This window comes from Embleya sp. NPDC055664 (genome assembly GCF_053618075.1).
In genome coordinates, this window is the sequence record NZ_JBSHGZ010000032.1 from 1 (window position 1) to 57,052 (window position 57,052).

Genomic DNA, 57,052 nt, shown 5'->3' on the forward strand with positions numbered 1-57,052 from the left:
GGTCTCGGAGGCCGACGTCGTCACGTGGACCGATGACGAACGCCGCGCACCGTCACCCACCAACCGATTCGCCCCGCCGGATCCGGGTGGGATCCGACGGGGCGAGGCAACGGGAACCGAATTCAACCAACGGCGTCCGTTTCGATGGTCGGGGCCGATCGCGCGAGCGCCGGCTCCCGGGTCGGCGGGTCGTCAGACCCCGACACGTTCCAGGAGCGAGCGGTGGCCGTCGTCGTGCTGGTAGCCACCGCCGCCGTGGGGGCGGTGGCCATGGGGACGGTGGTGGTCACCCTCGTGGTCGTAGTCCTCGTAATCCTCGTCGTCGTAGTCGTTGTTCTCGATCTCGGCAATGACGCATTCGCTCCCGAACGCCGGGTTGAGCGCGGCGACCGCGTTGGCGGTATTGGCGCACCCCTCGGCCGGCGTATGGAACGGAGACTGGCCGATGTTGCCGGAAAAGACACCCGAGGACTTCACCGCGGCGGCGTCGGCCTCGGAGCTCGCACTCGCGGCACCCGTGCCCGCCATCACGAGAGCGGCGGTACCGACGGCCAGGGCTCCGGCCTTTTTGAACGAGTTCACGACAATCTCCCGTATAGCGCAACATCCGCGCCGCCGGACCGCGACGCGCACTCGGTTCAACGAGAGCACCCGCCTCCGGCAACCACTATCGCCCCGGTTCACCCGAATGACTCACAACCGCGCCTTCCGGACGCCTCGACCTCACCAGAGGGCGGGATACCCGAATCATCCCCGGCGTGAGTGCCGTGAAGCGACCGGTTCGGGATGGACGCGGCCCGACGGTCGGACGGGGGTCAACCGATGTCGGGCCGCGCGGGTGCCGGCCACGGGGGGAGCCGGCACACCCGTACAACTACCCCAGTCACACAGGGCAATACACCAACAACCTTATGTATTCGCGATGTTCGTGATCGCACAACCGGCGGGCGGCGCATCGCGGCGTCAGTCCGTCGGGACCCAGCTCCCGTGGAAGCCGAGCGGGACCCGGACGGGGAGGTGGACGCGCGCCACCGGCTTGCCGGTGAAGTCCTGCGCGGACAGGACGACCAGGTCGGTGGCGTCGCGCTCGGGATTGTTCACGTAGGCGAGGATGTAGCCGTCGTCCTCGGCACGTCCCGCGGACGCGCCCCGCTCGGCCGGAACGAACACCGGCTCGCTCGCGTCCGCGCCGCGCGGAAGGCGGTGCACCGCGGTCGTACCGCGCAGCAGGTCGTGCTTGACCAGCCCATTGCCCGCCCGGATGCCACTCTCGCTCACCGCCGGCCCGTAGGCGCGGTACAGCTCGACGGACGCCGCGGTGTAACCGTATCGGTGGCGCCTACCCAGGTACGCCTCGTTGATCCGGGGGAACTCCTGCGGGCGATCGTCGACACGTTCGGTGCGCACGACCCCGCGCACGGGGTCGATCGTCCAGCGGTGCAGCGAGGGCGGTCCGGCCGCGGCCGGACCGCCGAGTCCGCGTCCGGCGGGCTCGAAGGGCGCGGGCATGCGCGTGAAGTCGACGACGACACGGCCGGCGCCGTCGTCGTAGGCGTTGAGCGTGTGCGAGAAGTAGAACGGCGGGATGTCGAACCATGCCGTCGGGCCGCCCGCTCGTGGCAACAGGCCGACGCGCGCCGGGTGTCGTGCGTTCCAGACGTAGGGCACCAGGGCCCCCGCAACGGCGGCGTCGGCGTCGAAGGTGATGGGGTTGTCGAAGAGGACGACGTACTTCTCGGTGAGGCCGAAGTCGTGCATCATCGGCGAGTCCGCCACCGGGACGCGCGTGGTTCGGGCGACGTGGCCGGCCCGGTCCAGCACGATGTGGCGCACGTGGTCCCAGTCGATGGCGTACGTCACCGCGTGCAGTTCGCCGGTGTACGGGTCGAACTTGGTGTGTGCCGCGAAGGATCCGTCGAGGGTGCGGTCGAAGTCGCACAACCCGACGGTGTTCAGATCGCCGTCGAGCGCGTAGGGCAGCGGCCCGCCCTCTTGGCACGCCAGAATACGTCCGCGATACCCGATCACGTGCGTGTTGGCCGGGAAGTCGTCGACGGGGGGCGGCTGGGGGCCCCGGTACGGTTCCCCGAGCCGGGCGGCGACGTCGGCCGAACGCACCCAGCGACTGCGGTACCACTCGGCCCGACCATCACGCAGCCGCACGCCGTGGACCATTCCCGCGCCGATCATCCAGTGGTGCGCCCGGGGGTCTTCCAGGCCCAGGACGTTGGGTCCGTTGCGCAGGTAACGACCGTCGAGCGCGCGCGGCAGACGACCGGTGACGGGCAGGTCGAAGGCGGTGACCTCCTCCCACTGCGGGGCCAACGCCCCTTCCAGAAACGGGAATCGACGACGGTCGACGGCGTCGGGATCGGCCTGCGGCGCGGCGGCGAACGCCGGGCCGGTCGCGCCGAGGGCGCCCGCGGCGATCCCGCCCGCCGCGAGTGCGCCACCGCGCAGGACGGTCCGGCGTGTGGGGCTGCTCATGACGACACTCCGTTTCGTGGGCTGTGCGTCCAGCGTGCCGCCGCCCCGGCACCACGACGATGACGCTGCCCCCCGGACCCCGGTGGGCCTGTACCCACCCCCGGCGGGGCCCGGGCGCCGACGCCCGCCACTTTTCGATCGCATCACTCCCCCGCCTGTTGTCCAGGCCCACGCCCCGCGTGGTTCAGGCGCCCGCCCGCAGAGCGGCGTCGAGGGCGCTCATGAGCTGTCCGACGCGGTTTCTCGAGGTCGGCGCGAGGGGGTATCGCCGCAGTACGGAGACCAGTTCGGGCGTGGCGCGTCGCCGAGCCTGTTCGATCAGCGCGTCCCCGACCGCCGGGTTGCCGCCCGCGCCCAGTTCGCCGATGCGGGCGGCGCTCGCTGCGGCGCGCAGAATGTGTCCGACCTGGGTGGCCCGCGATATCGGGTGCAGGTAGGCGGCGGCGGCCGCGTCGCCGGCGGACCGCGCGGCAAGGCGGGCCGCTTCGATGCCCGCGTCCTTGGCGGCCCGGTGCGCGTCCAGGGACGTGACGCGCTGCAGCCTGGTCCGCCGCGCACCGTCGACGAACTCCCAGGCGGCGTCGAGCGCCGCGCGCGGGCGAGGGTCGCCGGGAACACCCTGCTCGAACACGTGCAGGACGTCCCGCGCGCTCTCCGCCGCATAGCGCGTCACGACGCGCAACTCGTCCATGGTCAGCTCGAAGTCACCGAAAACGCTCGCCATGGCTTCGATCCTGCCACCGCCGGCCGGCGGGCGAGACCCCCGGATACGGGCCCTGCCCGTCGGTATGGTGACGTCCGCAGGTCCGTTCGACACGCCTCTCGGATCGAGTCGACGACCGACCGGGGAAACGACGAGGAGCCAACCATGGCCGCGGACGGTCGGATCGAACGGGCCAAGGGCTCCTACGAACTCAGCGTATTCGGCGGCGACCACGCCGAACTCGATGCCGCCGATCGCGAACTCGACGCGGTGGAAGCCGAGTTGGAGCTGTCTCGCGGACGCGTACGGCACGCCCGGTTCCTGGCCCGGCGGGACGTGGACGCGAGCGAGGACCCGGCCGAACTGCCCGCGTTCGAACGCGCGTTGGCGTTGTTCCGGGCCCTGGGCCAGGTCCGGGGCGAGGCCGAGGTGCTGTTCTGGATCGGCGCCGTCCATCAGGTCGTCCGACGCGACAACGCCACGGCCGTACCGTTCCTCGAACGCTCCCGCGACCTCGCGGCACAGGTCGGCGACCGGGAGACCCTGGCCGAGGCGCTGCGCCACCTCGGCATCGCCGACCACGCCGCCGGTCGCCTGGAGGCGGCCCGGGAGCACCTGACCAGGTCATCCGAGATTCGCCGGACGGCCGGACACCAGGCGGCAGTCGCGGCGAACATGGTGGGCCTCGGCTACATCGCCGCCGCAGCGGGGCGCCGCGACGACGCGCTGCGCATTCTCACCGAGGCGGATGCGCTCGCACGGACCCACGAGGCACACGCCATCGTGCGCCAGGTCGCGCAGGCCCGAGCACACCTTGGCCAGCCACCACCCCAAACCCCGTACGGGGCCGCGATGTGACGGCGTTTCAGGCGTAGCGGGTGGCATTCCGGTCGAGACTCTTCCGGCGCCGTGCGACATGTGCCATGTTACATGTCGCACATCGGAAGGCTGCGTCTCGGTACGCGGCCACAACAGCTCCGGAGGCCCCCGCACATGCGTCTCTCCCGGATATCTACGGCCCACGCGCGAAGACTCCCCGCGCTCGGCGTAGCCCTGTTCCTGACCCTCGGCCTGTTCGCTCCACAGGCCCAGGCCCAGACCCAAGCCCAGGCCCAGGCCCAAGCCGCCACCGCCCCGGCCGCGGCCCGCGCAAGCGCCGGCAAAACCCCGCCCACCGCGCCCCGGTCGATCCCGGTCCCCAAGTCACCCGACGCCCGGGCCGACGCCTCCGGCTTCAACATCTCCTCGCAGGAAGGCACCGAGGAGCACGCCCGGTCGGCCCCGCCGACCACCGAACCCGGCGCGGACGCCAGGCAGTTCTCGGCCGCCGCCAACGGATGCGGCAACCTGTCCGCAGTGATCGACGCGAGCGGCCCCGAGCTGATCCGACAACTGACGGCCCTCCCCGACGTCACGTGCACGTACCCGCTGTTCAACCTCACCGGCCCGACCGCGGGAACGGCCTTCCGCGAAGCCAAGATGGTCACCGTCGCCGACGCGCTCCGCGACGCCTCCGCGGCGTACCCCGGCACCAACGACACCTCCATCGGGCAGCTCGTGCTGTTCCTGCGCGCCGGCTACTACGTGCAGGACAACAACACGAACGCCGTCGGCGCCTACGGCCCGGCACTGGACACCGCCGCCCGCGCCGCACTGGACGCCTTCTTCGCCTCCCCGCACAGCAAGGACGTCACCGACGCCAACGGCGCGACCCTCAACGAGGTCGTCACGCTGATCGACAGCACCGGCACCGCCGGCCGGTACGCCGGCGTCGTCAAGTGGCTCCTCGCAAGCTACGACGCCACATGGCCCGACGCGATGACCCTCGCCGTGGCGCACGTCGAGTGGGTCGCCGAGAACGGCTTCAAGGCCAAGAACGACGCCCGCGGTTGGCGGGCCGCCCTCAAGGCCGACCCCACCATCACGAACACCTGGGCCGACTTCATCACCCGCAACAACGCCCAACTCAACCGCCTGGACGTGGTCAGCAACGTCGGCCGCTTCCTCGGCTACGCCCTCGACATCCCCGAGTTGAAGGATCGGGTCCGACCGCTGCTGAAGGACCTGATCAACCGCTACCCGAACATCGGCCCCACCGGACCGATCACCATGAACCTGGCCTGGTACACCCGCGCGTTCGACCGGAACAACTGTGCGGCGTACGCCATTTGCGACCTGGGTGCCCGGGTGCTCCCGGTCGTGTTGCCGACCCAACACACGTGTAGCCCGAACCTGAAGATCCGCGCCCAGGACATGTCCCCCGCGCAACTGACCGGCACCTGTACCAGTCTGATCAACCAGGACGCCTACTTCCACCGGGTGATCGGCGACAAGGGCGCGATCCCGGGCGATGTGAACACCAACCTCGAGGTCGTCGTCTTCGACGACTACACCCAGTACTCGCTGTACGGCTGGGCCATCTACGACATCGACGTCGACAACGGCGGCACCTACGAGGAGGGCAACCCGAACCTGGCCGGCAACCAGGCCCGCTTCATCGCCCACGAGGCCGACTGGCTGCGTCCGTCCTTCCAGATCTGGAACCTCAATCACGAGTACACCCACTACCTCGACGGCCGCTACAACATGTACGGCGACTTCGAGGCCGGCATGACCACACCGACCATCTGGTGGGTCGAGGGCATCGCCGAGAACATCTCGTACGGCTACCGCAACCAGCGCAACGCCGACGCGATCGCCGCGGCCGGACAGAAGACCTACACGCTCAGCCAACTCTTCGACACCGTCTACGACCAGGACGACAACCCCGACGTCAACTCGGCCCGGGTCTACCGGTGGGGCTGGCTGGCCGTGCGCTACATGCTCCAGGCGCACCCCGCCGACGTCGAGACCGTGCTCGCCAAGTACCGCACCGGCGACTGGGCCGGCGCCCGCACCTTCCTGAAGCAGACCATCGGCACCGGCTACGACGCCGACTTCGCCGGCTGGCTGACGACCACCTGCGCCACCGCCGACTGCGGCCCGCTGCCGGAGGCCGCGGCCGTTGCGCTGTGCACCAACGCCGATCCCCGGCAGTTCGACAAGAACTGCCGCCGGGACAATCTCGCGGCCACCACCGGCAACGCCGCCTACCACTTCCTGTACCTGCCGGCCGGCGTCAAGGAGTTGACCATCACCACCACCGGCGGCACCGGCAACGCCGACCTGTACTACGGCGGCGGCACCTGGGCCACCACCACCGACTACCGGGCGAAGTCCACCAACGCCGGCAACGCCGAGACCCTGACGATCGCCGATCCGCCGTCCGGCTGGGTCTACTTCACCCTCGCCGCCGCACAGAGCTTCACCGGCGTCACCGCGAGCACGCAGTACCGGTGAGCCGGTCCGCCGGCCATCGTTGATCCGGGGTGAGCCGGCACAACCCCGAGCACGACGGCGGTCCCCGCCATCCGATGTCGGATGGCGGGGACCGCCGCGTGGCTCTCCACCGTTACTGCGGCGGAGTGTCCTGATCCCCGCCGAGTCGGTCCTTCAGCTTGTCCTGGGCAGTGTCGACCTGACCGCTGTACCTGCCCTGGGTCTTGTCGTCGACGAAGTCGCCCGCCTTGTCGACGCCCTGCCCGGCCTTGTCCTCGTGGCCCTTCAGCATCTGCTTGAGCTTGTCCATGACGGACATCGTGGCCCTCCTCGAACGTGGTGATCCCGCACTCCAGCGTCACACTCGTTCGAGCGGGGTGCATCCGGAGTCGCCGCCTTCGCGCTGGTGGCCGCGCCGGGCGTCGCGGTCGAAGATGCCCAGGATCTCGCAGGGCCCGCCGGCCGTACCGATCGCGTGCGGCAACATCGTGGGGAACTCGGCGGCCTGATTCGTCTCGATGCGGAGGCGGCGGTGGCCGAGCATCAGGATCGCCGTGCCGGACAGCACGACGAGCCATTCCCGGCCCGGGTGGGCGCGCATCCGCGCGGGATTGTCCGGCGGCGGCTCCGTCATGCGCTGACGCACCACGCTCATGCCCGGATCGCCCTTGATGGGCCAGCGCATCAGGCCGTGCGCGCCGTCGATCATCGGACTGACGACGACGTCGTCGGTGGCGGTCTCCACGAGCTGGTCCAGCGTGGTGTCCAGTGCGCGGGCGAGGGTGACCAGCTGATCCAGCGCGAGCCGGCGCCGCCCGTTCTCGATCCGGCTCAGTGAGGACTGACTGAGGTTGGCGCGCCCGGCCAGCTCCTCCAGGGACCAGCCCTGCGCCACCCGCAGGGCACGGATGCGTTTGCGCACGAGGCTGTCCAGCTCCCCATCTTCTTGCGTCATGGGCAACATCGTATGCCTGTGATGCAAATCGGGCCTAGCGTCGAGAGTGCTTGATCCCCAGCCTTCGGCCCCACCCGCCGGCAACCCGCCACCGGTCCTACCGGCGTCTGTTCGGCATGCCGTTTTCGAGAGGACCCCATGAGTACGAACCAGCCCGAACCGACCGCACCGGCCGGCGGGGGCGGTGTACCCGACGCGCGTCGGCTGCGCGCCATCCTGATCGCCGTATCCGTCGCCCTCATGGCCGTCATCGCCTCGGTGTCCGGGTTGAACGTCGCCCAGACCCACATGGCGGTCGAGTTCGACGCCTCGCAGGGCACGATCCTGTGGATCATCAACATCTACACCCTCGCCCTGGCCGCGCTCCTGCTGCCGCTCGGCGCGATCGGCGACCGCCTGGGCCGCAAACCGATGCTGATCGCCGGGTTGGGCGTCTTCGCCGCCGCGAGCGTCGCGGCGGGCCTGGCCCCGACGGCGGAGGTCATGCTGGCCGCGCGCGTGGCCGCCGGTGTCGGAGCCGCGATGATCATGCCGATCACCCTGGCCGTCATCACCGCCACCTTCCCCGAGGCGCAGCGCGGCAAGGCGATCGGCGTGTGGACCGGTGTCGCCGGGGGCGGCGGCATCCTGGGCATGTTCCTGTCCGCGCTCCTCGTCGATGTCGCGGACTGGCGTTGGTTGTTCGTACTGCCCGTCGTGCTGAGCGTCGTGGCGCTGGCGATGACGCTGAAGTCGGTCCCCGACTCCCGGGAGAAGTCGGCCCATCGTTTCGACACGGTCGGCGCGCTGGTCTCCGTCGTCGCCGTGGTCGGCCTCATCTTCGTCCTGCAGGAGGGTCCCGAGCACGGTTGGACGGCTCCGGCGACGGTGATCGGCCTCGCCGTCGGCGGGATCGCCGCCCTCGGTTTCGTGGCCTGGGAATTGCGCCGGCGGGACGCCTCGCTGCTGGATGTACGGCTGTTCCGCGAGCGTGGCCTCGCGGGCGGGTCGCTGACGCTGCTGGTGGTCTTCGGGGTCCAGGCGGGTATCGCCGTGGTCCTGTTCCCGTTCTTCCAGGCCGTGCTCGGGTGGTCGGGCCTGCTGTCCACGCTCGCGCTGATGCCGATGGCCGTGATGATGATGACGGCCTCGGGCCTGGCCCCCGGGCTCGCGGCACGGATCGGCTCCCGCGCGACGATGGCCGTGGGCATCGCGGTGGCCGGGATCGGCCTGGCCCTGATGGCCCTGTTCGTCTCCGCCACCGGCGGCTATCCGACCGTCCTGCCCGGCATGCTCGCCATGGGGATCGGCATGGGCCTGTCGATGACGCCCTCCACCGAGGCGATCACCGGATCCCTGCCGCGCGAGAAGCAGGGTGTCGCCTCCGCGCTCAACGACGTCACCCGCGAGTTCGGCACCGCCCTCGGCGTGGCCCTGCTCGGCGCGCTGCTGTCCGCGGGCTACCGCAGCGCCATCGCGGACCGGCTGACCGGCATCCCCCAAGGGCCCGCGGACACCGCCCGGGAAGGCATCGCCAACGCCGTCGAGGTGGCGGACGACACCGGCCCGCACGCGCCGGACCTGCTCCACGCCGCCCGGCAGTCCTTCGTCGACGCCTGGCAGCAGGCCATGTGGGCGGGCGCGGCCGTGCTGGGCGCGCTCTTCCTCTACATCGCCCTCCGCGGCCCGCAAACCCAAGCCCCCACCGCCGTACACGAGCCGGAGACCCCCGACACGGTCACCACCCGATGAGCCCCGAAGCGCCGGGGCCGCCCGACCCGCTCCTCGCCGATCAGCCGCCATCGGCCCCCGCCCGGAACACCTGCTCACCACGTTCGCCGAGCACGCCCACCCCACGACCCACCCCCGCCGCTGCTTCACCCCGAGCCGGCAACCGAAGCGACCGCCTCGAAGGCGAACCCGGCCGATATGTACCAGGATGGACCGGGGGGCTCGTCCCGTGAGCGGCCGTCCGCACCCGAGCGGTCGGCCGTCGGCGCGGGACGGACATTCCAGGCCACGCAGTGCTCGTGATCGGAGCCGACATGACCCCGCTTCCCCCGCCGATCAAGCCTTACCTCGAACCCGCCGCGCAGGAGTTGTGCAACGCCACCGCCCCGCATCCGCGAATCTACGAAGTGCCTCCGGAGAAGGGCCGCGAGATCCTGCTGGGGCTGCAGAGCGACCCGACGGTGCCCCGGCCGGACGTCGACGAGGAGTGGGTCGAGGTGGACGCCGGCGAGTGGGGCACCGTCCGCACCCGCATCATCCGGCCCAAGGAAGCCGTCGGCCCGCTGCCCGTGGTCTTCTACATCCACGGCGCCGGCTGGGTCTTCGGCGACGACAAGACGCACGACCGCCTCTTCCGCGAACTCGCCGTCGGCGCCGGCGCCGCGGGCGTCTTCCCCGTGTACGACCGGGCGCCCGAGGCGAAGTACCCCACCCAGGTCGAGCAGAACTACGCCGTGGGGCGGTGGGTCCTGGAGCACGGCGCGGAACACGGCCTGGACACCTCACGGATCGCCGTCACCGGCGAATCGGTCGGCGGCTGCATGTCGACGGTGTTCGCGCTGATGAACAAGGAGCGCGGCGGCATCGACCTCAAGGCCCAGGTCCTGCTCTACCCGGTGACCGACGCCGACTTCGACACCCCCTCGTACCTGCAGTTCGCGGAGGGCTACTACCTCACCCGCGACGGCATGAAGTGGTTCTGGGACGCCTACACCACCGACCCCGCCCAACGCGCCGAACGCCACGCCTCTCCCCTGCGGGCGAGCCTCGACCAGCTCAAGGGCCTCCCGACCACCCTGGTCATCACCGACGAGGCCGACGTGCTGCGCGACGAGGGCGAGCAATACGCCAACAGGCTGCGCGAGGCCGGCGTCGACGTCACCTCCGTCCGCGTGGCGGGCATGGTCCACGACTTCCTCCTCCTGGACAGCCTGCGCGACACCCGCGCCGCGAACGTCGCCCGCACACTCGCCGTCAACGCCCTGCACACAGCCCTGCACGGCAACTGACCCGCCGCGGCGCACCCCACCACACGCCGAGACCGGACCCGGCGCCTTCCCGGGCAAGTCCCGGGCCCGGTCTCGCGGCCCCGTACCGCCACTACGTCGACCGGGTCGACCGCAGGGCGATCGGGGCCGCGGCCCCTACATCTTGATCCACTCGACCGACGTGGTCACCGCGTCGAGGACGTCGGGCAGGGGTTCTACGCCGAGTCCGGGGCCGGTGGGGACGTCGAGGTGGCCGTCGGAGAGCACGAATGGCTTCGTGATGTCGGTGGCGAAGTATCGGCCGGACGCGGATGTGTCGCCCGGGAGGGTGAAGCCGGGCAGCGCGGCCAGGGCCACGTTGGCGGCGCGGCCGAGGCCGGTCTCCAGCATCCCGCCGCACCAGACGGCGACGCCGTGGGCCCGGGCGAGGTCGTGGATGCGGCGGGCTTCGAGATAGCCGCCGACGCGCCCCGGCTTGATGTTGACGACGGAGCAGGCGCCGAGGGAGATGGCCGCCGCCGCGTCGGCCGCGGACGTGATGGATTCGTCCAGGCAGATCGGGGTGCGCAGCCGCTTGGCCAGTGCGGCGTGCCGGACCAGGTCGTCGTTGGCCAGGGGCTGTTCGATCAGCTGGAGGCCGAAGTCGTCCAGTGCGGCGAGGTGTTGCGCGTCCGAGAGGGTGTAGGCCGCGTTGGCGTCGACCTGCAGCGGCAGTTCGTCGCCGAAGCGCTCGCGCACCGCGCGGACCGGAGCGAGGTCCCACCCGGGCTCGATCTTCAGCTTGATCCGCACGTAGCCCTCGGCGATGTACCGCTCCACGGCGTCGAGGAGTTCGGGCACGGAGTCCATGATCCCGACCGAGACACCGCAGGGGACCCGGTCCCGCGCGGCGCCCAGGTAGGAGCCGAAGGACTCGTCGGCGGCGCGCAGATGCGCGTCCAACACCGCCGTCTCCAGCGCGGACTTCGCCATGCGGTGGCCGGTGAAGGGTGCCATGACCCGGGCCGGCTCGTGCACGTTCAGGCCGTCCTTCGGCAGGGCGGGGATCAGGAACCGGCGCAGCACGTGTTGCACGCTGTCCACGTACTCGGAGGAATAGCGCGGCTCGGACATGGCCCCGCACTCGCCCCACCCTTCGTGGTCGGCGGTGACGACGCGGACCAGCAGCACGTCGCGGGTGGTCTCCACGCCGAAGGAGGTGCGGAACGGGGTGACGAGCGGCATCGCGATCCGACGCAGTTCGATGCCGGTGATCTTCGTCTTCATGACTGGTGCTCCTGTACCGGGGGTCGGACACGGGTGGTGCCGGTGGCGGTGGTGCGTTGCACCACGTAGCGGCGGCGTTCGTGGAAGCCGACGACGCGGGCGCCTTCGGCGAGCAGACCGCCCAGGGTGGCCCGTACGGCCAGCCGCCAGGCCCGGGCGGTGCCGGGGTCGGTCAGGCGCAGCGCCTCGATGTCGTCGGGGAGGTCGACGAGTACGGTCTCGGCGTCGGTCGAGGCGATCTCCGGGCGGCCCCGGTGATTGCGCACGCCGTGGGCGGCGCCGAGCGGCGGCTCGACCGCCGCGGGCGGGGTGGGCGCGGTGAGGTCCCAGGCGACCAGGACCCGGTCGGACTCGTCACCGCCGTTGATGGTGTCGTGCATCGCGCCGTAGAAGGACGGCACGTAGTCCTCCGGCAGGGCGCCGAGTTTGGTCAGATTGAAGTGGGCGTTGCGGCGGATGAGCGGGTCGTAGGTCCAGGTGATGCGGCGTAGTCGATGCGCGAGCGCCCACTGCCGCTGGTGCATCTTGAGGGCCAGGCCCACGCCGCGCCCCACGACGGAGCCGGTGATGTGCGAGTGCAGGCTGGTGCCGACGGGTTCGCCGAAGAAGCCGACCGACGCTCCCACCAGGCGGCCGTCCTCGTACGCTCCCGCCACGTAGTTCCCGGTGTGCGCGAGTGCCCGCAGGACCTCGGCGGAGATGGGTGAGTTGCCGGGTCGGGACCCCCAGATGCCGGCATAGAGGAGGCTGACGGCATCGAGGTCCTCCATCATGCGCAGTTCTCGGATTGTGGATCCGTTCATCGCAGTGCTCCGACTGGGTGGGCCGGCGGCCGGGCAGGGGCCGGCACGGTGGCGGTGAGGGCATGTGGGTGATCGGTGTGCGCGGCGCAGCCGGCCGCGCACGGGGCCGCCGGGCGCGGAACACCCCACCCCGGCGGGGTGGTTGCCGTATCGGGCCGCACGGAAGCCGGCCGCCGCGGTGGACCGTGGCCGTACGCGTTCACGTCACTTCCGCAGGTTAAAACCGGCGGGGTTCCGGCGCCTTTGTTTCGGGCTACCGGGATACGCCCGCCGATTTGTACGCCGGAACAATCGGGGCGGGTCGGCCGCGCGGCGGAATTCGTGCGCGCCGGAGATTCGGTATTCCCGTGCCCGCGCGCGGTTCGGGCGCGCGCGTATCCGATAATTCCGGGAGTTTTCCGGGATCCGGGCCCTCGGTATCGCGCCGGCGCGCCTCTTTGGCCGGACATACAAAGCATTCGAGGAATCTCTGGACGGGCATCACATGCCTCCGGCGGATCCAGGGGCCACGCTTTCCGCAGGCACAATCCGGCAAACGTACGGCGGGCCCGTCCCGCCCCGCGGGAGGTGCCGGTGTGAGCGGTGGCGAATCCGCGCTCCGGTCCCGATGGCCGAACTCCGCGGCGCGGTGTGGTCGTCCCGCGCCCGGTGCGCATCCATTACGGTCCGGCCGGCGCCGGTCGAGAGGGGTCCCTGGCAGATGACGGCACCATTGCACGAGCCGACCGCGAAGGCGGCCCCGAACCCGGTCGCGGCAGCGGCCCCCGGCGCGGTCGACGAAGCGGCGGCGGTCGGGGGCGACACCGAGCCCGTACAGGGCCGTTCGCCGGCGCGAATCGCCTGGGAACGGCTCAGGCGGGACAGGTTGGCCCTGGCGGGCGGCGCCGTCATCCTCGCGCTCGTCGTGATCGCGGTGTTCGCGCCGGTGATCTCGAACCTGATCGGACAGGATCCGAACGTCTTCCACGAGAACACGATCGACCCGCTGTTCGGCACCCCCAAGGGATCCCTCGGCGGCATCGGCGGCGAGCACCTGCTGGGCGTGGAGCCGGTCAACGGCCGGGACATCCTCGCCCGTATCCTCCACGGCGCCCGGATCTCGCTGCTCGTCGGCTTCCTGTCCGCCCTCGTGGCGGTCGTCCTGGGCACGGTCCTGGGGATTGTGGCGGGCTTCTTCGGCGGTTGGGTGGACGCGGCCATCAGCCGCGTCATGGACGGTCTGCTCGCCTTCCCACAACTGTTGTTCATCATCGCGCTGGTCTCGGTCATGCCGAACGACATGCTGGGCATGACCGGTTCGAGCGTCCGCGTCTTCGTGATGATCCTGGTCATCGGTTTCTTCGGATGGCCCTACATCGGGCGCGTGGTGCGCGGCCAGACGTTGTCGATGCGCGAACGCGAGTACGTCGAGGCCGCCCGAGCCCTGGGCGCCGGGCGTTTCCACATCCTGGCCAAGGAGTTGCTGCCCAATCTCGTGGCCCCGATCGTCGTCTACACGACGATGATGATCCCCACGAACATCCTGACCGAGGCCGCGCTCAGCTTCCTGGGTGTGGGCGTCAAGCCGCCCACCGCCTCGTGGGGACAGATGCTCTCGAACGCGATCGACTACTACGACTCGGATCCGCTGTACATGATCGTTCCGGGCGTGGCCATCTTCACCACCGTTCTTGCCTTCAACCTCTTCGGCGACGGCGTGCGCGACGCGCTCGACCCCAAGGGCTCGCGCTGAACCGCCGTACCCCAGGCCACCCGAGGCGACCCGCGGCACTTCACCCCGGGTCCCGCACGCAATCCGGAGGATCCGAGATCGTGACTACCCGACACGCCCCAGGGCGACGCACGCAGGCACTGGCCGCCGCGGCCGTGGTCGCAGGACTGCTGACCACGACGGCGTGCGGCGGTGGTGGCGACGACAAGGCGAGCGCGGCCGGCTACGACGCCGCCACCACCAAGGTCGTGAACGCCGCCACGACGAAAGGCGGCACCCTGAGATTCGCCGGCACCCAGGACGGCGACTCGTGGGACACCACCCGCAGTTACTACGGCTTCGCCTGGAACTTCATGCGCTTCTACAGCCGCCAACTGGTCACCTACAAGACCGAACCCGGCAAGGCGGGCGCCGGGCTGACCCCCGACCTCGCCACCGACGGGGGCAGGGTGTCCGACGACGGCAAGACGTACACCTTCACCCTGCGCGACGGGGTCACGTGGGAGGACGGCAAGCCGATCACCGCCAAGGACGTCAAGTACGGCATCGAACGCCAGTGGGCGCAGGACGTGTTGTCGGGTGGTCCGGTCTACCTCAAGGACGTCCTCGACCCCGACGGGGAGTACCACGGCCCCTACCAGGACGAGTCCGCCGACAAACTCGGCCTGAAGGCGATCGAGACGCCCGACGACAGGACGATCGTCTTCCGTCTGCCGCAACCCAACAGCGACTTCCCGCAGATGCTCGCGATCCCGTCGGCGTCCCCGGTGCGCCAGGACAAGGACACCAAGTCCAAGTACGGCCTGCGCCCGTTCTCCAGCGGCCCGTACCGGTTCGAGTCGTACGACCCGGGCAAGGGCCTGGAACTGGTCCGCAATCCGCAGTGGAAGGAGGCCTCGGACCCGGTCCGCAAGGCCTACCCGGACGCCGTGAGTGTCAAGTTCTTCTCCAACGCCAACGACATGGACCAGCGGCTGATCGCCGGCGACTACGACCTGGACCTCGGCCAGTCCGGCCTGTCGCCGCAGGGCCGCCAGATCGCGCTCAAGCAGCACAAGGGCAACCTGGACAACCCGCTCTCCGGCTACGTCCGCTACGCGACCTTCCCGCAGAACGTGAAGCCGTTCGACAACGAGCACTGCCGCAAGGCGGTCATCCACGGGGCCGACCACCTGTCGCTGCAGACCGCGCGCGGCGGCCCCGTGGCCGGCGGCGACATCGGGACCAACATGTTGCCGCCGACGGTCCCGGGCTCCCAGGGCGTCACGTACGACCCATTCGACATGGCGGGCACCGACCGCAACGGCAACGTCGCCAAGGCCAAGCGGGAGTTGGCGGCCTGCGGCAAGCCGGACGGCTTCACCACCACCATCGCCGTCCGCAACAACAAGCCGGTCGAGGTGGCCACCGCCCAGTCCCTGCAGGCGTCGTTGAAGAAGATCGGCATCGACGCGCAGATCGACCAGTACGACGGCTCGCAGACCTCCGGCATCGTCGGCAGCCCCGACAACGTGGCGAAGAAGGGCTACGGCATCGTCATCGACGGCTGGGCCGCCGACTTCCCGTCCGTCCAGGGCTTCGGCCGGCCGCTGTGGGACGGCAAGTACGTGCTGGAGAGCGGCAACGTCAACTACGCCCTGATCAAGGACCAGGCGATCGACGACCTCTTCGACGCCTACGCCAAGGAGCCCGACGAGGGCAACAAGGGCCGGATCGCCGCGCAGATCAACCACAGGGTCATGGAGGGCGGGTACTACCTGCCCTTCACCTACGAGAAGTATCTGAACTGGCGCGGCGGCCGACTCACCAACGTCTACATGACGGACGCCTACAACGGCTACGACTTCGTCAGCCTCGGTCTGCACTCCACGAAGTCCGCCGACTCCGCCAACTCAGCGAACTCCGCGCAGTCGTCGAAGACTTCGCAGTGAACCCCCGGCCACCCGTCGAACGGCACGAAAGGCAGGTGAAGGCCGGCGCGGCATGACCGCGGGCCGTCAGCTGTGCTCACTTACCTGATCAGGCGGCTGTTCGCCGCCGCAGTGATGCTGGTGGTCATCATCATGGTGGTCTTCGGCATCTTCTTCCTCGTCCCCAAGTGGACGGGCGTCGACATCGCCGCGAGCTTCGTGGGCAAGCAGGCCGACCCCGCCGCCGTCGAGGCCGTGCGGGACAAGCTCGGCCTGAGCGAGCCCATCCACGTCCAGGCGTGGGAGTTCTTCAAGGGCATCTTCGCGGGCCGCACCTACTCGACCGGCGGTGACGTCGTGCACTGCTCCGCGCCGTGCTTCGGCTACTCGTTCAAGAGCGAACAGGCCGTCTGGCCGGTGTTGACCGACCGTTTCCCGGTGACCCTGGGACTCGCGCTCGGCGCCGCCGTGTTGTGGCTGGTCTTCGGTGTCGCGGCGGGCGTGCTCTCCGCGCTCAAGCGCGGCAGCCTGTGGGACCGCGGCGCGATGGTCGCCGCCCTCGCGGGGGTGTCCCTGCCCATCTACTTCACCGGCATGCTCTCCCTGGCGACCTTCGCGTTCGGACTCGAGTGGCTCGACGCGCAGTACGTGCCGTTCGGCCGGGATCCCGGCGGCTGGTTCGGCGGCATGATCCTGCCGTGGATCACCCTCGCCTTCCTGTACGCGGCGATGTACGCGCGGATCACCCGCGCCACGATGATGGAGGTCCTGGGCGAGGACTACATCCGTACCGCGCGCGCCAAGGGCCTGCCGGAGCGGACCGTCATCGGCAAGCACGCCATGCGCTCCACGATGACGCCGATCCTGACCATGCTGGGCATGGACCTCGGCGCGCTCATCGGCGGCGCGATCCTCACCGAGTCGACGTTCAACCTGCCCGGCCTCGGCCAGGCAGTGCTGAACGCCATCCGAAACCAGGACCTGCCGATCATCCTGGGCGTCGTCCTGATCACCTCCCTCTCGGTGCTGCTGGCCAACCTCCTGGTGGACGTGCTCTACGCCGTGATCGACCCCCGAGTGAGGCTCGCATGACCATCCCCGACACGAGCACCGCCGTATCCGACCGGCCCGCCGGCGCCTCGACCGCGCCGCGCCCCTTCCTGGACGTGCGCGACCTGCGGGTGCACTTCCCGACCGACGACGGCCTGGTCAAGTCCGTCGACGGGCTCAGCTTCCACCTGGAGAAGGGCCGGACCCTGGGCATCGTCGGCGAATCGGGCTCCGGCAAGTCGGTGACCTCGCTCGGCATCATGGGCCTGCACACGACCGGGCAGTACGGCAGGCGCAAGGCGCGGATCTCCGGCGAGATCTGGCTGGACGGCACCGAGTTGTTGTCGGCCGGACCCGAACACGTACGCAAGCTGCGGGGCCGGCGGATGGCGATGATCTTCCAGGATCCGTTGTCCGCGCTGCACCCGTACTACACGATCGGCCGGCAGATCGTCGAGGCGTACCGGATCCACCACGACGTCGACCGCAAGACCGCCCGCAAACGGGCGGTGGAGATGCTCGACCGGGTCGGCATCCCGCAGCCGGACAAGCGGGTCGACGCCTACCCGCACGAGTTCTCCGGCGGCATGCGCCAGCGCGCGATGATCGCGATGTCCCTGGTGAACAACCCCGAACTGCTCATCGCGGACGAGCCCACCACCGCCCTCGACGTCACCGTCCAGGCGCAGATCCTCGACCTCGTCCTGGACCTGCAGAAGGAGTTCGGCTCCGCGGTCATCGTGATCACCCACGACTTGGGCGTCGTCGCCGAACTCGCCGACGACATCCTGGTGATGTATGCCGGCCGCTGTGTCGAACGCGGCCCGGCGGAACGGGTGTTCCACGAACCCAGGCACCCCTACACCTGGGGTCTGCTCGGCTCGATGCCGCGCCTGGACCGCGAGCAGCAGGACCGGCTCGTCCCGGTCGAGGGCTCCCCGCCGTCCCTGATCAACCTGCCGTCCGGCTGCGCCTTCCACCCGCGTTGCCGTTACGCGGACGTGCCGAAGGACGACATCACCCGCACGATCCGCCCCGAACCCACCGAGGTCGGCGAGCGGCACTGGGTCGCCTGCCTTCTGACCCGGGAGCAGCGGGAGCGGATCCGGGCCGAAGAGATTGCGCCGAGGTCGTGAGCGAGAACGCGGAGGACGACGCAGTGAGCAACCGTGTGCAGGGCGACGGCGAACGGGCCGGTGGGGTCGGCTCGTTCGACACCGGCGGTAGGGCCGGCCGCGCCGAGGACGCGGCACCCGGCGAGGTCCTGCTGAAGGTGACCGGGCTGCAGAAGCACTTCCCGATCCGCAAGGGCCTCTTCCGGCGCCGGGCCGGCGCGGTGCGCGCCGTCGACGGCATCGACTTCGAGGTGCGCTCGGGCGAAACGCTCGGGGTGGTGGGCGAATCGGGCTGCGGCAAGTCGACGATGGGCCGGTTGATCACCCGCCTGCTCGAACCGACTTCGGGCACGATCGAGTTCGAGGGCGAGGACATCACGCGCCTCGGCGTGCGGGGCATGCGCCCGCTGCGCCGGGACGTGCAGATGATCTTCCAGGACCCGTACTCGTCGTTGAACCCGCGCCACACCACCGGCACGATCATCGGCGCGCCCTTCCGGCTCCAAGGGGTCGAGCCCGAGGGCGGCATCAAGAAGGAGGTACAGCGACTGTTGTCGGTGGTCGGCCTCAGTCCCGAGCACTACAACCGCTACCCGAACGAGTTCTCCGGCGGTCAGCGCCAGCGCATCGGCATCGCCCGCGCGCTGGCCCTCAGGCCGAAGCTGGTGGTGGCGGACGAGCCGGTGTCGGCGCTCGACGTGTCGATCCAGGCCCAGGTCGTCAACCTCATGGACGACCTGCAGCGCGAACTGGGCCTGACCTACGTGATCATCGCGCACGACCTGTCCGTGGTCCGGCACGTCTCGGACCGGATCGCGGTGATGTATCTCGGCAGGATCGTCGAACTCGCCGATCGGGAACTGCTCTACCGGGCGCCGATGCACCCGTACACCAAGGCGCTGATGTCGGCCGTCCCGATCCCGGACCCGCGGCGCAGAAGGGATCGGAGCGAGCGCGTGCGGCTCGAAGGCGACGTACCCTCGCCGATCGACCCGCCCAGCGGCTGCCGCTTCCACACCCGGTGCTGGAAGGCGACGTGGGTCTGTACGACGGCCGAGCCGCCGTTGGAGGAGCTGCGGCCGGGGCAACAGGTGGCCTGCCATCACCCGGAGAACACCACCGAGCAGGCCCCGCAGGACACCGGCGCGGCCACGCCGGCACGGGTGGCGCCGACTCGTCGGTAACACCCGTGCGGGCGGGGCCGAGGGCCCCGGATAAGTTGACCTTCGTGCTCCACGGACGAACGCCCCACACCGCCGCCCTCGAAGCCCTGGTCCGCGCCGCGGCCCGGGGCCGCGGGGGCGCGGTCGTGCTGGTCGGCGACATCGGCACCGGAAAAAGCGCCCTGCTCGACGCCGCCGCCGAGGCCGCGAGGGGACTGGGGGAGCTGCGCGACGCCGGGGCGGAGGCCGGGACGGGGCTGCCGGTGCTGCGCGACGCCGGGACGGAGGCCGGAACCGGACTTCCCGTGCTGCGCGGTGCCGGGGCGGAGGCTGGGACCGGGGCGCGCGTACCGCGTGGCGCCGACGCCGACGCCGGGACCGGGGTGCGCGTGGCGCGGAGTGCCGGCGTGGAGGCCGAGACCGGGGTGCGGGTGGTGCGGGGTGCCGATGGGGTGGGCGGGGTGCGGGTGTTGCGGGGGGCCGGGGTCGAGTCGGAGGCTCGGTTGCCGTATGCGGGGCTGCATGTCGTGCTTCGGGAGGCGCTGCATCTGGCCGACCGGCTTCCCCGGCATCAGGCCGAGGCGCTGCGCCACGCCGTGCACGGAACCGCCGCGGATCCGGCCGCGCCGGGCGATTACGACCGGTTCCTCGTCGGCGCCGCCGCGCTCAGCCTGCTCGGCGAACTCGCCGACGAGCAGCCGCTGCTCGTGCTCGTCGACGACGCCCACTGGCTCGACCAGGAAAGCGCCGACGCCCTGCTGTTCGCCGCGCGCCGGCTCGCGGCCGAGCCCGTGGCGATCGTCTTCGCCGCGCGCGAAGGGTCGGCCGACTTCGACGCGCCGGGGCTGCCCGTGCACCGCCTGGAGCCGCTCGACGACGACGCCGGCACCGCGCTGCTCGACCGGCACGCCCCCGGCCTCACCCCGGCCGTGCGCCGCAGGCTGCTACGCCGGGCGGCCGGGAATCCGCTCGCCCTGGTCGAACTCGCCGCCGCGCTCACGCCCGGCCTGCGCCCCGAGGCGGACCTGCTGGACGACCACGAGATCGCCGTGCTGCCCGCGTCCTGGCGGGTGCGACGCCTGTACGACGAACGGATCGCGACCCTGCCCGCCGCCACCCGCACCCTCCTCACCCTCGCCGCGGCCGACGACACCGGCGACCCCGCGCTCGTACTGCGCGCGGGACGCGAACTCGGCGCCGTGCCCGACGATCTCGAACCCGCCGAACAGGCGGGGCTGATCCACCTCACCGCCACGCATCTCGCCTTCCACCATCCGCTCGCCCGCGCGGCGGCCTATCACGGCGCCACCCTCGGCCGGCGCAACGCCGCCCACCACGCGCTCGCCGCGGCGCTGCCCGAGAGCGACCGCGACCGGCAGACCTGGCACCTGGCCGCCGCCACGGTCGGCCACGACGCCGCCGTGGCCGACCGGCTCGAGGAAACGGCCGAACACTTCCGCGCCCGGGGTGGGCGGGCGACGGTCGCCACCGCGTACCGGCGAGCGGCCCAACTCACCGAGGACCCGCGACTGCGCGCCCACCGGCTCACCCAGGCCGCGCTCGCCGCCGCCGAGGCGGGCCGGCCCGAGACCGCCGCCGCGCTCGCCGAGGCCGCCGCGCCGTACGCCGACGATCCGGCGGTGACCGCCAGGCTCGCGTCGATCCGCGCCACCGTCGAACACACCGCCGGACGCCCCGACGCCGCCCGCCTCATCCTCGTCGAGGCCGCCCGCACCACCGCGCCACACGACCCGGACACCGCCGCCGGAATCCTCTTCGAGGCCGTCGCCGCCGCCTGGGACACCCCGGATCCCGCCGGCGCCACCACCGGCATCCTCGACACGCTCGCGGGCCTCGACTTCGGCGCCGGTCCCGCGCACACCGGCGCCCTCGCCCTCCACCACCTCGCCACCGGAAACCCCGAGGCCGGCCACCCCCTCCTGCGTCGTTTCACCGACGGCACGCGGGCCGCGGGCGGCACCCGCCCGCTCGCGGACGAAACCCGCCTCCAGGGCTGGGACATGCTCCTCGGCGACTACCGGGGCGTGCACGACCGGGCCGAAGTCCTCGAACGGCGGGCCCGCGAGCAGGGCGCGATCGGCATCCTGCCCACGCTGCTGCTCCGGCTCGCCCGCTGCCGCCTGTTCCTCGGCCGCCACGAGCACGCGCACAGCACCGCCGTCGAGGGTCTCGACATCGCCCGAAGCACCGCCAACCACCACCACGAGGCCATGCTCCACGGCGTGCTCGCCGTCCTCGCCGCGATCGACGGCGACGAGGACGGGTATCACGCCGCCGCCCGCCACGCCGGCGCCGGCGGCGGGCCAGCCGTCTGGACGGCCTGCGCGGAAGCCCTCCTCGACCTCGGTCGGGGCCGCCACGAAACCGCGCTGACCCGGCTCACCGACATCGCCGACGGCCCCCGCGCCCACGTCGCCGTCGCCATCCACGGCCTGGCCGACCACGTCGAGGCCGCCGCCCGTCTCGGCCGCCCCGACGAAGCCCGGCGCACCGCCGAACGGTTCACCACGTGGGCGCACGGCACCGGCACCCCGTGGGCGCACGCCGTCGCGCTGCGCTGCCGGGCCCTCCTCGCCGCCGACGACACCGCCGGCGACCTGTACCGGTCCGCCCTCGAAGCCCACCGCGGCGACGGCCGGCCCTTCGAAGCCGCCCGCACCGAACTCCTCTACGGCGAATGGCTGCGCCGCAACCGGCAGCGCGCCGCCGCCCGCACCCACCTCACGGCCGCCCTCACCGCCTTCGAAACGCTCCGGGCCGGCCCGTGGCAGCACCGCGCCGCCGCCGAACTCCGCGCCGTCGGCGCCCCCGCGGCCGGCCCGGTCGACACCGGCGGCCACGCCGACGCCACCGCGCGGCTCACCCCGCAGGAGCTGCACGTCGCCCGCCTGGCCGCCACCGGGCTCAGCAACCGCGACATCGGCGCCCGCCTGTTCCTCAGCCCCCGCACCGTCGCCTACCACCTCTCCAACGCCTACCCCAAACTCGGCATCACCTCCCGCGCAGCGCTGGGCAGCCTCGACTGGCCGACCGCCTGACCCGCCGCCCGGGAGATCGCAAAGGCGTCCGCGACGATCGACAGCACCCCGGCAGCCCGGTACCCACCCCGGTCATTCGACGGATCCGCCGCGCCCCGCGCGCCCCTACTGTCGTGCTCGCAACGCCGATCACCACATCGGCCCACGAACCCACACGCACCAGGGGCACACCATGAAGGTCCTCGTCCTCGGCTCCACCGGCTACATCGGCACCGCCGTCACCCGCCGCCTCATCGAGGACGGCCACACCGTCGTCCCGTTCCTCAAGACCGGCACCCCCTCCGAGCCCGGCGTCGACGCGCGCTTCGGCGACCTCACCGACCCGGACAGCCTCATCGACGCCGTCACCGACGACATCGAGGCCGTCGTCAACCTCGCCACTCCCACCGGCGACGAACAGGCCGACGCCGCCGCCGTGGACGCCCTCACCTCACCGCTGCACGGCACCGGCCGCGCCTTCGTCTACACCAGCGGCATCTGGGTGCTCGGCGCCACCGGCGACCACGCCGTCGACGAGGACGCCCCCACCAACGCGATCGACATCGTCGGTTACCGCCCCCGCATCGAGCAGCAGGTCCTGGCCGCCGCCCGGAACGACGTGCGCAGCGCCGTCATCCGCCCCGGCATCGCGTACGGCCACGGCGGCGGCATACCCGCCCTCATGCTCGGCTGGGCCAAGGAGCACGGCACCGGCCGCTACGTCGGAACGCCCGGCACCCGCTGGCCGATGGTCCACATCGACGACCTCGCCGCCCTGTACTCCCTCGTCCTCACCAAGGCCGACGCCGGCACCCTCTGGCACGGCGTCGCCGTCCAGGCCGTCGCCACCCCGGCGCTCGCCGCAGCCGTCGACGTCGCCGCCGGCGGTGTCGGCCGCGCCGAGCCCTGGCCGCTCGAACAGGCCGCCGAAGCCCTCGGGTTCCCGTTCGCCGAGGCGCTCGCGCTCGACCAGACCGTCTCCGGCGAGCGCGCCGTGCGCCTGCTCGGCTGGCGGCCCACCCAGGCCCACCCGACCACCGACCTCACCGCCGGCACCCGTGCCTGAGGTCGACAACGCACCGGCCGCCACATCCGCCCGGCGCAGCTTTCCCGGTGCCCATCTCCCCATCTGCACCGCCTGCGGCACCCAGTACGCCGGCCCCCGTCCCGACTGCCCCGTCTGTCGGGACGACCGCCAGTACGTCCCCGTCGCCGGCCAGCGGTGGACCACCCTCGCCGAGCTGCACGCCGCGGGCCACACCGCGAAGTTCGCCGAACAGGGCCCCGACGTCCTCGGCATCGGCACCACGGAGTCCATCGCCATCGGCCAACGCGCACTGCTGCTGCGCACCACCGAGGGCAACATCCTCTGGGACTGCCCGTCCTACCTCGACGACTCCATGGTCGAGGCCGTCGCCGACCTCGGCGGCATCACCGCCATCGCGATCAGCCACCCCCACTTCTACTCCGTGATGGTCGAGTGGGCGCACGCCTTCGACGCACCCGTCTACCTGCATGAAGCGGACCGCTCCTGGGTCGGGCGCCCCGACCCCGCGCTGCGTTTCTGGTCCGGCGAGACCCATCGGCTGACCGACGAACTCACGCTGATCAACCCGAGGATCCACTTCCCGGGCAGCGCCGTCCTGCACTGGAGCGCGGGCGGCGGGGCGCTGTTCTCGGGCGACGTCCTCAACGTCTGCCCGGACTGCCGCTGGATCACCGTGATGCACAGCTACGCCAACCACATCCCCGAACACCCCGACGCCGTCCGCCACGCCGCCGAACTGCTCGGCCGTCACCGCTTCGAACGCATCTACGGCGCCTGGTGGGACCGCGTGGTCACCGCCGACGGCAACGCGGTCCTGCGCCGCTCCGTCGAGCGCTACCTCGCCTGGGAGGGCGCCACGACGGACCGTACCGCCTGACCGCACCACCCGACACGCGTCGTCGCGGCGGAGCCGAAACCGGCCCCGCCGCGACGATGTCGCCGTCAGCGCAGGTCGCGCAGGAGCCTGCTCATGATGGCGTCGACGCGGTCCGAGTCGAACGACTCCGAGCCGATCAGCAGCGTCACCGCCCGTCGGCCGTCGTCGGTGACGGCGTTCCGGAACTTGTGGCCGCTGGACATGCTGCCGCTGTGTCCCCACAACACGAAGCCCGGGTAGGGCTCGTGGCGCTCGACGCCCAGCCCGTAGCGCTCGTTCGCGACGTCCTCCGCGACCGTCCGCTTCAGCTCCGCGAGTTGGGCCGGGGCCAGCAGCTTCCCGGTCAACAGCGCGGTCCAAAAGGCGGTGGTGTCCGCGCCGTCGGAGATCAGCGCGCCCGACGCGTCGGCCTCCGAGGTGTTCCATTCGGTCCGATCCACCAGGGTCTTGCCCCGCTGCGCGTAGCCGCGCAGCTCCGGCTCGGGCAAGGTGGTGCGATCGCCGGCCCACTGGGTCTCGCACAGTCCGAGCGGTCGGATGATCCGCTCCTCGATCTCGGTGGCGATGCCGCGGCCCGTGACCTCCTTGACGATCAGACCGACCAGGTTGTAGTTCGTGTTGGAGTAGGCGAAGCCCGACGGCGCGCGCTCGGGCCTGGGCAGGGCGAGCGCCTGCCGGACCGTCTGCAGGGGCTCGATGTGATCCCAGCGGTGCGCGTCCTCGTCCTCCCAGAACGGCGCGTCCAGGTAGTCGGGCAGGCCGCTGGTGTGCTGCAGAAGCTGTCGGATCGTGATGGTGCGCCCGTCGTAGAGCCTGGTGCGGATCAGACCCGGCAGGTAGTCGTCCACGGTGTCGTCGAGGGCGATCCGGCCCTCCCCGACGAGTTGCAGCACGACCGTGGCCGTCCAGGTCTTGGTGTCGCTGCCGATGCGGCTGTGCTCGTCGCCGACGACCTTGCGGCCCGTTCCACGATCGGCGACACCGACACCACCCGTTCGGACCCCGCAGTTCGGGCTCTTCACCGTCACGCTCATCCCCGTGGCGCCGACACCCTCCAGTGCCTTCATCGCCGTCCGGATGGGCGTGGTGTCACACTGCGGCGCCGCGCCCGCCTTGGCCGGCACCGTCAACAAAGACGCCGCACACGCCAAGGCCACGACCGCACTCGTCCTATATCGCACAATGTCTCCTTCTGCAGCACTTATACGTGTGCCGTAATCGATAACGCCCGACGGATACGGATTTCGATATCGGTGAGCGGGCAAACAGTCGACGGTCACCCGCGGCATTCGGCTCGTCACGGCCGGCTGCGGCCGGTTGCGCCCCATGGGGTCACAGCAGGTACGGTCACCGGAAGTGCCCGCCGCACGCCTGCCGAATTGTGCATGCGGAAAGCGTGGCGCCCGGATCGGCCGGGGGCATGTGACGCCGGTCCAGAGATTCCCCGAATGCTTTGTGGGTCCGGCCAAAGAGGTGAGAATGCTCGGTACCGGGGTTCCCGATCTCGGACAGGTCCTGGAGGTATTGGGCTCGTCACTGTTGCGGCCGTTGACCGAACCGCCGGAAAAGCCGGTGCCGGTCTCGGGCGTACTCATCCTCGAACGACGCGCCCCGCTCCCCCTCCCCGCCGTCACCGACGCGATCCTGCTCGCCGTCGGTGTGGGGATGGACGAGGCGCGGGCGATGGACCTGATCGGCTCGGCCGCACAGGCCGGGTACACGTGCGTGGTGGTGAAGAGCTTCGGCGAGCCGGTCACCGCGTTGGTGGAGGCCGCCCGGCAGGGCGGCATCGTGCTCCTGGCCGCCAACGAGGCGGTGGCCTGGCACCACCTGGACGCCATGATCTCCTCGGCTCTCACTCCCACCGTGCGCTTCGGACAGGCCGCCGGCGCCCCCGCCTTCGGCGACCTGTTCGCGCTGGCCAACGCGATCGCCGGCATGGTCGGCGGAGCCACCGTGATCGAGGATCCGCACCGGCGCATCCTCGCCTACTCGACCCTGCCCGGCCAGGCCGTCGACGAGGGCCGCCGGCAGGGCATCCTCGGCCTCCAGGTGCCCGACGGCCCGGACTACGACGAGCAGTACCGGGTGCTCACCCGGCTCGGGCGCACCTGCCGATTCCCCGCCGTTCCCGGCGGACTTCCCCGGCTCGGCGTCGCCGTGCGCGTGGGCAGCGAGGTGTTGGGGTCGATCTGGGTCGTCGACGCCGGCGAACACCTGGACTCCGTCGCCGAACAGGCCCTGTCCGATGTGGCGGACAACGTCGCGCTGCACCTGCTCGCGGCCCGCACCACCGAATCCGCCGTCCGGCGCAGGTACGCCGACCTGCTGCGGCGACTGCTGGCCGACCCGAGCAGTGTCACGGCGGTGGCCCCACAACTCGGTCTGGACCCGAACCTGCCCGTTGCCATGGCCGCGTTCGCCGTCGCCTCGGTCGACGCCGAGGACGCGCTCACCGCACACGCGGCCACCCGGCTGGCGGACCTGGTCAGCCTGCACTGCGAGGCGCGCTACGGCAGGCACGGCTGCGCGTTGATCGACGGAACGGTCTACGCGCTGCTCCCGAGCGAACCGTCGCCGAACGCGCACCGCGAACTCGTCGCCTACATCGCGCGGCGGGCGCACAGCGCGCTGCGGGTGCCGGTCCGGGCCGGACTCGGCGCGCTCGTCCAGGAATTGCGCTCGATCGAGAGTTCGCGCGCCGACGCGGATCTGGTGCTGCGTGCGCTGTCCGAGCGGCCGGGTGAGCCGGAGCCGTGCCAGGTGGCCTCGATCGACGAGATGTGGGCCGGCGCGACACTGTCCGCGCTGGCCGCGATGCTGGCCACGCACGAGGTGGTCCCCCACAGGCTCGGGCCGGCGATCCGCGCCCACGACCTCGAACACGGCACCACCTACGCGTCCACCATCCTCGCCTACCTGGACGCCGACGGCGATGTCGCCGCCGCCTCGCAGCTGCTGTCCGTACACCCGAACACGATCCGCTACCGGCTCTCCCGGGCCACGGAGATCTTCGGATTCGATCTCGCCGACCCGGACGAACGCCTGGTGTTGTGGCTGCGATTGCGCCTCGGCGGCCGGCTCGACTGGTAGACCCCCCGCCCCGTGGTCACCGGGCTCTGGTAGGCATGGCCCATGTCGAACTACGACGGCGACGAGCGGTTCGCCGGACTGCCCATAGCCGAGCTCCACCCGTCGGCAAATCCCAAGGCCACGCGAGCCGAGAACGCGGCGGCGCGGAACGCGAGGCCGCTCCCCGCGGCGGCCGACGCGGCGTGGCGGTTGCGGATCGAGGGGTATCGGAGCACGGAGAAGTTCACCGAGCACGTCGCGCGTTTCCTCGACACCGTCGACACCACGCGGGTCACCGCCCTGCTGGTCGGCATGTGGGAGCCGGGTGAGGACTCGACGGAGGCGGTGCGCGCGCTCGTCGACGCCGCCGACCGGCTGCCCGCGCTGCGCCACCTCTACTTCGGCGACATCGCGCAGGAGGAGAACGAGATCTCGTGGATCCTCCAGTCGGACATCACGCCGCTGTTCGAGACGTTTCCCCGGTTGGAGACGCTGATCGTCCAGGGCGGCCAGGACCTCGTGCTGGAGCCCGTGCGGCACGAGAGCCTGCGGCACCTGGAGTTCCGCACGGGCGGGCTCCCCGCGCGCGTGGTGCGCGCGGTCGGCGCGAGCACCTTCCCGGCGCTGCGCACGCTGGAGCTGTGGTTGGGCACCGACGAGTACGGCGGCGACGCGACCGTCCGCGACATCGAGGGCATCCTGCGCGCCGGCGGCCTGCCCGCGCTCACCCGGCTGGGCCTGATGAACAGCGAGATCCAGGACGAGGTCGCGGCGGCGGTCTCGGCGTCCCCCGTCCTCGGGCGGCTGACCGAACTCGACCTGTCCATGGGCGCGTTGGGCAACGAGGGCGCCGAGGCGCTGCTCCTCGGCCAGCCCCTCGGACACCTGCGGGTGCTCGACCTCAGCCACCACTTCATCACCCCCGCCATGCAGGAGCGACTCACCGCGGCCCTCGCGACACCCGGCCTCAGGCTCGACCTCGGCGACCCGCAGCAGCCCGACGACGACGGCGAGGAGGCCTGGCGCTACATCGCCGTCGCCGAGTAAGCGACCCGCTCGCCCCGCACACCGCCCTCCGGCCGAAGGCACTCCGCCGCCCGGCCGTTCGAACCCGCCCGGAAGCCAGGAACAGCACATGTCACTCTACGAGTTCACCTCACACTTCGGCGGCCTCCCCGTCGCCGACCTGCGGCCCCTCGACTCCACCGCGACGTCGATCACGCCGGGCGACCCGCCGGACGCCGTCGCCTGGCGAATCCGGGTGGACCCGTGGGAACACGAGGAGGCCGAATTCGAAAAGCACTTCCGGTACTTCCTCGACACCGTGGACACCAGCCGGGTCACCGCGCTGCTGTGTGGATGCTGGACCGACGACCTGTCCGCCGAGAGTCCCGCGCTCGGGCTCCTGGTGGAGCACGCGGACCGATTCCCGAATCTGCGTCACCTGTTCCTCGGCGACGTCGTCCAGGAGGAGTCCGAGATCTCGTGGATGAACATCGGCACCCTCACTCCGGTGCTGCACGCATACCCGCGGCTCGAAGAACTCGTCGTGCGGGGCGGCGCCTTCGACGGCAACCCGGATGTCGCGCCGGCGCTGGAGCCGCTGCGGCACGACGCGCTGCGTGCCCTGCGGTTCGAGAGCGGCGGCCTGTCCGCACGCCTCGTCGGCGCCATCGGCCTCTGCGACCTCCCGGCGCTGGAGAACCTGGAACTCTGGCTGGGCGTAAGCCAGTACGACGGCACCGCGACCGTCGACGACCTCGCGGAGTTGTTGTCCGGCGTACGCGTCCCGGCGCTGCGCCGGCTCGGCCTGATGAACAGTGAGATCCAGGACGCCGTGGCCGCGGCCGTGGCCGCCGCGCCGCCGACCGCACGTCTGGAATCCCTCGACCTGTCGATGGGGACCCTGGGCGACGAGGGCGTCGAGGCACTGCTCGCGGGTCAGCCGCTCACCCACCTGAAGACGCTGCGCATCAACCACCACTTCGTGTCCGACACGATGGCCGCGCGCCTGCGCGAGACGCTTGGCCCGCACGGGGTCACCGTCGACATCGACCGCGCCGAGGAACTGCGGGACTGGGGCTCGGGCCGCTATGTCGAGGTCTCCGAATGACCCGCCGCACGGGAGTGGCGGCGTGAGCGAGCGTCCGGCCGTCACCGTCGTGGGCAATCCCGGCCACCGCCGCATGGCCGGGTTCGCGGCGGCGGCCGAAGCTGCGGGGCTGCCGGAGCCGCGGCTGGTCGCCTGGCGCGATGTCCTCACCCGGGAGCCGCTCGCCTTCGCCGCCGGGCCGGTGCGGATCGACTCGCCGGGCGAGGACGCGGACGTGCACACGCTGCTGAGCGGCGCGCCCGCCGACCCGTTCCGGGTCGAGGGCGGCAGCGCCCGACATGCCGCGTTCGTCGCCGCCCTCGGGCGGATCGAGGCGGCCGTGGCGGCCTCCCCCGGGGCGTGGTCGGTGAACGATGCCGGGGAGATCGCGGTGATGTTCGACAAGCGCCGGGCGCACGCGGTGTTGGCGGCGCGCGGCGTTGCGCTGCCGCGCGCGCTGACCGGGCCCGGGGCGGCGCCGGTGCGGTCCTACGCCGATCTGCGGCGGCGGATGGCCGACGCGCGCTGCCCTCGGGTGTTCGTCAAGCCGCCGCACGGGTCGTCGGCGTCCGGTGTGGTGGCCCTGGAGACGCACGGGACGACGCGCGTCCAGGCGACGACGTCCGTCGAACTCGTGCGCGAGGCGGGCAGCGTCGCCCTGTACAACTCGCTGCGGATCAGCAGATATCGGGACGAGGCCGATATCGCGGCGCTCGTGGACGCGCTCGGCGGGGACTGCGACGCGGGCGGCCTGCACGTCGAGGCGTGGTTGCCGAAGCTGACCCTGGACGGGCGCGCGACCGATCTGCGCGTCCTGGTCGTCGCGGGGCGGGCCACGCATGTCGTGGCCCGGTCGAGCCGGTCGCCGATGACAAACCTGCACTTGGGCAACGCGCGCGGCGACGTCGCGGCGGTGCGCGGCGCGGTCGGGGAGGACGCGTGGGCGCGGGCGATGGCGACCTGCGTCCGGGCGGCCGGGTGTTTCCCCCGTACGCTGCACGTCGGCGTCGACCTGCTGTTCGCGGTGGACCGGCGCCGGCACGCCGTGGGCGAGGTCAACGCGTTCGGGGACCTGCTGCCGGGTGTGCTGCATCAGGGTCGGGACACGTGGGGGGAACAGGTCCACGCCGTGGTGGCGGGTTGGCGGCCCGCCGGATCCACCGGGGCGGCGCCACGAGACGAGGATCGAGTTCCGTGTCCGAGATGACGACACCACCATCACCCGACCCCGGGGATCACGCCGGCCGATCCGTGCCCGCGGACATGAACGCCGTCGTCGGCCGGCACGACCTGCTGATGGTGACCCTGGACACGCTGCGCTACGACATCGCCGCCGAACTCGTCGCGGCGGGGCGCCTGCCCAACCTGGCGCGGGTGCTCCCGGACGGCCGGTGGGAGCGCCGGCACACGCCGGGGAGCTTCACGTTCGCCGCGCACACCGCCTTCCTCGCCGGCTTCCTGCCGACGCCGGTGGGCCAGGGGCCGCATCCGCGGTTGTTCGCCGCCCGGTTCGGCGGGAGCGAGTCGACCGCGCCGCACACGTGGGTCTTCGACGACGCGGACCTGCCGACCGCACTGGCCGGGGCCGGCTACCACACGGCCTGTATCGGCGGCGTCGGGTTCTTCAACAAGCGGGGCGCGCTCGGCTCGGTGTTGCCCGACATGTTCGCGGAGAGCCACTGGGATCCGGAACTCGGCGTCGCCTCGCCCACCTCGTTCGAGGCCCAGGTCGCGTGCGCCGAGCGGGTGGTGGGCGCGCTGGACCCCGACCGGAGGCTGTTCCTGCTGGTCAACGTCTCGGCGCTGCACCAGCCGAACTGGTTCCACCTGGCGGGCGCCGACCCGGCCGACGGCGACACCCGGGAAACGCACGCCGCGGCGCTGGAGTACGTGGACCGGCACATCGGCCGGCTGTTCCGGGCGATGAGCAGCCGCCGCCCGTGCTTCGCGATCGTCACGTCCGACCACGGCACGGCCTACGGCGAGGACGGCTACACCGGCCATCGGCTCGGCCACGAAGTGGTGTGGACGGTCCCGTACGCCCACTTCACCCTCGCCCCCGGCCAGTGGTGAGCGCGGGCCCGGACGGACCGAAACGGGCCCGGCCGGCGGCGGTGTCGGGCCCGGGTGCCCGTCGTGTCGGGCCCGCCGCCTAGGCTCGCGGGGTTCGCAGCACCACCCGTCGCACGTCCGGAGGTACCCGTCCATGGCCCCGACCGCCGCCGAGGCCCCGTCCGTGGCCATCGGGTCGCCGTACACCGGATACGTCTACTCGTACCCGCACAAGACCGCCTACCGGCCGCTCGAACCCGCGCCCGCGTTGCGCGAGGTGTGGGCGGGGCAGGATCTGTCCGCGCTGTTCCTGTACCTGCACATACCGTTCTGCGAGATGCGCTGCGGGTTCTGCAACCTGTTCACTCGTACCGGCGCGCCGCACGAGTTGGTGGCGCGCTACCTGGACGCACTGGAGCGGCAGGCGCACGCGGTACGCGAGGCCGTGCCCGACGCGCGGTTCGCGGTCGGGGCGATCGGCGGCGGCACGCCGACCTACCTGGAAGCCGCCGAGCTGACCCGGATGTTCCGCATCGCCGCCGAGGTGATGGGCGCCGAGTTCGGATCCATGCCGCTGTCCGTGGAGACCTCGCCGGCGACCGCGACGCCCGACCGGCTCGCGGTCCTGGCCGCGCACGGCACGACCCGGGTGAGCATCGGCGTGCAGTCGTTCCTCGACGCGGAGGCCAGGGCCGCCGGACGGCCGCAGAAGCGCGCCGAGGTCGAGGCGGCGCTCACCGCGATCCGCGAGGCGGCCGTCCCGACACTGAACATCGACCTGATCTACGGCATCGACGGCCAGACGCCCGCCAGTTGGCTCGGCTCCCTCGACGCGGCGCTCGCCTGGCGGCCCGAGGAGATCTACCTGTATCCGCTGTACGTGCGCCCGCTCACGGGCCTGGGTCGACGCGCCGTCTCGCGCGCCGACTGGGACGACGACCGGCTCGCGCTCTATCGTGCGGGCCGCGACCACCTGCGCGCGGCCGGATACGAGCAGGTGTCGATGCGGATGTTCCGCCGTCCCGGTGCCCCGGCCGACGCGGACACCGGGTACCGGTGCCAGCGCGACGGGATGGTGGGCCTTGGCTGCGGGGCCAGATCGTACACGAGCGAGCTGCACTATTCGTTCGACTACGCGGTGAACGTGGGCGAGGTCCGCGGCATCATCGACGAGTACGTGGCCCTGGACCGGGACGCCTTCTCCCGAGCGCGGTTCGGCTACCGCCTCGACGCGGCCGAGCAACGACGCCGGTACCTGCTGACCTCGCTGCTCCAGGCCGACGGCCTGGACGTCGCCGAGTACCGCGCCCGGTTCGATTCCGACGCCGTCGCGGACTTCGCCCGGGAGCTGGAACCCCTGGCCGACGGCGGCCTGTTGAGCGTCGACGCGGATCGCGTCGTGCTCACCGAGGACGGCCTGGGCTGGTCCGACGCCATCGGCCCGGCGCTGTTCTCCTCGGCCACGGCGGCGCTCATGGACGGGTATCGGGCGCGGTGAGCGTGCCGCTGTCGCTCTCCCTCGCCTCGACCCGGGACACCGCGCGGCCGTTGACGATCCTGTATCGCGGGCCGCTCGCCTCCTGCGACTACGACTGCGGCTACTGCCCGTTCGCCAAACGCCGCGACTCGCGGGCGCGACTCCTGGCCGACCGCGAGGCGTTGGCGCGCTTCGCGGGCTGGATCGCGACGGCCCCGGAGCGGATCTCGGTGTTGTTCACGCCGTGGGGCGAGGCGCTGGTCCGGCCCTGGTATCGGCGTACCCTCGCCGAGTTGACCCACCTGCCGAACGTCGACCGCGTCGCCGTGCAGACCAACCTGGGTGCCCGGCCGTCGTGGACCGAGGCGGCGGACCTGCGGCGGTTGGCGCTGTGGGGGACGTACCACCCGGACCAGGTCCGGTACGAGCGCTTTCTCGATCGTTGCCGCGAACTCCGCGCGCGCGGCGTGCGCTTCGCCGTCGGGATCGTCGGGCTGCCCGAACACCTGGCCGCCGCCCGGAGGTTGCGTGGCGACCTGCCGACCGAGGTGTACCTGTGGGTGAACGCCGCCGAGGGCCGCACGTACACCGACGCCGAGGCCGCGGCATGGACCGACCTCGACCCGCACTTCGGCTTCAGCCGGCACGCCCACGTCTCGGCGGGCGCGGCCTGCCGGACCGGGGACACGGTGGTCAGCGTCGACGGCGACGGCATGGTGCGTCGTTGCCACTTCGTCCCCGAGGTGCTGGGCAACCTCTACGACGGCTCGTTCCGCGCGGCCCTGGGGCGCCGCCCGTGCCCGCGCCCACTGTGCGACTGCCACATCGGCTACGTGCACATGGACGCGCTGCCGCTGTACGACGTCTTCGCGGGCGGGATCCTGGAGCGCATTCCGGCGGGGTACGGCACCGGGCCGCGCCCGGACGGCGACCCGGTCCGACCAACCGGTGCCGGAGCGGAACTCGCTTGATTCCGCTGCCTGTCGCCGCGTCGGCGGCTCAGGTCTCCCGGGCCGGGCGGTATTCCTGTTCGGTCAGGCCGAAGGTCCAGGCGACGCCGGCGCGGGCGGTGCGCGTGGTCGGCGGCACGCGCAGCCAGTAGACGCGGACCGAACCGTCGGGCTCGGGCGTGGAGTTGAGCACCTCGACCATCACGATCGGCTCGTCGCCGGGCAGTTCGATACGCCACAACACGCCGGTCTCGTCGCGGTGCAGCGGGCGGGCGCCGACCTCGGCGAGGTAGCGGTCGTAGCCGTAGATCTCCAGCATCACGCGGCGGAGTTCGGCGTTGTCCTCGTCGCGGATCCGCTGGGCGTTCAGCGCACCGCCGGCCGGGCCGAGGGTGGTCACGAAGTCGGCCGGCACGGGCATGCCGCGCCACGCGTGCAGCGCGAAGCCGTCGGGGAAGGCCAGCGCGGCGCCCTCGCCGTTGTGCAGGCGCGCGGACTCGTCGCGGTGCAGCACGGTGGGGCGTTCGGCGACCAGGACGACGTTCTCGTACGGCCACCACCAGCCCGCGGACCGCGCGACCTCGGCGACCGCGTCCAGCGCCGCCGCCGACGGGGAGTCGTCCAGTCGCGGGAAGCACCGCCGCAGGCCGTCGAACGCGGCGAGCCACGCGGCATCGTGCTGTCCGCCGAGCGCGTCGAGCGTCGCGGCGCGGGCCTCTCGGGCCACGGGAGCCGTCGGGGTGACCGTGCCCCGCCGGGCCGGGCCGCGGTCGGTGCCGGTCGCGGACAGCACGGCCTCCTCGATGCCGTCGCGGATGCGCGCGGACAGGCTCGTGGTCGGGTCCCACAGGCGTTCCGCGATCTCGCCCCACGCCTGCGCCCAGCCGGTGTGCCCGAGCAGCGCGACCGCGTCGGTCCGGGCGCGTTCCCAACTCGCCGACCGGATCCGGTCGCGCACGCTCGCCCCGGCGCGCGATGCCATGGGGGCGCGCACGGGCAGCCGCAGCGCGGCGAGTTCCTGCGGCTTGAACGCGCCGGACACCACGGTCGCGGCCACGGCGGCGGCGAGCGGAGAGTCGTACCACAGGATCTTGCCGGGTTCGGCCAGCCCGGCGGCCCGGTAGGCGGCCCGTATACCGCGCTCGGCGGCGTCCCGATCGGCGGGCCGCGCGGCTGCGGCGGCCTCGGCCCACCCGTCGGCGGACTCGGCGAGGCTCGCCCGGTGCGCGAGCGTGAGCTGCGGGAAAACGGTCGGGACGGCGGTCACGGAAGGCTCCCGGGGAAGTGGCGGGTCGGCGGTCGGGGCGTGGGGGTCAGTCCGCGATGATGCGGACGGCGCCCGGGATGTATTCGCGCTGGCGGACCACCTTGTACCAGCCCTTGGGCAGCGAGATCGTCGCGTGCTCCTCGTGCACGAGCCGGGTCGGCGCGTCGAGCTTGAGGTGGCCGATGGTGGTCGGCTCCGGGTCCAGGAACAACGTGCCGGCCCCCACGACGGCGTGTGCGTGTCCGGTGACCTCACCCAGCGCGAGCACGATCCGACCACGCCCGTCGCGCGGCTTGGCCGGCAATCCGGTCACCCCGACGGGCACCGCGCCCTCGTCGACGGGAAGCAGCAGAATGTCACCCTGGCGATACATGAATTCCCCTCACGGCTCCGCGAATTCGAGGCCCACCCCCGACACCCCGAACGCTACGCGCCCCAACCGACAAGCCACGCGCCGACGAACGCCGCTAGCGCGTGTCCTCCTCGGCGGCGCGGGTGAGCAGGCGTTGCTCCTCGTCCGGTGTGAGCGGGACCTCCAGTACGCGCAGCCAGTCGGCGAGTTCGCCGTCGCGGAGCGGGCGGTGCTCGGTGGGCGCGTCGGTGCGGCGCACCGTGAGCGCGGCGTGGGTGACGGTGACGTGCCGGTCGGGCAGGTGGCGGGTGATCATCAGGGTGCGCTTGAAGTGCGACGTCGGATGGGTGCTCGTGTAGTAGTGGGCGATCTCGACATCGACGGGCAGCACGAGCAGTTCGTCGACGGAGTGCATCATCTGCCAGCCGCCGTCGCGCCAACGGCGCATCCGCCACACCTCGTCCTCGCGGTCGATGCGGTAGCGCCAACCGAGGTGGTCGTCCTGCGCGCCGTGCGCCACGGGCATCGGGCGCAGCACGCTCATCCCGAACCCCGGGTCGCACAGCAGCCGTTGTCCGTCCAGGGCGACCTCGACGGCCATGTGGGTCCGGCCCTGCAGACTGCCGTCGGCCGGATCGCCGACCCGCCCGAGCCGGCGGACCACGTGGTAGCCCAGCCGCTCCAGCGCGGCCGCGAAGAGCGTCGAGTGCTCGAAGCAGTAGCCGCCCCGCCCCCGGCCCACGAACTTCTCCTGCACGGCCGCCAGATCCACCCCGCCGGGCTGCCCGAGGAACACGTCGATGTCGTCGAACGTGAACGTGCGGACATGCGCCTCGTGCAACTCGTCCAACGCCTCCCGCCCCGGCGCCCTCGCCGGGAGACCGAGCCGCCCGAGATAGCCGCCGAGGTCGAGATCGTCCACTTGCCAAACGTCGGTACTCACGGACCCAAGTCAACCAGTGCCGGCCGGCACCGCCCCGGCGGGCCCGCGGAAGCACCTCGTGGTGTCGGGAGGGGCACGGGACGACGACCGAGCGCCGTCAACCGCGACGACCGCCCCCGCCGCTGCCCGCGAGCCGGTCCACCAACGCCTCGACGGGTGCGATGGAGTCCTCCACGGCGAGCCGCGCGGCGATCGCACCGGCACGGTCGCGGTAGCGCGGTTGGCCCGTGGCCGCGACGAGGGCCACCCGAAGCCGGTCCGCCGAGAGCCGGCGCAGCGGCACCGCGCCCGGTGCGACACCGAGTCGCACGAGCCGATCGCTCCAGAAGGCGCCGTCGAGCTGGATCGGCACGGGTACGCTCGGCACGCCCGCACGCAGCCCGGCGGCGGCGGTGCCGGCCCCGGCGTGGTGGACGACCGCGGCCACGCGGGGGAACAGCAGGTGGTGGGGGACGTCGTCGATGGTGAGCATGTCGTCGCCCGTGGCGCCGAGATCGGCCCACCCCCGCTGCACGATCCCGCGCAGACCCGCGGCGCGCAACGCGCGTACCACCTGCTCACTGACCCGTCCGGGATCGGGAACGGTGGCGCTGCCCAGGCCGACGAACACCGGCGGCGGACCGGCCCGGAGGAAATCCTCGACAGTCGGAGGCAGTTCGCGCGCGTCGTACGGCCACCAATACCCGACCGGATCCAACCCCGGACGCCAGTCCGCGGGCCGCCGCACGACGATCGGGCTGTACCCGTACACCACCGACCAGCCTCGACGCTCCCGCGCCCGGCGCGCCGTGGTCGGGCCGGCCGCCGGCAGTCCCAGGCGTTTGCGGAGGTCGCGGGTCACATCGGTGTAGACCCGGTCGAGAGCAACGTCGACGGCACGCGCGGCCAGCCGATTGCCCACCCCGCCCAAAGAGCGTTCCGACACCATCGCCGGTGCGAACTCCCGTGTGGGGTGCAGTGGTTGCAGATAGGCCCCCGCGCACGGCACCCCCAACCCCAGGGCGATCGTGCACGCCGCCGGCGCCAGTGACGCCGACGCCACGATCACGTCGTGCCCCTGCGCGGCCTCGACCAGACCGTCGGCCATCTCGCACGCCAACGACCGGGCCAGCGCGAGAACCCGAATCAGCTTCCCCGCACCGGTGTTGCTGCGATGCAGCGCCCTGCCCTGCTCCGAGTGCATCTGCTCCTGCGGATCGATCGGCAACGCATGGAACCGCATCCCCGTATCCGCCACCAACGGCTCGAACCGCCCGTGCGTCACAAGGGTCACCTTGTGCCCGGCGGCAAGAAGCCCGGCCCCCAGCCCGGTGAACGGAGCGACATCACCCTGGGAACCCGACGTCATGAGAGCAACACGCATAGCGACACTATCCCCCGCCGCCTCCGCCCACCCCAACCCCGACCCACCCCTCACCCACAAGGCAAGTCCCCTGAAAGCAGACCCGTTTCCCCCCTGCGAAGGGTCGTGACAGCGATGCGGTCGGCCGGTTTCGGGCGAGGTGGGGCGCAGGTAGGGGCGGGTCTTCGCGGCATGTCACTCGAAAGTGGGGTTTCGATGGGGTTTGTCGTAGTGAGTCGAGGCGGCGTCGTCACTCTGATGTCATGGGCAACCCTCGATGTGCGGCTCGGTGTCTGGTGGTGGTGTGTGCCTGTCTGCCGTTCCTGGCCGCGGGCGGTGCGGCGTTCGGGGCCTCGGCCGGCGACGCCGTCGCGGTGACCGTGTCGGCCGACGACCGACCACCCGACGGGACTGCGCCCGGCACGACGCGCACAGAGGTACACGCCGGCCGGGTGCACGTCGTGTACCAGCCGGGGGTGGTGACCTCGGTCCGGATCGGCGACGACGTCGCGGTGACCGTACGACCCGGATGCGGGTGCCCGAGCCGGCCGGCCACACCGCCGCCCTCGTCCCGGCCGTCCCGGCCACCGAGCGCCCACCCGCCGTCGACCGAACGGGCCCCGGCCGCACCGATCCGGACCGGAGCGCCGCCTCCCGCCACGCCCGCCGGCGCCAACGCCCCCGCCGAAGCCCCCATCGGGGCGGCCCCCACCCCGGAGCCGCCGAACACCCGGGCGCCCGCTGCCGAACCACCACCCGCGTCCCGGCCCTCGCGACGCGCCGCCGCGCCGCCCGACGACAACGCCACACCCTCGGGCTTCGCCGACGGGTTCACCCCGGCCCTCGTCGTATCGATCCTCCCCGCCGCCCTCGCCGCGCTGCTGCCGGGCCTGAGCCGACGCGGAGTGCGCCCGTGATCCTGTGGATCCTCGCCGCCCTGCTCGGCGCCGGCGTCGCGGCGGGAGCCCTCGTACTCCTGAGCCGCGGCGAGAAGACGAGGTCGAGCGGAACCGACGGTCAACTGTTGTCCTTCTGCGGCGGCGCCGTGTTGTCCTCCTTCGTGCTCCTGACGAGCTTTCAGATCGTCGGCGCGTGGGAACTCCAGGCCACGGTCCGCCAACACGCGAGCGACGAGGCCCGGGTGCTGACCAAGACCTACGCGGCGGCCGGCGCCCTCCCGCCCTCCGATCGCGAGGCCGTGCGCGCCGGACTGCGCGACTACACCCACACCGTGATCGACCAGGAGTGGCCGGCACTGGCCGACGGGCACGACACCCCGCGCGCGTGGCGCCAACTCGACCTGATCGCCTCCCGCGTCGCCGCCCTGGCCGCCACGGCGCACGACCGGACCGCCGACACCGAGGCGGCGGTGGCCGACCTGTACGTCAAACGCCACGCCCGCCTCGCCGACCCGTCCTCGATCAACCCGATCGTGCTCCCGGTCGCCATGATCGTCACCGGCGTCTTCGCGATCGTCTTCCCGGCCCTGGTCGGCCCGACCGCGGACCGCCGCCACACGACCGCCCTGGCCTTCGTCGGCGCGATCATCGCCTTCGCCGTCCTGTTCGTCCTGCAACTCCGCAACCCCTACACCGACCCCCTGGCCGTACACCCGACTTCCTTCCGCACGGCCCTGACCCGCTACACCCAACTGGGCTGACACTCCGCTCCTCACCGGCCGGGTCAGGGCACGTCGGATCACGTCGGGCCGCCTCGACCCGAATCAGGGAACGATCACAACCGTCTTCCCCGGCAGCCGCCCGGCGCCGGCGTCCTCGTGCACCGCGGCCAACTCCGCCACCATGCGGCGGGACGCGATGTGGAGCCGTAGGCTGCCGGCATCCACCTTCGCCACCAGCTCGGCCAGCTGGGCGGCGTCACTGCGGACCCACAGGCTCGCGCTGCGCACCGACCGGGCGGGATCCTCGGGAATCGGCCCGGCCGTACTGGCCGCGACCCCACCGTCGGCGACGTAGTCCGACAACCGCGCGAGCTCCTGCGGCGAGACCCGTACATGGTTGACCACGACGTGGAACGGACCACCCACGGCCGCGGGCCCCTCGGCAAGATCGAGGGGACCGACGACCCGGTCCGCACCGTAGCCCCGAAGCCGCTCCGCATTGTGCGGCGCGTCCACCGCCGTGACAATCGCTCCCGCATCGACCGCGAGCTGCACCACGAGGCTGCCCACCGCGCCGCCCGCCCCGTTGACCAGTACGCTCTGCCCCGGCTTCACCTCGGCGAGCTCGAACACCGTCTGCCAGGCCGCCAGACCGCTCAGCGGCAGCGCCGCGCCGTCGACCAGGTCCACCGTGCGAGGCGCGGGGGCCAAGGACTCGGCCGGCACGAGCACATACTCGGCGGCACCACCGGCACAGTCGAGCGGCAACATCGCCACGACCCGGTCGCCGACCGCGAACCCTCGCACGTCCGCGCCGAGTTCGGCGACGGTGCCCGCCAAGTCGATCCCGGGCACATACGGAAGGCTGATCGGGATCATCTCGGCCAACACACCCGCGCGGATGTGGTCGTCGACCGGGTTGAACGACGTGGCCGCGACCCGCACCCGCACCTGCCCGGGGCCCGGGATCGGATGCTCGACATCCTCGTAGCGCAGGACTTCACTGCCGCCGAACTCGTGGAAACGTATTGCCTTCATGACACTTTCCTCCGATATATATCGATGAGGGAGAGCAAGGGGAAGCAAGAGGAGCAGCCGCAACGCATCGCGCCGTCGGCCGTCAGTTCAGCTGCACGGACCGGGTCGAGTTGCCCATCACCACACGATCGATCGCACTCACGACACTCCCCGGATCGGCCGCGGCGCCGACCGTGAGCAGCAACGGCACGAAGTGCTCGGCCGTCGGGTGGGCGACCGCGGCGCCGGGGGCCTTGTCGCGGTAGTCGACGAGCGCGTCGACGTCGCCCCCGGCGAGTGCGTCGACCGCCCAGGCGTCGAAGGCCGCGGTTTCGGCGGCGAGTTCCGGGCGGTGGAAGACGGCGAAGCTGTGCGTCATGAATCCCGAGCCGAGAATCAGCACACCCTCCGCACGCAACGGCCGCAAAAGCGCCCCGAGTTCGAACAGCGCACCGGGATCGAGGCCGGGCATCGAGAGCTGCACGACCGGCACGTCGGCCGCGGGATACATGGCCATGAGCGGAATGAAGGCCCCGTGGTCGAGCCCGCGGTCGCGGAACTCGTGCACCGTCGTGCGCCCCAGCAGGCCCCTGAGCCGCCGGGCCAGGTCGGTGGCGTCCGGGGTCGCGTAGGGCAGGGTCTTGTACCGGGGGTGGAAACCGCTGAAGTCGTAGTGGAGCGGAGTGCCCGCCGCGGCCCCCGATATCGCCGCCGGCGCGTGCTCCCAGTGCGCCGAGACGACGACGATGGCCCTGGGTTTGGGCATCGACCGGGTCCAGTCGAACAGGTCGCCAAGCCACTGCGGGTCGTCGAGGGTGAACGGGGCTCCATGGCTGACGAACAGGCTCGGCAGCGGCCCGTCGGAGGGGCTCCACACCCGCTGCCCGCGCGCCTCCGGCAGCACCCGAGCCAGGAGTTCGTCGTACGCCGCCGCCGGTGTACGCAACGGATAGGGGGAGGTCAGGCCGTTCGCGGTGACCATCGAATCAGCTCCTTCACTTGCCTCGGCAAGTGTTTTCACTTGCCTGGGCAAGTCACAAGCTAGTCGATGGCGACTTGCCCAGGCAAGTCATGCAAGTTTCCCGGGCAAGTATGATGAGTGCCATGGACACCCAGTCACCATGGCTCGACGAGGACCAGCAGGACGTGTGGCAGGCCCTGCTCACGGTCGTGATCGCACTCCCGGCGGCCCTCGATCGGCAACTGCAACGAGACTCGGGCATCTCCAACTTCGAGTACGGCGTGCTCGCCCGACTGTCCATGGCCGACGAGGTCACGATGCGGCTCAGCGACCTGGCCCGGGAGTGCGACAGCACGCAACCGCGCCTGTCGAAGGCGATGGACCGCTTCGAGGCGCGCGACTGGGTCGTCCGCCGGCCCGACCCCGGCGACGGCCGGTACACCCTCGCCACCCTGACCGACGCCGGCAGGCAAAAGCTCGTCGCGAGCGCGCCGGAACACGTCGCACAGGTGAAGCGGCTCGTGTTCGATCCCCTCGGCACTGCTCAACGCCGCCATCTCGGCGCCGCGCTCACCCGCATCGCCGCCACGGTGCGCGCGGAACTCGAAGGAGGGTGATCACGCCCCCGGCCGGGGGCGTGCGCGCCGCGTCCGACGCGCACGCGCATGCGCGCGGTCAACGAGCGGAGTACCGCACTTGGCGATCCCGGCCCGCGCCGTACCCGGCACCCGCCATCGCGACGCAGAGCACGATCAGGACCACGAGCGGCAGGGTCCAACTGTTCGTGGCGTCGTGCAGGATGCCGAGGAGGAGCGGCCCCGACGCGGCCACCAGGTAGCCGATCGACTGCGCCATGCCCGCCAACGCGGCGACCTCGCCGGCGCTGCCGGCGCGTTGGCTCTGAAAGGTGAGTGCGAGGACGAGGCACACGCCTCCGCCCAGGCCGAGCAGGGTGCACGCGACGACGGACAGCGCGGGCGCGCACAGCAACACCACGAAGCCGGCGGCCAGCACGATCGACCCCCCGGCCGCGGTCCGGCGTTGGTCGCGCCGGCCCCGGGTGAACAGGGGCAGGAGACTGCCGGAGGCCAGTGACATCAGCTGGTAGTAGAAGAGCATCCATCCGGCCGTGGTGCTGCCGGCGCCATGGTGGATCAAGATGCTGGGCAGCCACGCGACGGCGGTGTAGAAGGCCAGGGACTGCAGGCCCATGAACATGCTGACCTGCCAGGCGAGTCGCGACCGCCAGGGGACCGGACTGCGGGTCACGCCGGCGTCGGTCTGCGGCTTGTCCCCCCGCATCCGGGGCAGCCAGACGAAGAACGCCGCGACGCTGAACGCGACGCCCCAGGCCAGAGCGGTGTGCCAGGAACCCGGCAGGGTGTGCGAAAGCGGCGCGGAGATCCCGGAGGAGACCGCGGCCGTGACGCCCATGACCGTGATGTAGAGGGCACTGACGCCCTGAATGCGGTGCGCGGGCACGCTGCGCCTGATCAGCGCGGGCAGCAGCACATTGCCGAACGCGATGGCCGCGGACAGGATCACGGTGCCGGCGAACAGGCAGATCACCGAGGGCAACGAGCGGACCACGGTGCCGACGGTCAGCGCGCCGAGGGCGGCCACCAGCAGGCGCGCGCTGCCGAACCGGTGCGAGGCCCGGGCCACCAGCGGGGATGTCGCGGCGAAGGTCAGCAGCGGGAGGGTGCTCAGCAGGCCGCCCCAGCTCGCGGTCAGGCCGCTGCCGTGCTCGATCGCCGGCAGCAGGGTGCCGACGCCGGTGAGACTAGTGCGCAGGTTCGCCGCCACGAGGCAGATCGCGACGACGAGCCCGATCGACACGGCGGGCAGGGTCCGGTCGGGGGCCGGCGATGTCGAGGGGGTGAGCGGGCGGGCCGTCGACGACCGCGGGTTCACCTCGCCTCCGCCGTTCGGGACGCCTCGGCCTCGTGGTCGCGGGTGAGCCCGACGATCGCCGCCGCCGCGTCGCGGGCGCCGCTCTCGTCCCGGGCCTCGATCGCGTCGACGAGCCGCCGGTGCAGTCCCGCGTGCTTCTCGGCGCCGGCGGCGTCCCAGGACAAGCCGCCGAGGTGGGCGGTGAGGGCCGTACCGAGATGGTCGTACACCTCGATCAGCAGGTCGTTTCCGCTCGCCCGGACGACGGCCCGATGGAACAGCGCGTCGACGTTCCCGGCCGCGGTCACGTCCGCCCCGGCGCAGGCCGCGTCGGCGTCGGCCAACAGCTCCCTGAGTTGGCCCAGTTGCTCCTCGGTGCGGCGCAGCGCGGCGGCTCCCGAGGCGTACTCCTCCAGGACGGTGCGCAGTTCGAGCACGTTGTCCCGCTGCGCGGAACCCGCCCGCCGCACCATGACCGACTGGAGCTCACTCGACGCGCGGACGTAGGTGCCGTCCCCGACCCGGGCTTCCAGCAGGCCCAGGTGCACGAGCGCGCCAAGTGCCTCCCGCAGCGTGCTGCGGCCGACCCCCAGCTCCTCCATGAGGGCCTGCTCCGGCGGGATTCGGGTGCCCACGGGCCATCCCCCCGCCTCGATGTGCGAACGAAGGCTGTCCACGAGCTGCGAGGCCAGGCTCGCGGACCGCCGCGGTGTACTGATGCGCTTCATGGAAAGAGCATACATACAAACGTCAGACATTTGAACATCGCATATATCGAGGCCCGAGCGCCCGCCACTCACCCGAAGAGATCCGGCGCTCCGCCATACCGGCGTATCCGGATGCGATGCGTGCGGGCCCATGTTTGGCTGGACGGGAGTCGCGCCGGTGCGTCGCGTACCGGAACGCGCTTTCGTACGGCCCCGATCGAGTCGCGAGCCTGCTCTCGGGTCGCGGACACGCGGAAGGATCGGCATCGGCGGTGAAGGAGTCCGAGGATCCCACCCGACGCCCGGGGACCGGGCGGAGCAGGCGAGTCGTCGTGGTCTCGGGGTTGTTGGGTGCCCTGCTCGGCGTCGGTGCCGCAGTCGTGGCGCTGCCGGGTTTCGCGCACGCCCACGTGGCACCGAACCCGCCACCGGCGCCACCCCCTCCGCCGCCTCCACCTCCGCCGCCTCCACCGCCACCCCCTCCGCCACCACCTCCACCGGTCACCTATCCGCCGTACAGCCCCTCCCCCGTGGTGCCGCGTCCTCAGGGGACGACGACGCCACCGCCTTCGAAGAGCGCGCCGCCGTCCGGCCGGACCACGCCCCCGACCACCCCCGACCCCCGATCGCGGCCGGCTCTGGTCCTGGCCCCCGCGACGGGTGGCGCCGGTACGACGGTGACGGTCACCGGGTCGGGCTTCCCGGCGTGTGGTCCCGGGTCCCGGGTCGACGTCCTGTGGGACGGTGCCGCGATCGCCGCCCGCGATGTGCCGGCGGCCCCGAAGGGGGGCGGCTTCAGCGTCCGGCTCGTGGTTCCGAAGGACGCGTCGAAGGGGGCCCACAAGGTTTCGGCGCGATGTGGCGGCGGCGACGCCTCCGCCTCCTTCGGGGTCGGCACGGGTGTCGGACCCGGCTCGTCCCGGCCGACCGCGACCGGTACTTCGTCGTCGGCGACCGCGGTGCCGGGCACCGGTGCCGGCGCGAGTTCGGGCTGGATGATCGGGACGGTGGCGGCCGGCGTGTTCCTGGTGGTGGCCCTCGTGGGCTACGTGGGCGTCTTCCGCCGGGGGCGCGGACCACGCTGGACACGTCGGCACTTCCGCGCCGTCATGCGATCGGGGCTCGTATCCGACGGGGTGCAGGACGTCGCGGACACGGGCGGAACGAGCCGAACGGTGCGGCTGGAACCGCGCTCGGACCCCGGGGAACAGACCATCAAGGAAGTGGATCCATGACCGACACCGTGCCGCTTCCCACATCCGTACGCGAACTGCTGTTCGGTGGCGACGGTGAAGCCGCCGCGGAAACGCTCGTCGACGCGGCTCACGACCACGAGGTCGCCGCGATGCTCGGCCGCGGCGCCCGGGGCCTCACGGACGATGCCGGCCGGACCGTCGAGCGTGAGGTCGCCTCGATGGTCGACGGCTTCCTGAGCATGGATCTCGTCGACCTGCTGGCCGCCGGATGGGTCAAGCACGGCGCGCTCGTCGCGGCGGCGCGACGTACTCGGGCCGCACCGGACACGGAGGAGGTCGTCGCGCTGGCCACCCACCGGGTCACGTCCACGCATCGTCCCTGCGTGGACCTGAAGGTCGACGGCGTCCGGGTCGGCACCCTGGACCTCCGCCTCACCGTCGCGTTCGACGTCGAGGGCATGCTGGCGGTCGTCCGCCGGGCCCGCCTCGAATCGCTGCGCTGCGGCACCTGTACGACCACCGGCACGCTGGCCATGCAGGAGGCGGTCGTCGCCAGTCGCCGATGCGGCCTGGATCTGCCGGGCGCCGTGCGGCTCAGGTCGGGCATCGCCCTGCTCCCGGCGCAGGACCCGGCCGCGCCTCCGGCACCGCGCACCGACCCCGCATAGGGCAGCGCTCGCGTGATGCCCCGTCAGGGGGAGGCGGGCTCGACCGGGTCGACCACGACGAGGTCCTCGATGTGCTCGCCCAGTTGCTCGCGCGCCTCCTGGGGCACACCCGTATCCGTGATCAGCGTGTCGGCGTCGCCGAGTTGGGCGATCGTACTGATCCCGATCAGGCCCCACTTGGTGTGGTCGGCGACCACGACCAGGCGGCGGGCCGCGCGTACGAGGGCGTGATTCGTCTCCGCCTCCAGGAGGTTGGGCGTGGTGAATCCGACGCGCGGGCTGATGCCGTGTACACCCAGCATGAGCATGTCGACGTTGAGGCTGCGCAGGGCCGCGACCGCGACCGGGCCCACCAACGCGTCCGAGGGTGTACGTACGCCACCCACGATCACCACGGTCTGGTCGGAGCGGCCCGATTGGTGGAAGACGTCCGCGACCGGAATCGAGTTGGTGACCACGGTCAGTCCGGGGACGTCGACGAGTTGCCGGGCCAGCGTCCAGGTCGTCGTCCCCGCGGACAGCGCGATGGCGCTGTTGGGCGCGACCATGGCGGCGGCGCGGCGGGCGATCGCCTCCTTCTCCGCGGCCTGGAGTCCGGACTTGCGTACGAACCCCGGTTCCTCGGTCGAGCTGCCGTCCCGCGAGGTCGCGCCGCCGTGCACCTTGGCGATCAGTCCCTGCCCGGCCAGCACCTCGAGGTCGCGTCGAATCGTCATGTCCGAGACGCCGAATTTCCGCACCAGCGTGGCGACCCGGACGGATCCCTGATCGGCGATCATCTCCAAGATCGTGTTTTGTCGCTGCCGTGCCAGCATCCCCGATCCTCCCGCCCCTGGATATCCAACAATTTCCAACATAGCAGTGTTCGTTTATCACACCCGACTTCGGCATCGGGAAATACTCGCGTGCGCACGGCCATTCCCGCACGTGAGGAGCGCTCCCGGCAGGAGTTTTACCAAATCGGGGCTTGTTGGTTAATGTTTGAACTGCTAGATATGTGAGTCGCGTTACGAGTGAATACGGCGCATACCGTGTTCGATTTCAAGATCGACGTTTCCATTACCAGCACATCCCGCTCTTCCGCAGGTCACGGCACTCCCCCGCGGTCCTCGCAGGCCGCCGACCTTCACAGGGGCTGATCATGACGCACCGCAGACGCACCCGGCGGGCGGCCGCGATGGTGGCGGCGTTCGCATTCGCCGCGACGCTCACCGCATGTTCGTCCGGCAAGGACGACAACGCCGGCTCCGGCTCGCCTTCGGGCCCGCCGGCTTCGTTATCCGGCACGATCAAGATCGCTTATCTGCAAAAGCAGGGCGACCAGCAGTACTTCGTCGACGAAGCGGACGGCGCCCGCGCCAAGGCCAAGGAACTCGGCGTCGATCTCAAGGTCGTCAACCTCGGCAACGACACCAACAAGGCTGTCAGCGAGGTCCAGGCGGCAATTGCCCAGAAATACAACGGCGTCGTGATCGTCGTGCCCGATCCCGCCGTGGGACCGCAGGTCGTCGACATCGCCGGCAAGGGCGGCGCGCCCCTGCTCGCGTCCGACGACCAGATCTGCCTCACCGGCCCCGACCCGACCAAGTGCGCCAAGGACAAACTCGTCTCGCGCGTGGGCTTCAGCGGCCCCCAGATGGGCACCCAGGTGGGCGGGCGCGCCGCCGACGAATTCAAGAAGTCGGGCTGGAATCCCGCCGACACCGCGATCATCGCCACCTGGAAACAGGACGTGACCGTGTGCACCGACCGGGTCGACGCCGCCCGTGAAGCCTTCAAGCAGGCGACCGGCGCGGACATCAAGGTGCTCAAGGTCGGCACCGACAACACCCCTCCCGACGCGCAGAACAAGACGGCGGCCACGATGAGCGGCAATCGCTCGGTGAAGCACTGGATCGTGTGGGGCTGCAACGACGAGAACGTCACCGGCGCGGTCACCGCGCTGCAAAACGGCGGCTACGGCGCCGCCGACGTGATCGGCGTGGGACTGGGCGGCTATCTGGCGTGCAAGGACTGGGGTTCCGGCAAGCCGAGCGGGATGAAGGCCGCGCTGTTCATCAACGGCTACGAGGTCGGCGGCCTCGCCGTACAGACCATGGTCGATCGGCTCAAAAACGGAAAACCCTTCCCCGCCGAGGCGTTCGCGACGACGAAGATGGTCGACCCCGCCGACTGGCAACAATCCGGCCTCAAGTGCACGTGAGCGGGCCCGACATGCAACCGCGCCGTCCCGCCCGTCGTCGCCCCTGACCGGGTCGCGGCGACCCGGCGCCCCCCACGGGCCGCCGCGACCTCCCGAGACGCCCTCGAGGTCCAGCCATGACGAAGAACCCATCCCCCGACCTCCCGGGCCCAGCGCTCGCCGTCGAGGACATCCACAAGGACTTCGCCGGAGTCCACGCCCTGCGGGGCATCACGCTGGACTTCCCCCGCGGCACCGTCACCGCGCTCATGGGGGAGAACGGCGCCGGCAAGTCCACCCTCATCAAAATCATCAACGGCGACCATCGACCCGGCCGCGGCCGGGTCCTCGTCGCCGGCATCCCTCGCGTACTGCACAGCCCCGCCGACGCCCGCCGGCACGGCATCCGCGTCATCCCCCAGGAACCCGAGATCGTCCCGCACGTCAGCGTCGCGGAGAACGTCTACATCGGCGCGCTGCCCCGCAAACCGGGCCGCCTCCTCGACCGCGCCACCCTGTACCGGCGTATGCGCTCCGACCTGGAACGCCTGGGATTCGCACACGCCATCGCCCCCGAAACCCTCGGCTCGCGGCTGTCCCCCGCGCAGCGCCAACTCGTCGAGATCCTGCGCGCCCTCACCACCGAGGCCGCCGTGCTGGCCTTCGACGAGCCGACCTCGTCGCTGTCCGAACACGAGGTGGAAACGCTCTTCGGCCTCATTCGGCGCCTGCGCGACCGGGGGTTGGCCATCGTCTACGTCTCGCACCGCATGCAGGAGATCTTCCGCCTCGCCGACCGCGTCGCGGTCCTGCGCGACGGCGAGTTGGCCGGCATCCGCGACGCCGCACGCACCGACGAGGGCGAGGTGGTACGCCTGATGGTCGGACGCGACCTGTCGGCGCTGTTCGCCCGCAACCGCAGTGCACGCGACCGGGTCGTCCTGGAGGTGCGCGACGTCGGTACCGACGACGTGTCGCACATACACCTCGACGTCCGCGAGGGCGAAGTCGTCGCCCTGGCCGGGCTGGTCGGCGCCGGTCGATCCGAACTCGCCGCCGCACTGGTCGGCGACGTGCCGATCCGCTCCGGCGAGATACGCGTCGACGGCCGGCCGCTGCGCCTGCGCATGCCCCGCGACGCGGTGCGCGCGGGCATCGGCTACGCACCCGAGGAGCGCAAGGCGCAGGCACTGTTCCTGACCGGCTCGGTTCGCTACAACATCGGCGTCGCGGTCCTCGACCGGCTGCGCCGCTTCCGCTTCGTCGGCGCGCGCCGCGAACGGCGCCTCGCCCGGGAGTTCGTCGACCGCCTCGAAATACGAACCCCGTCCCTCGACCACGAGGTACGCAAACTGTCCGGCGGCAACCAGCAGAAGGTCGTACTCGCCCGCTGGCTCGCCCGCCGGCCCGAGATCCTGATCCTGGACGAGCCCACACGCGGCATCGACATCGGCGCCAAGGCCGAAATCTACCGCCTGATCGACGAGTTGGCCGCGGCCGGCGTCGCCATCCTCGTCATCTCCTCCGAACTGCCCGAGGTACTCGGCCTCGCGGACCGCATCGTCGTGATGCAAAACGGCAGGATCACCGGCGAACTCGACCGCGCCGACGCCGACGAGGAGGCCGTCCTCGCCCTCGCCATGGCATTCGACCTCGCCGAACCTACCCAGGGGAACCCGACATGACCACCACGACCGACGCGCCGCCGCCGATGCCCGCCACATCCACCGGCGGCGCCCATGCCCGCGCGCTGCCCCGCCGGGTCGCCGGCGCCGTCGGCGCACAGAACACCAGCCTCATCGGCGCGCTCATCGTCGTCGTCGGCACGTTCACCTGGCTCGACGACGGCTATCTGACCCGGGCCAACATGACCGTCATCGGCGACACGGTCGCGGTCACCGGTCTGCTCGCCGTGGTCCAGACCGTGGTCATCATCTGCGGCGCGCTCGACATCTCCGTCGGCTCGCAGGCCGGCATCGCCTCCGTCGTCAGCGCGATGGCCTTCACCTCCACCGACGGCAACGCCGCCCTGGGCATCCTCGCCGCGATCGGGGTCGGCATCGCGGCGGGCGTGGTCAACGGGATCGTCATCGTGTACGGCCGGGTCAACCCCGTCATCGCCACTCTCGCCACCCTCGCCGCGTACAAGGGTGTCGCCCAACTCCTCGCGGGCGGCCGGGCCCAGGGCTACGTGCTCGGCGACGACTTCTTCATCTTCGTCGCGCGCGGCAAGATCCTCGGACTGTCCGTCCAGATCTGGACGTTGGCGGTGGTCGCCATCGCCGTGCACGTCCTGCTCAAGTACACCGACATCGGCCGCAACATCTACGCGATCGGCGGCAACGACACCGCCGCGCGCCTCGCGGGCATCAACATCAACAAGTATCTGGTGTCCGTGTACGCCCTCGTCGGCGTCGTCGCGGCGATCGCCGGCGTCATCCTGACCGCGCGCACCGGATCCGGCCAGCCCACGTCCGGCAGTGAGGGCCTGGAGCTCAAGGCCATCACGGCGGCCGCACTGGGTGGTTGCGCCCTCAAGGGCGGCAAGGGCGGCGTCGGCGGCACACTCCTGGCCGTCTTCCTCCTCGGCGCGCTGGAGAACGGCCTCAACGTCGTCGGCGTCAACTCGTTCTGGCAAAACGTCGCGCAGGGCGCCCTCCTCGTCGTCGCCGTCGTCATTCAACAACGCCGCAACGGGGAACGGGCGGTGGGGCTGCCGACGTAGGAACTTCCCGTCGGCGCCCGGTAGTTGCGCCGTTCACTCGGCGCGCCCTCGGCCCGGCCATTCGACCGCATCACCGCGTGACCGCACGACCGCACGACCGCACGACCGAAGGAATCCGCACGAATCCGCACGTACCAACGCACCATTCCGCACCTGCGCTCTCTCGAATCCCCGAGCACTGGAGCCGTCCGTGCACAAGGTACGAACCACCCTCATCCGCCGCCTCGCGGCCACCCTCACCGCACTGCCACTGCTGGCCCCGATGGTGGGCACGGCCGCACTGGCCGGCGTCTCCGTCGTCGCCGCCCCGTCGGCCGCCGCCGCGCCCGACGGCCAGGCCGTCGTCCCCCCGATGGGATTCAACAACTGGAACTCGACCCACTGCCGGGCCGAGTTCGACGAGGCCATGGTCAAGAGCATCGCCGACCTGTTCGTGTCCAAGGGACTCAAAGCCGCCGGCTACCAATACGTCAACCTCGACGACTGCTGGGCCCTGCCCGCCCGGGACGCGGCGGGCAACCTGGTCGCCGATCCGGTGCGCTTCCCGCACGGCATCAAGGCCGTCGCCGACTACGTACACGGCAAGGGCCTCAAGTTCGGCATCTACAGCAGCGCCGGCACCAAGACCTGCAACACCGCCGGATTCCCCGGCGGCCTCGACCACGAGCGCCAGGACGCGAACCTGTTCGCCTCCTTCGGCGTCGACTACCTCAAGTACGACAACTGCAACAACCAGGGCGTGGACGCGAGAAAGCGCTACACCGACATGGCCGACGCCCTGCGCGCCACCGGCCGACCCATCGTCTACTCCATCTGCGACTGGGGCCAGAACAAGGTCTGGGAGTGGGCCGCCCCGATCGCTCACCTGTGGCGCACCACGGGCGACATCTCGGACAACTGGTCCTCGATGATCGGCATCGCCCACCGCAACCAGCCGCTCGCCCCGTACGCCGGCCCCGGTCACTGGAACGACCCGGACATGCTGGAAGTCGGCAACGGCGGCATGACCGCGACCGAGTACCGCACCCACTTCACCCTCTGGTCGATGATGTCCGCGCCCCTGCTGATCGGGACCGATCTGCGCAAGGCGAGCGCGGAAACCCTCTCGATCCTCTCCAATGCCGACGTGATCGCCGTCGACCAGGACCCCCTGGGCAGGCAGGGCACCGTGGTCGCGAACAACTCCGGCCTGGTGGTCATGGTCAAGGAGTTGGCCAACGGCGACCGGGCCGTCTCGCTGACCAATGAGACGGGAAGTACCGCCACGATCTCCACCACCGCGGACGCGCTGGGCATCGCCAACCGCGGGCCGTACCGGCTGAAGGACCTGTGGACCAAGGTCGCTTCCACGAACACCACCGGCACGTTCGGCGCCTCCGTACCCGCCCACGGCACGGTCGCGTACCGAATCACCCCCGGCCCGGCCCCACTTCCGCCCGCCGGCACCTCCCACCTGTCCGACCTCCCCTGGACGGGCATGCTCAACGGTTGGGGGCCGGTGGAGAAGGACCGCAGCAACGGTGAGCGGGCGGCCGGCGACGGCAGGGCACTGACCATCAACGGCACCGTCTACGCCAAGGGCCTCGGCGCACACGCCGTAGGCACCATCACCTACCACCTCGGCGCCCGCTGCACCGGCCTGACCGTGGACGTCGGCGTCGACGACGAAAGCACCTCGACCGGGGCGGTCGTCTTTCGGATCTACCGGGACGAGACGAAGGTCGCGGACAGCGGGGTACTGACCACGTCGGACGGGGCCAAAACACTCACCGCCGACCTGACCGGGGGCCGAACACTGACCCTCGCCGTCACCGACGGCGGCAACGGCATCGACCACGACCACGCCGACTGGGCGGCACCGAGGCTCACCTGCATCTGACCCCTCCCGACGGGGCCGTTGTCGGCAGGGATCGCGTCGAGCAGACCCGGGATCAAAAGCGGTTGCGCGAAGGCTCGGGTTGGCGATGCTGTCGGGATGAGCGAAACGATCTCCTACGCCTGGCGCGATCCCATCACCGACGACGAGATGGTCGACCTCGTCCGATCACACGGGGGCAATGCCGTTGCCGGCTGGTGGAGCCGGATCGAGCCGCACAGCCTCGGCTGGGTGAGCGCCCGTGACGGCGCGGGACTCCTGGTCGGCTTCGTGAACGTGGCATGGGATGGCGAGGACCACGCGTTCCTGATCGACACCAAGACGCGGGGCTCGTACCAGCATCGCGGCATCGGAACGGCCGTCGTCCGCCTCGCGGCGGAGCAGGCACGCGCGGCGGGCTGCGAGTGGCTGCATGTCGATTTCGAACCGGAGTTGCGACGCTTCTACTTCGATGCCTGCGGCTTCCGCGGCACCGATGCGGGACTGATCCATCTGCCCACGGGGCCGTAGCGCGGGTGCCCGCACCCTTCTCGAAGATACGATTTGCATCGTACCTTCATGATCACTAACGTCTCCAAGGTACGAGATACGTCTTACCTTCGAGAAGGGGACCCCCGTGGGACAGCCATTCACCCTGGTCGGTATCGCCAGGCCCAAGCCGGAGCGCGCGGAGGAGTTGCGCCGGCTGCTGCTGTCGTTCGTCGAGCCGACCCGGCGCGAGCCCGGCTGCCTGGAGTACCACTTCCACGAAGACCTCGACGCGCCGGGCGTGTTCGTCTTCTACGAGGCTTGGCGCAGCCGAGCGGATCTGGACGCCCACCTGGCCCTGCCTCATCTCCAGGATTTCTGGGAGCACCGGATGGACTACCTGGAGCAGGACTTGGAGATCCGCTACCTCACGATGCACAGCCCGTACGAGGAGCGCGGTCGGGGCTGAGACGACGACGGGCCGCCGGCCCCGAACGGCCCTCCCCGCGCCCCCGCCGTTGCCGGTCACGACATCCCCACCGCCTGCCGCTCCGCCTCGATGATCGCGACGACACGCCGTTGGTCTCGCGAGTACGGCCGACCGATGTACTTGGCGGCCACGCGGTCGACCACCGCCCAGCCCGCGTCGCCGTCGAGCCATTCGACGACCCGGCCGCGGATGGCGATCGGGCGGAACGGGTCGTCGTCCGGCGTCAGGGACAGCGCGACTCGGGGGTCGCGGCGCAGGTTTCGGGCCTTGCGGCTGTCCGGGCCGGTCAAAATCACGATGTGGTCGCCGTGCGTACCGATCCACACGGGGACCGAATGCGGGGCGCCGTCCGGGAGGACGGTGGCGAGGTGGGCGATCGGGGTTCCGTCGAGTACGCGGCGCACTTCGGGGTCGAGCATGGCGGTGGTCTCCTCGGGTCGGTTCCGGTTGGGCTTCTCGTGTTCGTACTCGTACTCGTGGTCGTGCTCGTGGTCGGCGAGCGGTGCGATCGGGTCGGCGGCGGGGGTCACCGCTCCACCGCGTAGTGGAGGTGGGTGACGCCGGGCGCCGGGACGGCATCGACCAGACGCAGGCGCACGTGTTCGGGCAACTCCCGGAAGAACGGCCGGCCTTCACCGAGCAGGACCGGCACCTGATGGAGGATCACCTCGTCGACGAGCCCCGCCGTCAACCCCTCGGCCAGGACGCCGCCGCCCATGAGCGCGACGTCCTTGTCGCCGGCGGCCTCGCGGGCCGCGGCGATCGCGTCGGCGATTCCGGTGGCGATCAGGGTCTGCCGCTCGGTGATCTCCGGCGCGGGGCGGTGGCTGAGGACGAACAGCCGGGCCGCCGGGTGGGGGCTGCCGCCGCCGAAGTGGTCGGAGTCCTCGTAGGTGTTGCGCCCGGCCACGACCGCGCCGATCCGCCCGGCGAGGGCGTCGAAGACCCGCGCGCTCGGCTCGCTCTGCCGGAAGCCGTCGAACACCCGGCTGGGCGTTTCGCCGTCGAAGTACCAGTCGAAGAGCATCGCCCCGGCACCGAGCCCGCGCCCCGGGCCGGGCTCGCGACCGGTGATGTAGCCGTCGACCGACACCGCGTGGCTGCTGATGACCTTGCTCATCTTCGGCATCCCTCTCTGGAGTTCCTTCAGGAGACGCTGAAACCGTAGCAGCTCAAGTTCCTTCAGGGAACTCCGATTGCTAGACTGCTCTCATGCAGCGGACGGACTTCAGCAAAATGGCGTGCTCGATCGCCCGAACCCTCGATGTCATCGGCGAGCCCTGGTCGCCGCTGGTGCTGCGCGACGTATGGGTCGGGCTCACCCGCTTCGAACAGCTTCAGGCCGACCTCGGGATCTCCCGCAAGGTCCTGACGGAGCGGCTGAACCACCTGGTCGAACACGGTGTACTGGAGCGGCGCCCCTACGACCGGCGACCGCGCTACGAATACGTTCTGACCGAGAAGGGCACCGAGTTGGTCGACCTGCTCATGGTCATGACCGGCTGGGGCGACAAATGGCTCGCGGGCGAGGCGGGCCCACCGGTGCTGTACCGCCACCACACGTGCGGCGAAATCAGCACCGCCGAACTACGTTGCACCCACTGCGGGAACCCCATGCACGCAACCAACATCGACCCCCTACCGGGCCCGGGCGCAGCCGCGTAGGGATCTGCACCCTTCGGATCACCATCACCAACTTTCGCGGGTTACGCCGCCATGGCGGAGGCCGGCACTGTTGACGCATCGAAATCGCGACCACCCGCCCGGTGCGTCATCTCGAAAGGGTCGATCACTCGTGAAGTCACCCCGCATCGCCTTCGCGCTCGCCCTGGCCACCACTCCCCTGCTCGTTCTGATCGGCGCGACGTCGGCGAGCGCGACGCAGGTCTACCCGGCCACGGAATACGACCGATCCGCGCCGATCACGACACCGATAGGCCCGACGGCGGCGCATCCCTCGGTGCAGGCGGGTTGACACGCACGTCCACGACGGTGAGGCGTCTGCCCGAGCCTTCGGGTTAATGGCTGGGGCAGTCCCGCGGTGTCGGCTACGGTGGTGACATGTCTACGCCCCGAATTTCCTAGCGAAGGACTCACTTCCGCGTCAGAAGTGTGTCCTTTTGCTTTTTCGGAGCGTTACTTCATGATCACCGTTCGCGGTGTCGAGCTGCGCGCGGGCGCCCGCCTGCTGCTCTCCGACATCTCCTTCACCGTCTCCCCCGGCGACCGCATCGGCCTGGTCGGCCGCAACGGCGCGGGCAAGACCACCCTCGCGACCGCCCTCGCCGGCCGCTCACGCCCCGCCGCCGGGACGATCACGCACACCGGCCCGGTCGGCTTCCTCGCGCAGGACTCCCGCGCCGCCGATCCCGGCATCACCGTCACCGACCGGATACTGTCCGCCCGCGACCTCGATCGAGCGCTGCGCACGCTGCGCGGGGCCGAGGTCGCGATGGCCGATGCCGACGGGCCCGCCGCGCTGGAGCGGGCGATGCGCGCCTACGACCGCGCCGAGGCCGCCTTCCAGGCCGGTGGGGGCTACGCCGCCGAGGCCGAGGCCGCCCGGGTGGCGGCCGGACTCGGCCTGCCCGAACGGATATTGGGCGAGCCGATCGGCGCGCTCTCCGGCGGACAGCGCCGCCGCGTCGAACTGGCCCGCATCCTGTTCGCGGGCGCCGAGGGCACCCTCCTCCTGGACGAGCCGACCAACCACCTCGACACCGATTCGATCACCTGGCTGCGCACCTTCCTGCGGGGCCGGCGGGGCGGCCTGGTGATCATCAGTCACGACACCGATCTCCTGGCCGCCGTGGTCAACCGCGTCTTCCACCTCGACCCGCAGCGCGCGACGATCGACATCCACAACACCGACTGGGCGACCCACCTGACCCAGCGCGAGGCGGACCGGCGCCGTCGCGCCCGGGAACGGTCGAACGCCGAGCGCAAGGCCGCGTCCCTGCACGCCCAGGCGGACCGGATGAAGGCGCGCGCGGCCACCGCCGTCACCGCCAGGAGCATGGCGCGGCGTGCCGACCGGATGCTCGCCGCACTGGAACCCACCCGGCCGACGGAGAAGACCGCGCACATCCGGCTGCCCGAACCCGCCCCGTGCGGCCGCATACCACTCGGCGCCGTCAGCCTCACCAAGTCCTACGGCGAACACCGGGTCCTGAACGGCGTGGATCTGGCCGTCGACCGCGGCAGCCGCCTGGTGATCCTCGGACCCAACGGCGCGGGCAAGACCACGCTGCTGCGCATCCTGGCCGGCCACGAACAACC

General features: G+C 71.4%; 52 protein-coding genes (1 of these 52 cut by a window edge). 33 read left to right on the top strand and 19 right to left on the bottom strand.

Features of this window, described 5'->3' with window-relative positions; translation table 11 throughout:
- Nucleotides 1–192 precede the first annotated feature (192 nt).
- The 3 genes from ACWGR4_RS36075 to ACWGR4_RS36085 all read right to left on the bottom strand — a co-directional run bounded on the left by ACWGR4_RS36075 (nucleotide 193) and on the right by ACWGR4_RS36085 (nucleotide 3,211).
- Nucleotides 193–582: a chaplin gene (locus ACWGR4_RS36075; RefSeq protein ID WP_380002122.1), complete on the bottom strand. Its 390-nt coding sequence runs from the start codon at nucleotides 580–582 to the stop codon at nucleotides 193–195.
- Between the two features lie 381 nt (nucleotides 583–963).
- Nucleotides 964–2,487 carry a carotenoid oxygenase family protein gene (locus tag ACWGR4_RS36080; RefSeq protein ID WP_452134300.1) on the bottom strand — a complete coding sequence of 508 codons (1,524 nt, stop codon included), beginning with the start codon at nucleotides 2,485–2,487 and terminating at the stop codon, nucleotides 964–966.
- A gap of 184 nt (nucleotides 2,488–2,671) precedes the next feature.
- On the bottom strand, nucleotides 2,672–3,211 hold the full coding sequence (locus ACWGR4_RS36085) for a putative immunity protein (protein WP_452134029.1): 540 nt from the start codon (nucleotides 3,209–3,211) through the stop codon (nucleotides 2,672–2,674).
- A gap of 144 nt (nucleotides 3,212–3,355) precedes the next feature.
- Between ACWGR4_RS36085 and ACWGR4_RS36090 the strand changes: the two genes are divergently transcribed.
- Together ACWGR4_RS36090 and ACWGR4_RS36095 are read left to right on the top strand one after the other, a co-directional pair.
- Nucleotides 3,356–4,048, top strand: coding sequence for a tetratricopeptide repeat protein (locus ACWGR4_RS36090; protein WP_452134030.1), 693 nt, complete (start codon nucleotides 3,356–3,358; stop codon nucleotides 4,046–4,048).
- Between the two features lie 135 nt (nucleotides 4,049–4,183).
- Complete coding sequence (locus tag ACWGR4_RS36095; protein ID WP_452134031.1) at nucleotides 4,184–6,529, top strand: collagenase; 2,346 nt, start codon at nucleotides 4,184–4,186, stop codon at nucleotides 6,527–6,529.
- A gap of 112 nt (nucleotides 6,530–6,641) precedes the next feature.
- On the opposite strand, the gene ACWGR4_RS36100 is transcribed toward ACWGR4_RS36095, so the two are convergent.
- Nucleotides 6,642–6,827, bottom strand: a complete 186-nt coding sequence (locus tag ACWGR4_RS36100) for an antitoxin (protein WP_380002132.1) — start codon at nucleotides 6,825–6,827, stop codon at nucleotides 6,642–6,644.
- 39 nt (nucleotides 6,828–6,866) lie between these two features.
- Nucleotides 6,867–7,472, bottom strand: a complete 606-nt coding sequence (locus ACWGR4_RS36105) for a helix-turn-helix domain-containing protein (protein ID WP_452129206.1) — start codon at nucleotides 7,470–7,472, stop codon at nucleotides 6,867–6,869.
- Nucleotides 7,473–7,601: 129 nt separating this feature from the next.
- On the opposite strand from ACWGR4_RS36105, the gene ACWGR4_RS36110 reads away from it, so the two are divergent.
- Entirely contained in the window at nucleotides 7,602–9,194 is a 1,593-nt protein-coding gene (locus ACWGR4_RS36110) for an MFS transporter (protein ID WP_452129207.1), read from the top strand.
- Between the two features lie 293 nt (nucleotides 9,195–9,487).
- Nucleotides 9,488–10,462 carry an alpha/beta hydrolase gene (locus ACWGR4_RS36115; protein WP_452129208.1) on the top strand — a complete coding sequence of 325 codons (975 nt, stop codon included), beginning with the start codon at nucleotides 9,488–9,490 and terminating at the stop codon, nucleotides 10,460–10,462.
- Between the two features lie 135 nt (nucleotides 10,463–10,597).
- On the opposite strand, the gene menC is transcribed toward ACWGR4_RS36115, so the two are convergent.
- Both menC and ACWGR4_RS36125 read right to left on the bottom strand, forming a co-directional pair.
- Nucleotides 10,598–11,707, bottom strand: a complete 1,110-nt coding sequence (menC, locus tag ACWGR4_RS36120) for an o-succinylbenzoate synthase (RefSeq protein ID WP_452129209.1) — start codon at nucleotides 11,705–11,707, stop codon at nucleotides 10,598–10,600.
- The gene (locus ACWGR4_RS36125) at nucleotides 11,704–12,510 is read right to left on the bottom strand and encodes a GNAT family N-acetyltransferase (protein WP_452129210.1); all 807 of its coding nucleotides are present in this window, start codon (nucleotides 12,508–12,510) and stop codon (nucleotides 11,704–11,706) included. The genes menC and ACWGR4_RS36125 overlap by 4 nt, the downstream gene beginning before the upstream one ends.
- A gap of 700 nt (nucleotides 12,511–13,210) precedes the next feature.
- On the opposite strand from ACWGR4_RS36125, the gene ACWGR4_RS36130 reads away from it, so the two are divergent.
- The 8 genes from ACWGR4_RS36130 (at nucleotide 13,211) to ACWGR4_RS36165 (ending at nucleotide 24,422) form a co-directional block, all read left to right on the top strand.
- Entirely contained in the window at nucleotides 13,211–14,242 is a 1,032-nt protein-coding gene (locus tag ACWGR4_RS36130; RefSeq protein WP_452129211.1) for an ABC transporter permease, read from the top strand.
- An 80-nt stretch (nucleotides 14,243–14,322) separates the two neighbouring features.
- Complete coding sequence (locus tag ACWGR4_RS36135; RefSeq protein WP_452129212.1) at nucleotides 14,323–16,152, top strand: ABC transporter substrate-binding protein; 1,830 nt, start codon at nucleotides 14,323–14,325, stop codon at nucleotides 16,150–16,152.
- A gap of 72 nt (nucleotides 16,153–16,224) precedes the next feature.
- Nucleotides 16,225–17,223: an ABC transporter permease gene (locus ACWGR4_RS36140; protein WP_380002150.1), complete on the top strand. Its 999-nt coding sequence runs from the start codon at nucleotides 16,225–16,227 to the stop codon at nucleotides 17,221–17,223.
- The gene (locus ACWGR4_RS36145) at nucleotides 17,220–18,317 is read left to right on the top strand and encodes an ABC transporter ATP-binding protein (protein ID WP_452129213.1); all 1,098 of its coding nucleotides are present in this window, start codon (nucleotides 17,220–17,222) and stop codon (nucleotides 18,315–18,317) included. Before ACWGR4_RS36140 ends, ACWGR4_RS36145 begins: the two co-directional genes overlap by 4 nt.
- Before the next feature lie 23 nt (nucleotides 18,318–18,340).
- A complete protein-coding gene (locus ACWGR4_RS36150; protein WP_452129214.1) occupies nucleotides 18,341–19,480 on the top strand; it encodes an ABC transporter ATP-binding protein in 1,140 nt (379 codons plus the stop codon).
- A gap of 44 nt (nucleotides 19,481–19,524) precedes the next feature.
- Nucleotides 19,525–22,518 (top strand): LuxR C-terminal-related transcriptional regulator, encoded by a 2,994-nt coding sequence (locus ACWGR4_RS36155; RefSeq protein WP_452129215.1) that lies wholly within the window; start codon nucleotides 19,525–19,527, stop codon nucleotides 22,516–22,518.
- Between the two features lie 172 nt (nucleotides 22,519–22,690).
- Nucleotides 22,691–23,563, top strand: coding sequence for an NAD-dependent epimerase/dehydratase family protein (locus ACWGR4_RS36160; protein WP_452129216.1), 873 nt, complete (start codon nucleotides 22,691–22,693; stop codon nucleotides 23,561–23,563).
- A complete protein-coding gene (locus ACWGR4_RS36165) occupies nucleotides 23,556–24,422 on the top strand; it encodes an MBL fold metallo-hydrolase (protein WP_452129217.1) in 867 nt (288 codons plus the stop codon). The genes ACWGR4_RS36160 and ACWGR4_RS36165 overlap by 8 nt, the downstream gene beginning before the upstream one ends.
- Nucleotides 24,423–24,487: 65 nt before the next feature.
- Here ACWGR4_RS36165 and ACWGR4_RS36170 read toward each other — a convergent pair whose 3' ends face one another.
- Complete coding sequence (locus tag ACWGR4_RS36170; protein ID WP_452129218.1) at nucleotides 24,488–25,603, bottom strand: serine hydrolase domain-containing protein; 1,116 nt, start codon at nucleotides 25,601–25,603, stop codon at nucleotides 24,488–24,490.
- A gap of 298 nt (nucleotides 25,604–25,901) precedes the next feature.
- On the opposite strand from ACWGR4_RS36170, the gene ACWGR4_RS36175 reads away from it, so the two are divergent.
- The 7 genes from ACWGR4_RS36175 to ACWGR4_RS36205 all read left to right on the top strand — a co-directional run bounded on the left by ACWGR4_RS36175 (nucleotide 25,902) and on the right by ACWGR4_RS36205 (nucleotide 34,086).
- On the top strand, nucleotides 25,902–27,515 hold the full coding sequence (locus ACWGR4_RS36175; protein WP_380002164.1) for a PucR family transcriptional regulator: 1,614 nt from the start codon (nucleotides 25,902–25,904) through the stop codon (nucleotides 27,513–27,515).
- Between the two features lie 42 nt (nucleotides 27,516–27,557).
- Complete coding sequence (locus tag ACWGR4_RS36180) at nucleotides 27,558–28,541, top strand: STM4015 family protein (RefSeq protein ID WP_452129219.1); 984 nt, start codon at nucleotides 27,558–27,560, stop codon at nucleotides 28,539–28,541.
- Between the two features lie 88 nt (nucleotides 28,542–28,629).
- Nucleotides 28,630–29,607, top strand: a complete 978-nt coding sequence (locus ACWGR4_RS36185) for an STM4015 family protein (RefSeq protein WP_452129220.1) — start codon at nucleotides 28,630–28,632, stop codon at nucleotides 29,605–29,607.
- The gene (locus ACWGR4_RS36190; RefSeq protein ID WP_452129221.1) at nucleotides 29,588–30,793 is read left to right on the top strand and encodes an STM4014 family protein; all 1,206 of its coding nucleotides are present in this window, start codon (nucleotides 29,588–29,590) and stop codon (nucleotides 30,791–30,793) included. The genes ACWGR4_RS36185 and ACWGR4_RS36190 overlap by 20 nt, the downstream gene beginning before the upstream one ends.
- Before the next feature lie 56 nt (nucleotides 30,794–30,849).
- Nucleotides 30,850–31,659, top strand: coding sequence for an STM4013/SEN3800 family hydrolase (locus tag ACWGR4_RS36195; protein ID WP_452129263.1), 810 nt, complete (start codon nucleotides 30,850–30,852; stop codon nucleotides 31,657–31,659).
- 133 nt (nucleotides 31,660–31,792) lie between these two features.
- Nucleotides 31,793–33,136, top strand: a complete 1,344-nt coding sequence (locus ACWGR4_RS36200; protein ID WP_380002172.1) for an STM4012 family radical SAM protein — start codon at nucleotides 31,793–31,795, stop codon at nucleotides 33,134–33,136.
- Entirely contained in the window at nucleotides 33,133–34,086 is a 954-nt protein-coding gene (locus ACWGR4_RS36205) for an STM4011 family radical SAM protein (RefSeq protein ID WP_452129222.1), read from the top strand. The genes ACWGR4_RS36200 and ACWGR4_RS36205 overlap by 4 nt, the downstream gene beginning before the upstream one ends.
- A 28-nt stretch (nucleotides 34,087–34,114) precedes the next feature.
- Here the strand turns inward: ACWGR4_RS36205 and ACWGR4_RS36210 are convergent, their stop codons facing one another.
- From ACWGR4_RS36210 to ACWGR4_RS36225, 4 genes are all read right to left on the bottom strand, one after another.
- Nucleotides 34,115–35,332: a DUF6745 domain-containing protein gene (locus tag ACWGR4_RS36210; RefSeq protein ID WP_452129223.1), complete on the bottom strand. Its 1,218-nt coding sequence runs from the start codon at nucleotides 35,330–35,332 to the stop codon at nucleotides 34,115–34,117.
- 46 nt (nucleotides 35,333–35,378) lie between these two features.
- Complete coding sequence (locus ACWGR4_RS36215; protein ID WP_126637880.1) at nucleotides 35,379–35,705, bottom strand: hypothetical protein; 327 nt, start codon at nucleotides 35,703–35,705, stop codon at nucleotides 35,379–35,381.
- A gap of 94 nt (nucleotides 35,706–35,799) precedes the next feature.
- Nucleotides 35,800–36,627 carry an arylamine N-acetyltransferase family protein gene (locus ACWGR4_RS36220; protein ID WP_452129224.1) on the bottom strand — a complete coding sequence of 276 codons (828 nt, stop codon included), beginning with the start codon at nucleotides 36,625–36,627 and terminating at the stop codon, nucleotides 35,800–35,802.
- A 97-nt stretch (nucleotides 36,628–36,724) separates the two neighbouring features.
- Complete coding sequence (locus ACWGR4_RS36225; RefSeq protein ID WP_452129225.1) at nucleotides 36,725–37,990, bottom strand: glycosyltransferase; 1,266 nt, start codon at nucleotides 37,988–37,990, stop codon at nucleotides 36,725–36,727.
- A 242-nt stretch (nucleotides 37,991–38,232) separates the two neighbouring features.
- Between ACWGR4_RS36225 and ACWGR4_RS36230 the strand changes: the two genes are divergently transcribed.
- Entirely contained in the window at nucleotides 38,233–38,886 is a 654-nt protein-coding gene (locus ACWGR4_RS36230) for a hypothetical protein (RefSeq protein WP_452129226.1), read from the top strand.
- Nucleotides 38,883–39,629, top strand: coding sequence for a bestrophin-like domain (locus ACWGR4_RS36235; protein WP_380002182.1), 747 nt, complete (start codon nucleotides 38,883–38,885; stop codon nucleotides 39,627–39,629). Before ACWGR4_RS36230 ends, ACWGR4_RS36235 begins: the two co-directional genes overlap by 4 nt.
- Nucleotides 39,630–39,692: 63 nt before the next feature.
- Here ACWGR4_RS36235 and ACWGR4_RS36240 read toward each other — a convergent pair whose 3' ends face one another.
- Nucleotides 39,693–40,628, bottom strand: a complete 936-nt coding sequence (locus ACWGR4_RS36240) for an NADP-dependent oxidoreductase (RefSeq protein WP_452129227.1) — start codon at nucleotides 40,626–40,628, stop codon at nucleotides 39,693–39,695.
- Between the two features lie 82 nt (nucleotides 40,629–40,710).
- Nucleotides 40,711–41,589 carry a DODA-type extradiol aromatic ring-opening family dioxygenase gene (locus tag ACWGR4_RS36245; RefSeq protein ID WP_452129228.1) on the bottom strand — a complete coding sequence of 293 codons (879 nt, stop codon included), beginning with the start codon at nucleotides 41,587–41,589 and terminating at the stop codon, nucleotides 40,711–40,713.
- Nucleotides 41,590–41,711: 122 nt separating this feature from the next.
- On the opposite strand from ACWGR4_RS36245, the gene ACWGR4_RS36250 reads away from it, so the two are divergent.
- Nucleotides 41,712–42,185 (top strand): MarR family winged helix-turn-helix transcriptional regulator, encoded by a 474-nt coding sequence (locus tag ACWGR4_RS36250; RefSeq protein ID WP_380002187.1) that lies wholly within the window; start codon nucleotides 41,712–41,714, stop codon nucleotides 42,183–42,185.
- Between the two features lie 58 nt (nucleotides 42,186–42,243).
- Here the strand turns inward: ACWGR4_RS36250 and ACWGR4_RS36255 are convergent, their stop codons facing one another.
- Together ACWGR4_RS36255 and ACWGR4_RS36260 are read right to left on the bottom strand one after the other, a co-directional pair.
- Nucleotides 42,244–43,407: a CynX/NimT family MFS transporter gene (locus ACWGR4_RS36255; RefSeq protein WP_380002189.1), complete on the bottom strand. Its 1,164-nt coding sequence runs from the start codon at nucleotides 43,405–43,407 to the stop codon at nucleotides 42,244–42,246.
- Between the two features lie 71 nt (nucleotides 43,408–43,478).
- Nucleotides 43,479–44,189: a FadR/GntR family transcriptional regulator gene (locus ACWGR4_RS36260; protein ID WP_452129229.1), complete on the bottom strand. Its 711-nt coding sequence runs from the start codon at nucleotides 44,187–44,189 to the stop codon at nucleotides 43,479–43,481.
- Nucleotides 44,190–44,845: 656 nt separating this feature from the next.
- Here ACWGR4_RS36260 and ACWGR4_RS36265 point away from each other — a divergent pair.
- Nucleotides 44,846–45,403: a hypothetical protein gene (locus ACWGR4_RS36265; protein ID WP_452129230.1), complete on the top strand. Its 558-nt coding sequence runs from the start codon at nucleotides 44,846–44,848 to the stop codon at nucleotides 45,401–45,403.
- Nucleotides 45,400–46,032 (top strand): hypothetical protein, encoded by a 633-nt coding sequence (locus tag ACWGR4_RS36270; RefSeq protein ID WP_380002195.1) that lies wholly within the window; start codon nucleotides 45,400–45,402, stop codon nucleotides 46,030–46,032. The genes ACWGR4_RS36265 and ACWGR4_RS36270 overlap by 4 nt, the downstream gene beginning before the upstream one ends.
- Before the next feature lie 23 nt (nucleotides 46,033–46,055).
- Here ACWGR4_RS36270 and ACWGR4_RS36275 read toward each other — a convergent pair whose 3' ends face one another.
- Nucleotides 46,056–46,811, bottom strand: coding sequence for a DeoR/GlpR family DNA-binding transcription regulator (locus ACWGR4_RS36275; protein ID WP_380002197.1), 756 nt, complete (start codon nucleotides 46,809–46,811; stop codon nucleotides 46,056–46,058).
- A gap of 398 nt (nucleotides 46,812–47,209) precedes the next feature.
- Between ACWGR4_RS36275 and ACWGR4_RS36280 the strand changes: the two genes are divergently transcribed.
- From ACWGR4_RS36280 to ACWGR4_RS36305, 6 genes are all read left to right on the top strand, one after another.
- The gene (locus tag ACWGR4_RS36280; protein WP_452129231.1) at nucleotides 47,210–48,235 is read left to right on the top strand and encodes a substrate-binding domain-containing protein; all 1,026 of its coding nucleotides are present in this window, start codon (nucleotides 47,210–47,212) and stop codon (nucleotides 48,233–48,235) included.
- Between the two features lie 116 nt (nucleotides 48,236–48,351).
- A complete protein-coding gene (locus ACWGR4_RS36285) occupies nucleotides 48,352–49,899 on the top strand; it encodes a sugar ABC transporter ATP-binding protein (RefSeq protein ID WP_380002200.1) in 1,548 nt (515 codons plus the stop codon).
- Nucleotides 49,896–50,939, top strand: coding sequence for an ABC transporter permease (locus tag ACWGR4_RS36290; protein ID WP_452129232.1), 1,044 nt, complete (start codon nucleotides 49,896–49,898; stop codon nucleotides 50,937–50,939). Before ACWGR4_RS36285 ends, ACWGR4_RS36290 begins: the two co-directional genes overlap by 4 nt.
- Nucleotides 50,940–51,201: 262 nt before the next feature.
- Nucleotides 51,202–52,818, top strand: coding sequence for an NPCBM/NEW2 domain-containing protein (locus tag ACWGR4_RS36295; RefSeq protein ID WP_452129264.1), 1,617 nt, complete (start codon nucleotides 51,202–51,204; stop codon nucleotides 52,816–52,818).
- 96 nt (nucleotides 52,819–52,914) lie between these two features.
- Complete coding sequence (locus ACWGR4_RS36300) at nucleotides 52,915–53,325, top strand: GNAT family N-acetyltransferase (RefSeq protein ID WP_452129233.1); 411 nt, start codon at nucleotides 52,915–52,917, stop codon at nucleotides 53,323–53,325.
- A 106-nt stretch (nucleotides 53,326–53,431) separates the two neighbouring features.
- Nucleotides 53,432–53,752: a putative quinol monooxygenase gene (locus ACWGR4_RS36305; protein ID WP_380002203.1), complete on the top strand. Its 321-nt coding sequence runs from the start codon at nucleotides 53,432–53,434 to the stop codon at nucleotides 53,750–53,752.
- A gap of 56 nt (nucleotides 53,753–53,808) precedes the next feature.
- On the opposite strand, the gene ACWGR4_RS36310 is transcribed toward ACWGR4_RS36305, so the two are convergent.
- Nucleotides 53,809–54,303: a PPOX class F420-dependent oxidoreductase gene (locus ACWGR4_RS36310; protein WP_452129234.1), complete on the bottom strand. Its 495-nt coding sequence runs from the start codon at nucleotides 54,301–54,303 to the stop codon at nucleotides 53,809–53,811.
- Entirely contained in the window at nucleotides 54,300–54,893 is a 594-nt protein-coding gene (locus ACWGR4_RS36315) for a dihydrofolate reductase family protein (RefSeq protein ID WP_380002205.1), read from the bottom strand. The genes ACWGR4_RS36310 and ACWGR4_RS36315 overlap by 4 nt, the downstream gene beginning before the upstream one ends.
- A 92-nt stretch (nucleotides 54,894–54,985) precedes the next feature.
- Between ACWGR4_RS36315 and ACWGR4_RS36320 the strand changes: the two genes are divergently transcribed.
- The 3 genes from ACWGR4_RS36320 to ACWGR4_RS36330 form a co-directional block, all read left to right on the top strand.
- Nucleotides 54,986–55,438, top strand: a complete 453-nt coding sequence (locus ACWGR4_RS36320; RefSeq protein ID WP_380002206.1) for a winged helix-turn-helix transcriptional regulator — start codon at nucleotides 54,986–54,988, stop codon at nucleotides 55,436–55,438.
- A gap of 130 nt (nucleotides 55,439–55,568) precedes the next feature.
- A complete protein-coding gene (locus tag ACWGR4_RS36325; RefSeq protein WP_380002207.1) occupies nucleotides 55,569–55,748 on the top strand; it encodes a hypothetical protein in 180 nt (59 codons plus the stop codon).
- Between the two features lie 168 nt (nucleotides 55,749–55,916).
- Nucleotides 55,917–57,052, top strand: partial view of an ABC-F family ATP-binding cassette domain-containing protein gene (locus tag ACWGR4_RS36330; RefSeq protein WP_452129235.1) — the 5' portion only. The gene runs 469 nt beyond the window's last position; the window shows 1,136 of its 1,605 coding nt (coding positions 1–1,136); it begins with the start codon at nucleotides 55,917–55,919; the stop codon falls past the right edge of the window.

Excerpts from the sequence above, each read along its gene's own strand:
- ACWGR4_RS36080 (WP_452134300.1), bottom strand. The coding sequence starts at position 2,487 with ATGAGCAGCCCCACACGCCGGACCGTCCTGCGCGGTGGCGCACTCGCG.
- ACWGR4_RS36085 (WP_452134029.1), bottom strand. The coding sequence starts at position 3,211 with ATGGCGAGCGTTTTCGGTGACTTCGAGCTGACCATGGACGAGTTGCGC.
- ACWGR4_RS36090 (WP_452134030.1), top strand. The coding sequence starts at position 3,356 with ATGGCCGCGGACGGTCGGATCGAACGGGCCAAGGGCTCCTACGAACTC.
- ACWGR4_RS36095 (WP_452134031.1), top strand. The coding sequence starts at position 4,184 with ATGCGTCTCTCCCGGATATCTACGGCCCACGCGCGAAGACTCCCCGCG.
- ACWGR4_RS36100 (WP_380002132.1), bottom strand. The coding sequence starts at position 6,827 with ATGTCCGTCATGGACAAGCTCAAGCAGATGCTGAAGGGCCACGAGGAC.
- ACWGR4_RS36105 (WP_452129206.1), bottom strand. The coding sequence starts at position 7,472 with ATGTTGCCCATGACGCAAGAAGATGGGGAGCTGGACAGCCTCGTGCGC.
- ACWGR4_RS36110 (WP_452129207.1), top strand. The coding sequence starts at position 7,602 with ATGAGTACGAACCAGCCCGAACCGACCGCACCGGCCGGCGGGGGCGGT.
- ACWGR4_RS36115 (WP_452129208.1), top strand. The coding sequence starts at position 9,488 with ATGACCCCGCTTCCCCCGCCGATCAAGCCTTACCTCGAACCCGCCGCG.
- menC (WP_452129209.1), bottom strand. The coding sequence starts at position 11,707 with ATGAAGACGAAGATCACCGGCATCGAACTGCGTCGGATCGCGATGCCG.
- ACWGR4_RS36125 (WP_452129210.1), bottom strand. The coding sequence starts at position 12,510 with ATGAACGGATCCACAATCCGAGAACTGCGCATGATGGAGGACCTCGAT.
- ACWGR4_RS36130 (WP_452129211.1), top strand. The coding sequence starts at position 13,211 with ATGACGGCACCATTGCACGAGCCGACCGCGAAGGCGGCCCCGAACCCG.
- ACWGR4_RS36145 (WP_452129213.1), top strand. The coding sequence starts at position 17,220 with ATGACCATCCCCGACACGAGCACCGCCGTATCCGACCGGCCCGCCGGC.
- ACWGR4_RS36160 (WP_452129216.1), top strand. The coding sequence starts at position 22,691 with ATGAAGGTCCTCGTCCTCGGCTCCACCGGCTACATCGGCACCGCCGTC.
- ACWGR4_RS36175 (WP_380002164.1), top strand. The coding sequence starts at position 25,902 with ATGCTCGGTACCGGGGTTCCCGATCTCGGACAGGTCCTGGAGGTATTG.
- ACWGR4_RS36180 (WP_452129219.1), top strand. The coding sequence starts at position 27,558 with ATGTCGAACTACGACGGCGACGAGCGGTTCGCCGGACTGCCCATAGCC.
- ACWGR4_RS36185 (WP_452129220.1), top strand. The coding sequence starts at position 28,630 with ATGTCACTCTACGAGTTCACCTCACACTTCGGCGGCCTCCCCGTCGCC.
- ACWGR4_RS36190 (WP_452129221.1), top strand. The coding sequence starts at position 29,588 with ATGTCGAGGTCTCCGAATGACCCGCCGCACGGGAGTGGCGGCGTGAGC.
- ACWGR4_RS36195 (WP_452129263.1), top strand. The coding sequence starts at position 30,850 with ATGAACGCCGTCGTCGGCCGGCACGACCTGCTGATGGTGACCCTGGAC.
- ACWGR4_RS36200 (WP_380002172.1), top strand. The coding sequence starts at position 31,793 with ATGGCCCCGACCGCCGCCGAGGCCCCGTCCGTGGCCATCGGGTCGCCG.
- ACWGR4_RS36215 (WP_126637880.1), bottom strand. The coding sequence starts at position 35,705 with ATGTATCGCCAGGGTGACATTCTGCTGCTTCCCGTCGACGAGGGCGCG.
- ACWGR4_RS36225 (WP_452129225.1), bottom strand. The coding sequence starts at position 37,990 with ATGCGTGTTGCTCTCATGACGTCGGGTTCCCAGGGTGATGTCGCTCCG.
- ACWGR4_RS36230 (WP_452129226.1), top strand. The coding sequence starts at position 38,233 with ATGGGCAACCCTCGATGTGCGGCTCGGTGTCTGGTGGTGGTGTGTGCC.
- ACWGR4_RS36240 (WP_452129227.1), bottom strand. The coding sequence starts at position 40,628 with ATGAAGGCAATACGTTTCCACGAGTTCGGCGGCAGTGAAGTCCTGCGC.
- ACWGR4_RS36245 (WP_452129228.1), bottom strand. The coding sequence starts at position 41,589 with ATGGTCACCGCGAACGGCCTGACCTCCCCCTATCCGTTGCGTACACCG.
- ACWGR4_RS36250 (WP_380002187.1), top strand. The coding sequence starts at position 41,712 with ATGGACACCCAGTCACCATGGCTCGACGAGGACCAGCAGGACGTGTGG.
- ACWGR4_RS36260 (WP_452129229.1), bottom strand. The coding sequence starts at position 44,189 with ATGAAGCGCATCAGTACACCGCGGCGGTCCGCGAGCCTGGCCTCGCAG.
- ACWGR4_RS36270 (WP_380002195.1), top strand. The coding sequence starts at position 45,400 with ATGACCGACACCGTGCCGCTTCCCACATCCGTACGCGAACTGCTGTTC.
- ACWGR4_RS36275 (WP_380002197.1), bottom strand. The coding sequence starts at position 46,811 with ATGATCGCCGATCAGGGATCCGTCCGGGTCGCCACGCTGGTGCGGAAA.
- ACWGR4_RS36280 (WP_452129231.1), top strand. The coding sequence starts at position 47,210 with ATGGTGGCGGCGTTCGCATTCGCCGCGACGCTCACCGCATGTTCGTCC.
- ACWGR4_RS36285 (WP_380002200.1), top strand. The coding sequence starts at position 48,352 with ATGACGAAGAACCCATCCCCCGACCTCCCGGGCCCAGCGCTCGCCGTC.
- ACWGR4_RS36290 (WP_452129232.1), top strand. The coding sequence starts at position 49,896 with ATGACCACCACGACCGACGCGCCGCCGCCGATGCCCGCCACATCCACC.
- ACWGR4_RS36295 (WP_452129264.1), top strand. The coding sequence starts at position 51,202 with ATGGTGGGCACGGCCGCACTGGCCGGCGTCTCCGTCGTCGCCGCCCCG.
- ACWGR4_RS36300 (WP_452129233.1), top strand. The coding sequence starts at position 52,915 with ATGAGCGAAACGATCTCCTACGCCTGGCGCGATCCCATCACCGACGAC.
- ACWGR4_RS36315 (WP_380002205.1), bottom strand. The coding sequence starts at position 54,893 with ATGAGCAAGGTCATCAGCAGCCACGCGGTGTCGGTCGACGGCTACATC.
- ACWGR4_RS36320 (WP_380002206.1), top strand. The coding sequence starts at position 54,986 with ATGCAGCGGACGGACTTCAGCAAAATGGCGTGCTCGATCGCCCGAACC.